Consider the following 57,671-nt stretch of genomic DNA (forward strand, 5'->3'; position numbering starts at 1 on the left):
CATGAGTGCATGAGTGCATGAGTGCATGAGTGCATGAGTGCATGAGTGCATGAGTGCATGAGTGCATGAGTGCATGAGTGCATGAGTGCATGAGTGCATGAGTGCATGAGTGCATGAGTGCATGAGTATCATTAACACTCATATGTGTATATACTCAATCACTCAACACTGCTAACTATCTCTTTTGTAAGGATTTCTATTTCACCCTTCGCTGCACCATCATTGGATTCAAACACACTGTCGCCATCAAGAATTGATTTTACATACACCTGCCGCTGAGTAATTGCAGTGCGAAAACATTTAACGCCGGTATCCTTGATGCTTTCTTTTAGAACATTGAGCATGGTTGCCTGCTCAATTTTTCGAGTGATCAGGAAACGGGCTTCAACTTTCCGGCTGTATGCTTGCGCTTCAAGCACCGTAACAACACTGCCAGCTGCAGAGAAATCTAAAGGACTTGGGGTAACAGGAATTATTACAAGATCGCTGACCATCACGGCAGCGGAGGTGATTACGGAAAGCGAACCAGCACCGTCGACGATAACGTAATCATACTCAGCAAGATCTTTGCGGATTCCATAGACATCTTTTTCTGAGGCAGCTGTATATACATCGAATGCTGCTTTGTCAGACTTACTCCAATTTGTCAGACTCATCTGTGGGTCTGTATCAACTACAGCAATATTGTACCCGCTTCTGGCCATAGCAGTGCTGACATTGATAACAGCAGTCGTCTTACCAGAACCACCTTTTGGGTTCAGAAAAGAAATAACCTTCATGTTAGATAATCCCTACGTTAAAACTCAAATGAAGCTGTGAGTAAATGAGTATAGAGACTTAAAGCGCATGAATAAAGATATTTTACACATTAACTCAAAAACACAAATGAGTATACACTCAAAAAAACATGTCTATGTTATTGATAAAAAAGAAGCAGGGCAACCTCATTTTACTCACTTGAGTAAAAACACATATGAGTTTTAACTCAAATGATATTCTGAAGATGCAGTCATTTATAAACGAAAAACAAATTAACGTACCACACCCGTTGTCATCCTTTTCTCAGCATCGCCACAGCCTCATTGCCCGACATCTGAAACTGCACCCGGTGGCGCGCCGCAACGTCCAGCGCAAACACTCTGGTGTAAATCTCCGTCGACTTGATGCTTTTATGCCCGAGCAGGCTCTGCAGCGCCTTGAGCGGCGTGCCGGCGTACAACATGTGCATGGCGTAGCTGTGCCGGAAGGTGTGCAGGGTTACGGGAATGGAGAATGTCACGCCTTCTGAAGCCGCCGCGCTGACCGCTTCGTTCAGCCAGGTCCGGGCCGTCCTGTCGGTGATCTCCCACAGCCGCACCCGTTCCATCCGGCCCGCGATTTCACTGCGCCGCTCCAGCGGAATGCGCAGGGTGGCGATCATCATCTCAAGCTGGTTAACGTACTGCGCGTCGGACAGTGGCACCAGGCGGTGGGGCACGGCCCCGGCGGGCAGGCGTCCGGCGCGGCGCTCCGCCTTTGCCACGCGCTGCTTGAGCGTAGCCAGCTGCACGAAGGGGTACTGCTGGTGCAGTAGGAAGTCTCCCCGCGTCAGCGCCAGCGCCTCGCTGATGCGCGCGCCGGTGTTCCACAGCGTGGTGAATAGCATCTTGCGCCGCAGGTCAGGCATGAAGTGGAGCAGGGCGCTGACCTCTGGCGCCAGCAGATATTTTGGCAGGTCGTCGACCAGCGCGGCCATCTGCCGCAGCGCAAGCGCGGCCGGATAATCAATCGCAACCGGCAGCTGCGGAACAGGTGCCTGTGGATGGTAAGACGGCAGCGTTATGGTCATTCCTGCTTTTCCTTGTGACAGTAAATCGGTGGCTCGCCAGGCTTGTGAGCCACATATGACGGAAAATCTGTAATTTCCGTTTCGCTGTATGGGCTGAATTGTTCCCCTACGGATAGTCGACGGCGCATTCCCTCAAGAACGGTTTTCTCAGCGGCTGGCCCTGCCCCCGGCATTGTGACCGACATGCTGGCAGGATCGACTATCGAATAGTGGCCCATTTCATCTTTTCGCTGTGTGAATGTATAGGTCAACGTCAGGCCGGGAACGTTATCTCCCTGCGAAATCCACGCTGCAGTGGCACGATAAATGGTGTGCGCTGTTGTACGGCATATAACTTTCCCCCTGACTTCAAAGCGGGTCGGCAGGATGTTATATCCGTCTCCGGGCAGGTCCTGAATACAGACCTCGGTACTTCCCGGGGAATAGGCATCGTCCAGCCGTGAGGCTTCCAGATAAGTCGCGGCGTCGGCACGGGAAGATATGCCGGCCAGCAGCACTATGCAGCAGAACAGTGCTGGCAGGTTCATACCGACTGTAACCCTTTTTCGGACCCTGCTATGTTATCGCTCGCTGTCTTTTCGTAGACACCGAAGGGCGTTTCCCCGATCTCCTTTAACAGGGATGCCCAGCCGTTGCTGAACCAGTCGTCCGGATCTTCGCCGTTAAAAACCTGCTGTAACCAGCGGGCGGACGAACGGCGTGTCGAGTCCTGAAAGTAGACATGATGATGCTGACCAATAACGCTCCAGAATCCAAAGTTCTCGTGCTCGGGCGTCCAGTCAAAGGTGTTAATAGATAGCCGGGCACCTTCTGTTTTGAGAAGAAGAAGGAATCTTTTTAAATTCCCGTAACCGCCGCTTCCCATGCCGCTGCGCAGATGAAATTCATTGATGACGCCAGGCGTGATCCGTTTTGTCTGCAAATCTTTACGTAATATGAGCAGCGTGCCGTCGTGCATACCGCCACTTATTCTCAGAAACTCAAACGTGTAATCGCTTTTACTGCCGGCAGGAAAGAAAAACTCCCGATAACCCACAGAACGAATGTCAACAAACGGAAAAGGCTGCCCGCTCTCTCCCAGCAGCCAGTCGGCAGATGCGTCACAGTGATGAGCGATTCGGTCTGCAAGCTCAAAAGTCAGCTCCTGTCGCCCCGCCATAATGTCCATCAGAACGCCCGGAGAGGTATCCAGCAGCCTGCCGAACCGGACCAAGTCAAAGGTGTCCAGCGGCCTGGCGCCGGCATACTCCCGGAGATAATTGTCGGCCATCAGCCGGTCAAACAGCCACTTCAGTCGCTGCCCCGTCTCACATTGCCACTGTTCCCGCTCGGAGAGAACAGACCCTTCCTGATCAGCTGGCTGATAATACTCCCGCAGGGCCGTCCGGATTTCCCCTTCCAGCGAACGCTCATTTTTCATTGCTGATTGCTCGATGCGCTGATAAAGCGCGTCGTCAACATTTCTGGCCTGAATTTTTGCCATGACTCAATAATTCCTCTTTATATACGCAGCAGACACCAAGCTGGAAAAAAAACATCAGCACGCGCCATGTTAAAGATTTTTTTACCAGCGTATGCAATATGAGTCAATAAGCATACATTAAGATAGTGCGCACAATGATAACCATTGAAACTGTTTCAACTCAAAATTGCCGCATCACCCGCTGCGTCGGATCCGCTTTATGCCCACTATAGCACTTTTCCGGAAGCACAGCGCGGCGGCGGGGCGGGGCAAAGCCCGCATTGTCAGAACTCCTCCGCAGCCAGAACCCTACATCTGGTAGCCATACCATCTGAATAAGCCACTATATGTAGTGCCTTGCGCGGAAAACCGCCCCCGCACCTGAAAGATCCGGTTCTACCTTTTTCCGGATCTTCAGGATTTAACAAAAGGCAAGAGAACAGAATGTAGTGAATAAAGCAGAAAAATAGCCGAAAAGGAATAAATAAGCATACAGGATACATTTTCCTCCTGTTACGTTAAATCTTCATCTGTTGAGCCCAAATGGCGGCCTGTGGCACTGGGCTCATAGCAGGCTGTTCTAGTCGAAAAGATTCACGTACCATGATAAGGTACGGAAAATTCAGTTAGAACGCATTAGAAGTAATTTTGGGCGCTCGTACCCTGCACATGAACTGCAGGCCGACTTCGGAATTACATCGCACATCAAATTATGTGACGTTACCCTGCCGAAAGCAGGATCACCGCCAGAAACCAAGTTCGTCTCCGGAGGTTAATATGCTGGTCGGCAGCACAGTGAAAGTTAAAGGAAGTCGTCAGAAAGAATTAACCGTTCTCGAAAAGAATGGTGATAAAGTCGTTTGCGGATGGCATGAAAAAGGGGTATTTATGAAAAAAGAATATGAAGTCGAGGAGCTGACGATCCTCGCTCCTCCCGGTGTTATCAGCAGCATATTTTAACCTAATACACTACGCATCATCCTGTTTCTGAGGGCGAGTCCGGCAAACGATAAGAAAGCGGACAGCCCCCCATAAATCACAAAGGTATAAGCCAGACCCAAATTTTTCACTGCGGGCTCTGCGAGCACTGGCGAAAGAAACTGTCCCATATAAATAGCGGTAATAAGCACCGGAATAAAAACCTTCCTCGTACTATTGTCCGTCAGGGTCACAACCAGAATGCTAAATCCTGGAACGTTCAAGCCTAACCCTGCTCCGGCAAATACCAAAGAAATGAGAATTAAGGGCCCTGAATGACTCAACCCGAGCAGGAGAAGACCAACTCCAAGGAAAGCGAATCCGCTTGTTATTCTGAAAAAGTCATCGCTCAGAAAATTAATTTTTAATGATACAACAGATGTTAAACACCATATCCCGCACACAAAAGAAAGGTAAAAACCGACCGGGAACACATGAGCGTTATTCTGCGTGAGAGTGCCTACGAAATAAGGAAGCAGGGTCGGAATCGAAAAATAAAAAATCATATTCAAAAAAGCCAGGCAACATATAATCATTACTCCGGAAGAATCGAAGTTTTTTCGCACACTCGACTTCGTGGTTTCATTTTCAGCAATAAAACTCTCCGCACCTCTTTTTATGAAAAATATGACTCCTGGTAAAATAAGAAGGGAAACACAGTATATGAAAAAAGGGAATTTCCAGTTCAATGTTGCAACATAGCCACTGAGTGATGAGATGAGTATATTAGACCCCGCCATAAAAGCAGATTGCTCGATAAACTTTGTTTTAATATCTTTTTTGCTTTCTGTATCTGCCAGATAAAAAGTAACGCCATACATCAGAACTGCGACAGCAACACCAAGAAAAAAACGAGATATTAAAAGAGCGGATGCACTGTTTATAAAATAACCCGCCACACCAAAAATGGTGTAGCCCATCAGGCCATAAATAAGAAGTGTTTTACGGTCTAGCTTTACTCTGATTAAACTCAGAAATACACCGGTTACTGCAGTTGAAAAAGCTGGTAACGTCAGGGTGATACGGTAAAGAAATTCTGCGCTGATGCCATTTATTCCCTGAGTGTAGTTAAAATCTGGCAGTGATGGCGCAACAATTGTCGTTCCCGTTATCGTCAACACGCTTATGCAATAAAGAAATAAGTTTTTCATAAGGAATTACTTTCCTGCGCAGGCTGGGCGTCTCGCCCAGCCTGCGGAAGTTTAGCGAATAAATGTATGAATATAATTAACTATTTGTTCGGCTGCGGTAAACTGAATGGCATGATGCCCACTCAGCCAGATAATTTCAGTTTTATTATCTCCGTATCTGCGTTGCAAATATTCGGCGACTCCCTGATTATTTACAAGCCTGTCTTCATTCGCAAGAATGCATAAGACACGCATATTCTCTGCTGAAGAGATTAGCTCTGAACGGGATAAGTCGGCCAGTTCCTGCCAGACATCTATCGTGTTCATCGTCACATTTCTTAACAGGAGATCATCCGCTTCCATAAGTTTCTGAAGCGCTTCGTCATCAGTGAAGTCTTCTACCGCCAGAGGGACCGGGAAATAATCAATATCACGTGGAGATTCAAACTGAATATTCTTCAGGACCTGCTTAACGCTGTGTGTCGTCCTGACAAGAATATCTCCGTAGCGCTCAGTAAACCTGAAACCTGGTGTAATCATAATCAGGCTTGAAATGTGCCCCTTAATATCAGGGTGCGCCGCTACCAGGGATGCAATCTGCCCACCAAAACACCACCCTGCCAGGTGGATATTACGACCGTTCCCAGCCAGTTCGCGGAGAAGGATGACAACATCTTTTAACTCCTGCTCAACTGAGACAAGATGGCCGCGGCCATCTCTGTTTAGCCCCGAACCGCGCCGGTCAACGGCTATAAACCGGCAGGTTGTCTGCTTTGTAAACGCAACGCCAAGGGGATACTGCCAGCCTGAATGGCTGACTCCGCCATGAAGCATAACCACGATATCGTTCGCCGCCTCATTTCCCCATGAGCGGTAATGCAGCCGATAACCATCCGACGAGGCGTACGTGTGTACTGCGGAATTGCCAAAACTCAGAAATTCTTCAATCATGCTGTTTTCCTATTGCTGATACATCAATTTCAACAAGCAGATCCGGTCTCGCCAGGCCTTTTACGACTACCATCGTCATGCAAGGACGATGCTCTCCGAGCCAGCCAAGCAGAAGACTGTTCCTTATCTCAGGCGCTAAAATTTTTTCACTCCAGAAGAAGGTCATTTTTATAATGTCCTTGATGTCGGTTTCATGAGCTTCCAGGATCTCCTGAATGTTCTGGAGCGCAATCCTGAGCTGTTCGTCCTGTTTTCCGGGAACATAACCATCCTTACGCATGCCGATCTGCCCGGACAGGATCAATAAAGATTCAGCCGAAGACACCAATGCAGAATGGCTGTAAGCCCCTACCGGAGCATGGATACCATCTGGATTAACCAGCTTCATATGTTCCATCCTTTTCGAAGGCGGCTATGATCTCATCATTGAGAAGCTTAAGCTGTACACATTCAGCAGCAGGATTGGCCGCTACCGAACGCGCGGTCTGTGTGTACAATGCGGCCATCATTTCCAGGTCTCTGATACTCAGCGTTTCAGCCTTGCCATTAAGGGTTAAAACGACTTCATTCAGACTGAGATCAAAACCTGCGTTCACGAGCAGGCCGAAGTGCGTGTGTTCAAACCACATAGTCCGGCGCAGCGGATTAGCCTCATCTGCCGCTGACGCAGAGGAAGCAACCTCCTGATAGTTAGTAAACCGAGTAAAGTTGAAGCAGGTAGCCTGGTAACTTTGATGGGCCGAGAGGCCATTAATTTTGGTGAAGGAGAAGCGTTTATAAGGCAACGCTCTGTTTTCGAAGTCCTTCAGGTTCAGAGCAACCTCCCGAAATGTCATATCGGAGAGATTACATCTTACCGGCTGGAAGTTGAGAAACATGCCCAGCGTGAGATGCGAATCAAGCTCATCCGTTCTTCCGCCAGTGAAGGCCGATGTTATCAGATCGGTTGTTCTGAAAACTGCATTTAAAACAGTAAAGTGCACCGCCAACAGGATATGCTTAAGCGATACGTTAACAGCGGCGGCCATATTGGTCAGCGCCAGTGTAATTTCAGGATTCAGCGAAACTTTCAGTTCTGACCACCGGGAAGAATCTGCCTCTGCCGACCGTTTTGTTCCATTAAACGGAAGCTTTAGCTTTGGCTCGTCGTAAAGTGTATCAATCCAGAACGCCTCAGCCTGTCCGGACTCAGACTCGGCTTTGCTCAGCAGACAGTAGTCTCTGAAAGCAGGTACCTTCTGAGGTGCCGTAGCTGTTGGCGCAGCTGACAGTGTCGCCTGATAGCGTGCTACAAACTGCTTGATCAGGTGCGACAGGCTGAATCCATCGAGAATGGAGTGGTGGAAGCTGAGCGTAAGAACAAAGGTATCTTCCGAAATTTTATGCGTGAAGAAACGAACAAGCCCGGTATCGCTGAAGATAAAATCGCGGCATTTTTCCTCTTCAAACCATCCCGAATAAACATGGTGCGCATTCAGCTTACCGTGCCCGCTGATATCAAAATGGTGGAAATTCAGCATTCCCCTTTTGTGAACCTTCTGCAGAGTTATCTCGCCCTCTACCATGATCAGGCTCGTGCGCAGAACAGGGTGTTCCGCCATTAAATCCGTCAGTACTCGTCTGATGACGTCCGGCTGGCACTGAAGGCCAAACTCATAGCCGAAAACGTCATGATAGGTGGCATAGCCGGCCTCCTGCAGAGAGGCATCAACCATGAGCTTCTGAGTATCAGTCAGGGGGTAAATATCCTCGGCATCACTGTCTGAACGCAGCGATTCAGGAATGGAAAAGAAATAGCCAGGAGATGGCTTGCCCTGCTCTGAAGATTCAGTTGGCTGTTCGCCAGCCACGGCAGTCATCAGCTCCGTCAGACTGGACGAGCCTACAATGTGTCTGAGGCTAATGGAATGACCCGCTTTCCTGAGCAAAGCCGCTATACGCAGCGCAGAAATAGAGTCTACTCCGTGTGCGTGATAGTTCTCGTCGTGTGAAAACGTACTTCCCGTCACATTAAAGAATACATCTGCCACTACTCTCGGCACAGAAATCAGTTTTTCCTGCTGACTCATCCGTCGGAATTCAGACAGATACTTCTGAACAAACTTTTTATTCACTTCAGTACTGTGATAGTTAACCGTCACGCCATATCCTCCCGACAAAGGATCACGGGCAAAATGGATCATCACGGGGAAATTAGTCTGTTCATAATAGCGTGCTTCGCGTACGCGATTCTTTTCGCTACTGTATGCATGGAAATCAGTAAAGTTAAATACCACATCAAAGAGGGAGTCGCGACCTGCGGATTTTAAAATACTGGCAAGCGGATACCGCCTGTGTTCCAGGTCCGCTTTCTCGGCGCTGAATATGGCTGAAATCAGATTCTCTGGATTTTCTTCCACTCCGGCTACGATGAATGGCACTGTATTCAGATAAAGACCGAGTGAGTTAACCGAGCCTTCTTCTTCACCCCGCCCATTCACTACGTTACCAAAACACATGTCACGCTGGCCAGTTGCGCGAGAAAGTGCAAGGTAATGGTAGTACATAGCCGCGGTCTTAAGTGGAACGGTGTATTTTCGACTCAGGCCACGAAGATCTTGAATAAAACGTTCGCTGAGGACAAGCGACTCACTTTCACTGCTGTGTATGTCCACGTCAAGGCCAAAGCCTTTACATGCGCTGTGGCTCGATATATGAAGCCAGTGGTCATACGCAGGTTGTGAATTCATCGCTTCGGCTTCCCGGGCGATAAATGAGGCGTAGCTTATGCCTTCAGCAGATACTTCGTTATCGTTAATGATCTGATTAATGAGGGTAGATACGCTCCATCCGTCCAGAACGGAATGATGGAAATCAAGGGAGAGGGCTTCTGCCACATTGCCTCGTACATGCAGCGTGAATCGCACCAGAGGGCCTGCTTCGAAGTTAAAGGGCTGCTGCCTGCACTGATTTTCCCACGAGTCGAGATGTGCCCTGAGGTCGCCTGCAATCTCACAGTGGTTAATCTGAACACATGGTGACTTTAGCCTGACCTGAACGGGCACGCTGCACGTCGCCAAGTCAAATACGCAATGAAGCTGCTCGTGCGTAGAGACGACAGCTGCAATTTTTTCAGTGATGCCACTGACGCTGATGTGCTCGGTAATGTAGGTAAAAATATCGTGATAAACAGATGAGTCTTCATTAAGCAGGGAATGATAAACCATTCCTTTCTGAAGGATGCTCATTGGCCATGCATCGATTCCTTTATGTTCTATCAGTTTTCTGTCCTGAACAGACAAAAGGGCACTCACGTCTGAATCGGGGCCGGCAGTGTTTCTGAGAGGCTCGCAGGCCGCAATCATCTCCGCGATATTCTGCGCATCATAGATTTGTCTGAGGCTGAGTGATAACCCCTGCTTTTTGAGTTCTGAAATTAGCTTTAATGCCAGAATAGAATCACCGCCGGCGGCGAAGAAATTATCCTGTAGCGTTACAGATTCGGAAGATACGAGCCCGCTTAGTGTGTTGAAGAAAATTTCTTCTTCAGAGCTGCTGAAGGGAGCTTTTTTCACTGTCTTATTCAGTGCCAGAGGAGCAGGCAGAGACTTGCGGTCAAGCTTGCCATTTGCGGAAAGTGGTAAAGCGTCAAGTATATAAAAAGCCGACGGTACCATGAACGATGGTATTTTCTTACCAATATCATTCTTGATCCGCTCAGTGACGTGCTCTGCATCTGACCGGGTGCCCCCGTTCAGAGAAACATATGCAATCAGACGTTTTACCCCCGCCGACTCGTCCAGAATGACCGCTGCTTCCCTGACCAGAGAACAGGAAAGAATAACCGCCTCGATCTCACCCAGCTCAATCCTGAACCCGCGAAGTTTAATCTGGTGATCGGTTCTTCCAAGATACTCGATGTTGCCATCGGTATTAAGCCGTGCAAGGTCGCCGGTTTTGTACATTCTCAATGACTCATCATCATTGATCTTCACCTCAATAAACGTTTTTTCCGTCAGTTCAGGTCTGTTGTGATAGCCTTCGGCAAGCTGCACCCCAGCTATGTACAGTTCGCCCGCCACTCCAATAGGCTGAACCTGATGGGCTTTATTCAGCACATAAAGCTTGGTATTGGCGACGGGCTTTCCAATAGGCACCACATTCCCCGAGTAGTTACTGTTACTTTGCCAGTACGAAACATCAATTGCAGCTTCCGTCGGCCCGTACAGGTTATGAAGCTTTGCATCCAGAGTTTCGTGGAAAGATCTGATGACTTCCGCGGAGAGGGCTTCACCGCTACAGAACACATTGATCAGGCTGAAACATTTTTCTCTGAGGTTATCTTCATCCAGGAATGCATTAAGCATGGAAGGAACGAAGTGCAGAACTGTAATACGCTTGTCCCGGATAAGGTCGCTCAGGTAGTTCGTATCACGATGTCCTCCCGGAAGAGCAATTACAATGCGTGCACCTAACATAAGTGGCCAGAAGAATTCCCACACCGATACGTCAAAGCTGAAGGGAGTCTTTTGCAGCACACGGTCCTTGGAGTCCAGACCATATTGCTCCTGCATCCAGTAAAGCCGATTAAATAATCCCTGATGGGTATTCACTACGCCCTTAGGTTTTCCCGTCGAACCGGAGGTATAAATCATATATGCTCTGCTGTCCGGACGAAGATGGGGTGGGGTACTAGGGTTCTGCTCGCCGGTCATGCTGTTCGCGATAAGCGCCGCATCAATAGTAAAAGCCTCTGCATCATACTGCTGCAGTGCGGAGAGAAACTTATCCTGGGTCAGGATCACCTTTACGCCAGAATCGCTTACCATGTAGTCAATGCGGTCCTGTGGGTACTCCGGGTCAATGGGTACCCATGCCTTGCCTGCCCTCATAACCGACAAGAGCGCTACCGTCATATCAAATGAACGTTCCATAAAGACGCCGATAAATTCTGTAGCGGTTTTATCAATGAGCCAGCTGGAGAGGCTGGCTGTCAGAGTATCAAGCCTGCCATAAGTCATCGTGCGGTCACCAAACTCAAGCGCAACCGAGGATGCACGGTCTTTCATCACTTTCAGGATTGTTTCAAGGACATTGCTTGGAGGATAATTTTTATCTGTGGCATTCCAGTTCTCAATTCTGATTCTTTCCTCGGAGGGTAGTATATTCAGTTGCGCGAGGGGCTGCGTTGGGTAGCGTAGAGATGAATGTATCAGGGTTTTAAAATGGGTGAATAGTCGGTCAATCGTTTCGTCCCTGAATACTGCATGACTGTATTCCATGCCTAAAACGAACCCCTCCTCTCTTTCATGGATATTGATGAGCAGGTCGAATTTCACGTCACGCCGTTTAATGCTGATGGTCTCGGCGAAAACATCTTCTCCAAAGCAGACGGGGCTGCTTTTACCCTGCCACGATAGCATCGTCTGGAAAAGTGGATGAACGGAGGGATCCGACTTAAAATCTAAAGATTTAAGAAGAACGGGAAAGGGAAGGCGCTGATGTTTGAGAGCATCCTTGATATTGCAATCGGTGAGATTTATCAGCCTTGAAAATGAGAGGTCATCGGTGAAATCAAAATGAAGAGCAAGAGTGTTGACAAAGCAGCCAATGGTTGAAAATTCCTGACTGCTGTGCCTGTTAAGAACAGGAATGCCTATATTCAGGGAATCCTGTTCACTGTAACGGTAAAGAAGCGCCGCATAAAGTGCCAAGAAAACAGTATACACAGAGACGTTATTCTCAGCTGCATAGCGCTTAATATTCTCAGTCGCCTCTGGATCAAGATTGTATTCTGCGGAAGTGCCTTTCATATCCGTGGCAGTTTTTCTAATGAAATCAGTCGGCAGCTTCAGGTTGTCAGCTACATTCTTATGCTGATCTTTCCAGTATTCAAGAGATGCAGTCATGAAGCCGTCAGAGAGGTCAGCATGTTCTTTAATAATAGACAAGGTAACATCTCGCTTTCCAGGCGAATCAGGATTTTCACCTGAGTTAACAATCCGCTGAAATTCTGCAGATAATTCCCTGAAGAACAAATCGAAGGACCAGCCATCCATGATCGCATGATGTGCGGTAAGATTGAGCAGAATAGCACCATCACTAAGGCATTGAATAATGTCGAAACGGAAAAGAGGCCCTTCATAAAGATTAAACGCAGTGTGAATCTTTTCTTCAGCCAGCTTTATGGCAGCCACCTTGTCTTCAGATTTACTGATAAAGATGAAAGATGAAAAATCATAATCTCCCTCACTGAGCCACAACTCTCCCTCCACTGGATGCAGATGAATGTTAAATGCACGATGCGAGGAAAAAACGCTTGAGGCGGCTTGAGCCAGAATATCAATATTACTTTTTCCGTTAACATAAATCGTACGATATTCATTGTACGCGGTGCTACCTTCACCAAACTTCAAGGACGATTTCCAGATGCTCTGTACTGTATGAGATGCCTTTATCATTGAAGACCTCTATGATTTGAAATTCACTGAATGTGGTTAACAATGTTACGCACACTTCTTAAATGAAGGATTTGCTCTAGCGAGATATTAAATCCCCTCTGTTCTTTCAGTTTCATTGCAATAATCATTGCTTCAATAGAGTTTCCTCCACAGGAGAAGAAATCGGTATCAGAGCAAATGTTCTTGTTATTCAGAACATCCTGCCAGATAGTGAGGATGGCGGATTCAAGATGAGCGTTGACCGGAGCGCTGGGTACTTCTTCCGGAACCATTTTTTTTACCCCACGGCATTCTGATACTGATTTTCTATCGGCTTTTCCATGGGCTGTAAGCGGAATATCTGAAATAATATAATATTCAGCAGGCCACATATAATATGGGAAGTTTTTCTCAATTAGCGAGGATATGGCTTCATAAGATATATCAGACTTGGCGCACATTTTTAGGTAGGCTTTCAAACGCGCTGAGGATCCAGTCGTATCAGATATGACTATTGAACTTTCAATTGCAGGATGCGAATTTAACAGGCTTTCGATCTCGTTAAGATTTACTCGATACCCATTAATCTTAGTCTCATCATCTGTTCGTCCACAGAAGTATATTTTGCCGGCATTATCCTGAAAGGCCATGTCACCAGTACGGTAAACGAAAGGAGCTCCAGGAATAAGATCAAGCGTAACAAATTTTCTTTTCTCTTCAGAATCGCAGTTTACATAACCAGACGCAAGGGCTGTACCGCTGATACACAGTTCGCCCGTTTCCCCAGCCGCAGCTTCTGTACCGTCAGCAGTTACTATGTAGGCAGTTATACCTTCAATTGGTCGTCCAATAGGGATCTCGCTGAGAAGGTCACTTTTTTCAATAGTATGAGTCAGAACCTGAATTGTCGTTTCGGTAGGTCCATAAAGGTTATGCAGAAGCGCGTTTGAAAGCTCAAAGAACTTCCTGGCAAGCGGAACTGTCAGGGCTTCTCCGCCGCTGAAAACGTTTTTAAGGCTCTTACAATCTTTAAATGCCGGCTCTGCAAGGACTTTTCCTAACATTGATGGAGCAAACTGAATCGTATCAATGTTGTTTTTAATGACAGTACTAATGATATAGGAAGGAATTTTATCTTTCTCAGCATCCGCGAGATAAAGCGTCCCCCCGGAGTAAAAGCTGATAAGCATCTCCCATACGGAGGCATCAAATGTCAATGCTGTTTTATGGAGAACCTTCGTCTGGTCACTGAAATTATATCTGACTCTCATCCACTTCATTAAATTATGTACAGAACGCGATAGGATCTTTACTCCTTTCGGATTCCCTGTTGTCCCGGACGTATATATAATATACGACAGCGTGTCATCAGAAGACTGTTCAGAAGATTCACCCGAGGAGCATCTGACCGCAGAAATTTTTATTCCATCTTCTCTTTTAATTATTCGAAAGGATGCACCTGAATCATCGCAAATAAAATCCCTTCTCTTTTCAGGTTGTCCCGGGTCAACCGGAATAAATACTGCACCCAACTTAATCAGCGCTAGTATGTAAGAAATACTATCTGGAGATCTCTTCATCTCTACGATTACACGTGACTGCTTTATTATTCCACATTCCATCAATCTGATAATGTTTCCGGCGACTTTTTTCTCAAGCTCCCTATAAGTCCAGGATAAAGATTCTGTCTGAATAGCAACATTTTCTGGAAACTTTTTAAAGCTTTCCTGTATTACTAAACCTATTGGATTCACCATCTCAGCTCCTTGTACTAACCCAGAGATCATTGAATGTACAGCTTTAAGGCCTAAAACTATTAACCAAACCTCATCTATAAGTCAACCGAAATGAAAAGAATGATTTATCATTTATTGTTCTTTTTTTGTGCCAATATGCTCCGCAAGATTCCAGAAAAACTAGAGTTCAACAATAAGACAATGATTTATATAATCTTTTAATTGAGAAACTCAAAACAAATAATTAAATCTTAATGCTATTGCATTAAATAGTTCATGCAGGCTAATCTATAATCAAATGAAATCAATTTAAAACCTTACTAAATAGAGGATTATGGAATGTGCTCTTTGAACGTTTCTCCAGCTCAACATTATGCTGCACTTACCCTTTCACTATCCTTAGCCTGCCTACCCCTCATGGCTAAGGCAGAAGCGGAAATTCCGAAAGGATCTTATGAGATTGTCCGCTCGCTCCCCCACAATGATTCTTCCTTTACTCAGGGGCTTATTGTTGACGAAGGTCACATTATTGAATCTACGGGTTGGTATAAAAAATCAAAAGTTAACGTTCTGAATCTTTCAGACGGAGAAACGGTACGTTCAAAACCGCTACCTGAGGATGTGTGGGGCGAGGGCCTGACAAAACTTGATGGAAAATACTTTGTTTTGACATATAAAGAAAAAAAGATGTATGTCATTGAACCCAGAAATCTTGAAATTACTAAAACCATAAATTATGAAGGCGAAGGCTGGGGATTAACTACTGATGGTAAGCAGCTTGTTATGAGTGACGGAAGTGATGAAATCACGTTCAGAAACCCTGATGACCTATCAGTCACTAAGAAAATAAACGTGACGTTTGAAGGAAAGAAAATTGAAAAAATTAATGAACTGGAATGGATTGATGGTCTGATTTATGCCAACGTCTGGTATACAGACGTCATTTTAGCTATTAATCCTGACAATGGAAAAGTAGTTAACTGGTACGATATGGCCGGCATACAGTTCAGACTGGATCACACAGATAAGAATACCAACACCCTCAATGGTATTGCATACGACGCTGTAAATAAAAAAATATACGTCACTGGAAAAAACTGGTCAAACATTTTTGAAATTAAGCTAAAAAACAAAAGCAGTTAATTTAACATCACCTTAACCGCTTCAAGATATATAATTAACATAAGCGCGCATCTGTCAGATACTTTATTGACTAATTTGAAGCTCATCGTTACTTGGTTTCAGCTTTCACTTCAAAAGTTAGATGCGCGATTATGATTCTTGGACCATTAGAGATAAGTCTGAGACTTCAATTCTATACTTAAGCGGATGACCTGCCTGGGACATGAAAAAATCTCAATATTCCTCTCTCACACTGCGATTAAATGATGCGCTTCGGCGCCACCGGCCCGAAGGCCTCGCCCCGACACATGCAACTGGTTGACGCGTTCTGCGCCCGCCTCGATGCCGTCCTGCCCTAGGACCGTGCCGCGGTGGATGCGACCTCGGAGATCAAAGTTTCGCTGCGGCTGGCCGGGACGCCGATCGGCCCGAACGACACGGCGATTGCCGGGCACGCCATCGCCGCCGGTGCCGTGCCGGTAACGAATAATACGCGGGAGTTTGAGCGGGTACCGGGTCTGACACTGGAAGACTGGGTGAAGTAAACCACTCTCTTCAGGGTAATATCCTGAATTACCCGGCAGATTATTTCGGCGTGCCGGGTATTTTGTCTTTAAGAGTGTAGAGCCTGTCAAATTCCGCATAAGGCTCCCCTGTTTCAGCCGCATGCCGGAGCTTAGCTTCCAGCAGGTCGGGCAGAGCTATACCGTGACTGAGTGAATGATAAAGATCATAACCACTGACACAAATCACCCGCTTTCCTTTCCCGAAGGCCATCAGACCTTCATCACTAAACCCCATCCAGCTGATGAACACGCCCCGGGCCCATTTTGCCTTGGTGCTGAGTTTTCCTTCAAATACGTGCAAATCTGCCGCCGGCGTTTTGTTCTGATGCCACTTCGCTTCCATCAGGTAAAAGTCATCATTCAGCCGGAAGCTGCCGTCAATCTGCTCACCCGTGTTACGAAATGACGATCGGGGGGCGAGCTTAAAGGTACTGAAAAGTTCTGCAAGCCATGCTTCAAACCGGAAACCCCTCGGATGTGGCGGCAGGGATTTCATTTCGTTCATTTCGCCTATCAGTGAAGGCCAGTCAACACCGTGCCATACCTGAACAGGCCTGTCGCCTTTGGCTGTATCAGCATCCGTATTTTCCAGCCGTGAAATCAGTGCGAGCCAGTCATTGCGGCTTTGTTCGGCCTGCTCAGGCATGGTCTCCATTTTATACCGCCACAGAGCATCAAGAACCCGCAGGGCGGTTTCACGATCGACCTGTTTCAGCAAACATCTTACCCGTTTGGCTTTTGAGGTTCCTTCTTCCTGATAACGTTCATCATCAATATCAATGTTCAGCTCTTCATCAAAAAAAGCCGACAGCGTGCGGTTGGAAAAATCGAGTATCCAGCCCGGATCGCTTTCAAAGACGAGATTAAACAGTCTCAGGTCCTGCATTTTCAGCTTCACGCCAGCCTCCTGTTTTTTCAGAGTATAACGGGATGTCAATGCAGGTGGTACTGAGTCAATACCGTACATCAATTTCGCATGTTCCGACTTTGCCTTTTTCCGGATCTGACCGGATGCGGAGACAGGACAGCGGGCGGAGCGGGAAACGATTTGGCATGTTTCAAGGTAGTTGGCGTTTTTTACGCAAAATTGATGCAGGTAGACCAAATTGAATCATTTATGCCAATTTGAAATTATAATTTGCATTAACCCACTTTCAGGCGGATGATATGTCATAATCTATTAATATGGGAAATTCATCATGGTTGCCTCAACAGTTCCTGATTTGCCGCTGCCGGGGCGCGGCGACCTGCGCACCCTCACCGTGCGCAACATTCCCTCGGCCGTGGACGAAGCGATCACCGAGCAGGCCAGAAAAGCCGGACGTTCAAAGAGTGACTTCCTGCAGGAGTTTCTGGTGGCCACATTCGGCGACCTGATCGGAAACTTCATCCGGACCAGCGAGCTCGTTGCCCTGATGGATCGGGAGATGGCGCGGATGATGGACGCCGAGCTGAGGGAAAGTCCGTATGATGCCGGGCTGACGCTGGACGGCCACCGCGAGTTCTGCCGCATTCTGGGCATACTCAGTGAGGCCGATTTGCAACGCATCATGATGGCGGGAGTGCCGCACCTGTCGGTGCGCGCGCGGCAGCTGGAAGGGGTGACCCGCCTGTCGCAGGGCGCTTCTCTCTACGCGGCCCTGCTGGCAGAAGCCGCCACGCGGGATGAGAAAACGCTGCTGACGCTTTACCGGTCTCAGTTTCACATGATGAGTGAAGAAGGATTTCTGGAGGAAGCCGAAGAGTTCCGCGCCGCGATGCGGCTGCCGCCGCTTGAGCGGGAAGATTTCTGACAGGCTGAAACGAGAAAAGCCACCCCGAGGGATGGCTTTTCCAGTACTAACTTAAACGCACGGGTCCGAAGAAGTCCGCGCCTTGATAGTGCTTAATTTACCCACATCTGACGAAAGCGTCAACCTTATATCTGTTCAGCGTCGCGGAGGGCGGCATGTACCTGGAAGACTACATTTCACCCGAACGTCTGAGAATCTATACGGACATACTCAAGCTGAAACCCGAAGAGGCGCTTGGCGGCTACAATTGGAATAAAGCGCTCTCGGCAGCCATGCAGCCGCTGCTGCACTGCCTTGAGGTGACACTGCGCAACGCCATTGACTATGCCATCCGCCACAATCCTCCGCCTGGCGCGGCTGGACTGTGGCGGACCGACGCTTATTGGATCTACGATCTCCCGCGCTTCATCGGAGATAAAACCTATATTCGGCAGGGCAAGCGGTTCAAAACGGACAGACAGGGAAATCCCCGCAGCTTGCCGGACGGCAGCCCGATGTATCACTTTACCGCCTGGGAGGAGGGCTGCGTGCGCAAGGTATCAAAACGCATCAGCGACGCCGGAAAGCCCCTGACGCCGGAGCGCGTGATCTCCGGGCTGGACTTCGGGTTCTGGACCAATCTGCTCACGGCAGAATACGAGGAGCCCAGAAACTCTTCTCTGCTGTGGCCCCACCTGACGTCGGACGTTTTCCCTGCGCGACCGGGGGGTATCCGCCGGCATCACCTTGAGAGTAAATTTACCCGTATCCGCGATCTGCGCAACCGTCTGGCCCATCATGAGGCCGTGTGGAAGTTTCAGGAACTGGATGCGAATGGCAAGCCCGACTATGGCCGTCCCGTTTATGGTCTGAACGCCTCACTGCACCTGCTACGCCGGGCGTGGGAAGATGTGCTGGAAGCGCTTTACTGGATCAGCCCGGCATGCCATGCAGCGTTTATTGCGGAAGGCCATCATTTGCGGTTTGAGACGCTGTCCACGCGTGAGGGACTGCAGTGCTATACGGAAAGAGACAAGGTTCCTCACTCTCTGAACGTCAGGCCCAGCCGCGAGGCACGAAAGCTTATCCGGTCGCTGCAGCAGGGGAAAACAATCCGGATAACGGACCGTAACCGCCTGCTGGCTGTGATAGGACCTGACTGGAATCGGATTGAAAACTGAAGCGTGTTACCGCCCTATACCTCTGACAAGTCAGGCAATTTCTTCCATAGCCTCGTCATTCGCAGACGGAGGAGGGAATATCAGCGCATCGCACTCTCTGATGACATATTCAGGAATGAGATCAAACCGGGCGGGATCCAGCTGACAGATAAATTCATTTTCAATATGGTAGGTCTCGTTCATGAACTTACGTATGACCGCATTTTCGAGTCCGGTCTGAAGCAGCCTGAATACCTGCAGTTTCTCGTAGCCACTCCGGCAGAGAGAATAGAGCGCACGAACACGATCCGGGTCCGTTAGCTGCACAAGAGTCGCTGCGTAATCAAATCCGGGTATACGTAAGGCAATTGCCTGGCAGCCATTAGCGACTTTCTCTGCGGCCATTTCAGGATATCCCACTCCCTGCTGAACGGGTTCACGGCTGTCAATGGGCGTTTCCCGGTGATGAAAGAGATTTGACAGCACCTGATAGGCATCACCGCGGTCGTCCATAATTTCATAATGGCGGCGAAGATAGATCAGCTTTATCACGTCTTCACTGTCAGAGTCAGTAACGGACTGGCAGATCTGAGCAAAGGTGCGGATGTCGCTTTCGCCGATAAGCTGCTCGGTGATGCAGCCTGAGCTGTAGCGGAGGTGTGAGGCCGTAACCAGATTACTGAACAGCTTCCTGACGGACTTCAGCGTATCAATAATAGGTTCAACGTCGTGGGTCAGCATCAGTACCGTTTCGTTTTTCAGGCATTCACCGGCATTGCGGCGAAACAGCATCTCCAGAATGGCAAACTTTTTGTTTTTATCAAACGATGAAATCGGGTCGTCAAGAATGATCAGGTCCGGCTTCTTAGCCAGGCATTCGTACATGAAGAGGACGATGGCAAAGGCATTACGTTCACCATAGCTGAGATGCTGGCTGCCGCCGCTGACGTAGCCGTCAAAATCTTCGTGGCGCAGCTTAAGCCGGCATTTATCGCCTTCTCCAGTGATGTCCACCTGATAACGATAGCCAGCATAAGCCAGAAAGGTATTGATGTCGGTTTTATGCTTGAGGATCAGCTTCTGCATGCCCTGGCGCTGCTTGTTGATTTGTCCCTGCAGGCGCCCGGCCTGCGTCGTGAGGTCATCCAGGGAGGCATTAAGGCTGGCCACGGTGCTGGCCGTTTTATCTGACTGCAGCTCCGGGAAAAACTTCACGTCCAGGCGACAGGATTCCAGCGCCGCCTTAACGTTGGTGGACGCGCTGAACGTAAAGCCGTTAAGGGTTTTCAGGGTATTCAGCATTCCAATCAGGCTGTCTGTCTGTTTCTTCACCGTCACAAGATATTCTTCATGCTGTTTTTCCAGGCCACTTTTCCGTGTGGTGATATCGGCAAGGCGGGCGCGGGCAGGTTCTGAAAAATATTCACCGAGTTTATCCAGCACGCCAATCAGGCCGATCAGGTTTTTAATGACGGCCTTATCATACTCTGTGCTGACGCGACCAATCTGCTCCGCCTTTTCGCGGGAGTCACCGGTGCAGAACGGACAGCAGTCTTCAGCAAGCGCGGAGAATTTCTCATATCCCCGGGTCTGCCATTCAATCCACTCCACGCTGCTTTTACTCTGGATATATGGCTTATACAGTTCCAGGCCTTCAGGAATATGCTGAAGCTTGTTACCGGCAGACAGGCCTTTCATTCCTGTGGAGGTTTTTGCAATCCCGGTACTGCTCAGTTTAAACGCCGCGCTGAGCTCCCCCAGGTGCGTGATGAATTCCTCAAGCCCGGCGTTATCAGCAAACTGCTGCCGTATGGCCACGACCATGGCTTCAATCTCACGTTCTGTCTCGTGATACGCTTCGCTTTTGATGAAAATATCAAAACTGTTGCTTACGAGTTCGTCCGGCTGAAAAGTAAACTGATCGACATATTTTTCATTGAAGCACATGACGTTCTGCAAGCCATCGGCGCCGGTTACGCCTGGCCTGACTGCGTCAGGATTAGAACCACGATATCTGAACGGAAGCAGGTCACTCAGCCCCTGCTCATCCCCGTTGACTGTGCATTGAATCGCGCGTGAAATGGTGCTTTTTCCGGTACCATTAGGCGCAAATTTAATATTTAATTTCTTCTCGGCCAGAGTGATATTTGCTTTATCGATGTTATTGCAGCTATTAATTTCAATTTCCATACCCAATCCTTTACGGCAAAGATGCTGAGCGGGCCACGTATGTTACAGGCCCGGTTAATTAATCATGCTGAAGCCTGAATATAAAAGCACCATTACATTTTCAGGTAAAGTCATTCAGCGTTTGCTGTTAGCAGCGCAGACGCGCGCAAAGCCGCCTATCTGGTGATGTTCGGCGCATTAGCTGCGCTGCCCCTTGTCGCCTGGCAGAGCAAGCGATCGCGTTTCTACAGATGACCACTATCCACCCCCTGGCGGTTTTTTATGCCTTTCTTCCGCCGATAGGTAAAATCCGCATAACACCGAACTGTGCAACAGGACGAGCTTCAGCGCTGTGCCGCACAGGACATTACCGATATGATGGAAGCCACAATTCATTGATAATGAGGAACAAAAATGACTGACCGGGTTATATTACAGCGTGAGTTTTCTGAACTTATGGACAGGCTGCACGAAAGCATTCTGAAATATGCCGCTGATCGGGCTGAGCACCATGAGTGTGACGTTTACCTGTGCGTGAACACCAAAGCTCACAGCGATCGGATCCTGGAGCGCATCTTTGAGAAAAGTGTGGTAAGCAGACTTAAGTCAAATAAGATTATCGACGTATACGGGCGGAAAATGAGCCTGCATACAACCCAGACACTGAACAAAAGCTATATGACGGAAGGCGTGTATTTATTATTCTTCCCCGGCCCTGACCTGCTGAAAGCCGTGGAATACCAGTCCAGTCTGAATCCCGCTTATGAAATTATCGTGTTCACCGAAGCTGACGAGTATACGGAGGACACCGATCAGTGGATGTCTGAATATGACGTTCGCACGCTGCAAACCGCCAAAGAGGAACAGCCCGGACGGTGACATTTAGTGCATGCCGCCGCATGGCGGTTTTTTACATCTGTTTTACCTTAATCTTCTATATGCAGAGTGAGATAAGATATATGCTTCTATTGCCATCTCTAGCTTTGCATTAATTTTCGCTGTTTTTCAGCTACTCGCTTCGCATACCTTTCCATGTTACGGAGCGTTGAGCGGGATCTTGACGCCCGGATCTGAATCAGCCGTTCTCTAATGGAGGTTGCCGGATTAAAACCGCCATCCCATGAAACATGTTTTATCCTGAATTTTCTACAAATATCCTCGGACAGCTCAATTACATAAAGGCCATGCTTTGCGTAAAGCTCCCGCCGCTTGGAATAATATCCACTGCATTCCGGGGCATCTTCGAAGTAGCTGTCATCAAGATTTGAGAGTTCACTGATTACCTGGGCGCGCTTGGAATCAATGCTGTGCAGCCTGTAAAGCATATCAGTATCGAGATATTTATAGTCACCCTTTACCGATGACAATTGCAATTCAGGTTTAACGTAGTCTGTTACCTTGTATTCTTTTTCAGGATCATACATACCGTCGTTATAAGATAGAAACTCACACTGAGATATATATTTGTCCAGCACGAATATAAGCTGTACGACTATGTACCGTTCTTCACTTTTCCTTTTCTTTCTTTCCCTTACCGCCTCTTTTACTGTGTTAAAAATCAGCGGCACTACGACGGCTGTTGCTGCTCCAAATAATGTCCAAGTTTCCTTTTCCACATGAATTCCTGTCTAGTCTAATCACCGGTAAGTGAAATCATATACCGTATGTTAAGGCAGGGCGATATGTTGCGCTCCGAAGCAGGCTGTGGGCATCCCGACTCGGTAAGACGCCAATATTTCCGAATCCCTCCGCTGCGGCGCATTGTGAGCGACATGCCAGAAGACAACGTCGGCCGGGAAGCGCTCAGGGATTATTTACGTTAAGAGGGCGGGACCGCTGAACCTATGCAGATTGAACATATGTATCTTCGCGTAAGTACGGATGAACAGGAACTGACTCGGCAGAACAGCATTATTGAAGATGCCCGTGGCAGGGGTTTTTATGTCGCCGGCGTCTATAAAGAGAAGGCTTCAGGTGCCAGGGCTGACCGCCCTGAACTTCAGCGCATGATTGCCGATCTACAGCCCGGAGAGGTGGTTGTGGCCGAAAAGATTGACCGCATCAGTCGTCTTCCTCTTACAGAGGCTGAGAAACTGATTGGCTCGATTAAGGCTAAAGGAGCGAAACTGGCTATACCCGGCATCGTGGACCTGTCCGAGCTGGCCGTCAGCCAGGACGGCGTGGCCAGAATCGTGCTTGAGTCCGTTCAGGACATGCTGCTTAAGGTCGCCCTTCAGACCGCACGAGACGACTACGAGACCCGTCGAGAAAGGCAACGGCAGGGCATTGAACTGGCGAGGGCATCAGGTAAGTATAAAGGGCGCAGACCGGAACCCAAAACGCATGAGCGCATCATTGCGCTTCGCGAGTCCGGTATGACGATTGCGCGCACAGCAATTCTTGCGGGATGCAGCGTGAGTCAGGTAAAGCGCATCTGGTCGATATATAAGGCAGACAAGTCTGTCAGTAATTAAATATTTATCAGGTTGTATGGCTGAAAGAGTAAGGCATGATCATTTCTGGGGCGCTAGTCTGGTTTGAACCAAATCCCGTCAGCTTCCCGAAGGCCAGTCATGAGCAGCCAGAGCGTATTGCAGGTGCCCTGAATGCGAAACTCATCGGGGAGGCAGGGCGGGCACTTCGGAATGCTCAGTAGCAGTCCAGTACCACCAGTTACCCGGTCCGTATTCCCTGTCGTAATGGGCCATTTTTACCTGCTTACGCTGCAGGTACTCCGGCGTGATCATGCCGAAGACCTCCATCGGCAGCGCATCCACACCGGAAACGTCCTTCAGCACAAAGTCCGGAAAAACGTCCTCTTCACCGTCGTAGCGCAGCGGCTTGATGAACGCGCGCTTTTCCTCCCACAGGCGCGCCTCAACCATGCCCTCATAGCGGGAGTCCAGCGGAATATAGCGCGGACTGACGGTCATCAGCGCCACGTCGATAACCCTGCAGCTGCTGCGCGGCACGTTACGGCCCTCTTTACGTATAAAGGCGGTCTCCGGCGGCTCGGTTTCACAGATGAGCATCGTCCGGGCACCGCGCCGCCAGTCTCCGAGCTCCCGCGAAAAGCTTCGTGTCAGACGGGCCCTTACGTCTTCCGGCAGCTGCAGCGCCGGAAAACCGAAAAACAGCCCCAGCGGCAGCGTGGTCTGCAGCCGCTCATCGGCCGCGTCGCTCCAGGCGGCCAGCTGCGAGATCAGGATGAGGCGACGTGCGCCCCTGCCGGCGTCCTTCGCAGTCTGGCGGTTCTGCGCGACCTGCGGCGAATCCTTCATGGCCATCAGCATCAGCGACTGCTGCAGCGGGATCCGGCCGATGCGGATGCGCGCTGCAGTCTCATTCAGGCGCCAGCTCACCCAGCCCGGCGAGCGTTTCTTTTTATCGAATGCAGGATGCCAGACGTTGATGCCGGACTGCTCCCAGAGCAGGTGGAGCAGCCCCAGCAGGCGCATTGAGGGCTGCCGGCGCCGCCTCCCCGGTCCGGCACCGGCCGGAGGCGCATCACGGGTTTTATCAGGAACGTCTTTCTTCTGCAGGCCGGTGGGCAGACGGACCACAAGCCGGCCATCCGCCGCCGCTCTGACCACGTCAGGGGCATAGATGGCAGCCTGTCGCTCATCTGGCCAGACGGAGTAAAAGCGGCAGTCTGGCGCGTGTTCGTGCCCGGAGAAAGCCCATGAGGCGAGCCAGCACTGGTCTGTTTTCTGTGACAGATGCACTTTCAGGCGCCGGCGCTGCGCGTCTTCCTCCGGGGGATGGCACAGGCAGGTGACCACCGTGGTGGCCTTGTTGTCACGCGCGTGTTTCAGCCAGCGCTGCCACTGCTCCGGCTCAGCGCTACGGAAATCCGCACCGCATTCCCGCGAGCCCCGCAGCCCGGTGAACCGGACCGGATACGTTTTCTTTGCCGCCATCATAACCCCCTTTCCGTAAAGAACGCTGAATATGCGACCTGCGTGATTTTAATTCATGCCGGCTGCCGGGCAGATTACCGGTGAGGATTCATTCCACAACCGGTTAAATTCAGCCTGATACTGGCGGGCAATATCAGGTTCGTCTTTAATCACCATCGCGTTCTCCGCATTTCTTTTTTCAGCAGAAGACGTGTAATTAAATGAGCCGGTTTCCACCGCACTGCCGTCGGCCACAATAAACTTGTTGTGCATGATGCTGTACATGCCGTTAAGGCGCACGTCCACGCCAGCGCACGCGAGCTGGCTGACAAGAGACCAGCGGTCCCGGCTTTTCTTTTCATCGGCGACCAGCCGGACCTTAACGCCCCGCGCAACGGCCGCTGACAGCGCCTGCGCCACCGGCCGGCTGGTGAAATCATAGGCCGCCACGTCGGCGCTCTGACGCGCGCTGCCGGTGAACTGCAGTATCAGATCCAGCGCCGAGCCCCCGGGCGAAAAGCCGGCCGTTACGGAGGCCTCCGCCCCGTGAATAACGGGAAGGGTCAGTAATGCCGTCATGATTAAAGCCTGTTTTTTCATTATCCTTCACCGCCATAAAATAATGTTAAAATATTTTACCACCTGACAGCCATTAATATAAACATGTTAATATGAATATATTATAAATATAAAATCAGGGCTGAAGATATTCCGTAATCTGACGATAAAAGTTACGTGTCAGGGAGCAGATAATATGAATGAATTTCACGAATTAAATATCATGACGTCACGCGGCGATATCCACGGCGCTTTTTCGCTCATCCGAAACTGGCATGAAAACGTCGCCCGGAAAATCATGAAAAAAGCGGGCTACACGGTGACGCCGCACACGGGGCGCGCGTTCTGGACGTGGGTGCAGGAGACCCTGATCCGGGCGGCCCGCGAGCGGCGCTGCGGCTACCGGGCACGCGCTGAGCGCCGGGCACCGGTGCGCCGCTGGCGGCAGCAGGCCGCGGAAGACTACGATGCCTGGGCGCAGATGATGGCGTCAGACGCCGCGCCGCAGGCTGAGGCTGCCCCGGAGGGAAATATAGCGGCCCCCGATGCTGCTCCTGAAAAATGCGTCGCCGTCCGCGGCCGCGCAGAACGCCTGATACACCTTTGCCGGCACCGCGAGCCAGCGCCGGCACGCGCCGTTCCGGTACTCCAGCTCCGGCACGCCGGTGGTCGGATCGTAGCCCGCGCTGCGAAACAGCTGAGACGTCACTTCATGCCTGTTCATGGTGTACATCCTGTCAGGGCCATCGCTCACGTGGCCGCCGTCCGAAAAAGCGGGGTGCCGCCGGGCAGCGCCCCGTTCAGGGAGTAGAATCAGACGATTTATTATTCAGATTACGTGGGTGTTGTTACCGGCCGCCCGCCGTGAAACCTGAGCCGGCGCGCAGGCTCACTGTAGTCTGAGAAGTTCGTCAGCTTTCCGTCCTGCCTTCACGCTGCACTGAATCCGTCCGCGAGGAGAAGATGCTGATGTTCATCAGAACCTCCGGCCGCCTCGCGTCGCCAGCCCGAACGCTGCAGCAGCTTATCCAGCGCGGCCAGGTCGCCGGTGATGCGCGCGTCCAGGGGGCTGTGCTGCCGTCCGCGTTCGTCAAAGCCGTTATCCAGTGCGCTGCGCCGGAGGTAAATACCGGAAACGGACGGGCTGAGCCGCAGCTGGCGGCGGCCGCTCCATTCGTTTTCTGACAGCACCATATAAATCCAGCCGGTGAGCTTCACGGCGTGCAGGGCGTGCTGGAGCCGGAACAGGTCGTTCTGCGCCTGCAGGTTACCGTTGCCGGCGCGCCACAGATAGTCGAGCTTGCCGGGCAGGTCAGCGCGCAGGCCCTTCACCCGCCCCTCCTTCAGCAGCCAGCTGATGTCGCTCGCCAGCGCCCGGGGAAAGCGGCGCTGTTTTTCGGCGGTGGCCAGCCAGCGGGTCAGAAACAGGTTGTCCTGTGCGGGTGACGTCACGAGCCCGTCGCGGCGGGCGGTATGCAGCGCAACCAGGCCGCACCAGGCCAGGTGGCTGACGTTCAGATTGTCGTTGTCCATCGGCTTTTCCATGATGCCGGGCCACAGAGTCTGATGGCCCTTTTTCCGGTATTTTATGGCATCATCAGCCCTAAGAGAACTCAGTCGTCGCCATCGCGGTGCCTCTCCACGAACTCCTGGTCAGGATAGATTTCCAGCGTCTCGATAGCACTCAGCATGGCCGCTTCCATCTCAGGCGACCATGCCTGCGTTCTGGCCAGTTCTCCGCGGATAAAGCCGGCAATCCGCAGCCGCGTGGTTTCAAGACCGTCGCCGGCCATGGCCATGACCACGGCGCCGATCATGGTGTAAACCCTCTCCAGCTCCCCGTGCTGCTGTTGAGCCATCTGCATCGCACTTACCTCTCAGACGTAGCCGGACGGGCGAGCAGTGCGCAGCCCGTCATTTGAATGTCGCGTCAGCGGCATGGAGGCGCCATAAAACGCTAAGGACGGCTCAGATGCCAGCTGGCGCCGTTAGCCCGGCACAGCCGGTTACAGGGCTTATGGTGGCGAAAGCCCAACCCCGCCCTGACCGACGCCGTTTAAGCAGCGGCCTGTCAGCAGCTTATCAGTCAGATGGTCGGAGACGAAAGAAAGATACCGCGGGCCTCCGGCCATAAAGCAGCTCAGACTCTGTAGTTACAGCATCCATTTATCAGCCACTGCAGTTCCGGCCCTCCGGGCCGGGCGGCCGGGGCTGGTCAGTGGGGGCAACCGGGCTTCAGGTACGGCGCAGGTCCGGCCTGAGAGGGGCTGGATGGTTCAGAACTGGCTGATTACAGTGAATTCTTTGTCTGTTGTAACTAACTGCTCAGAAGGGGCCCGCGTCAGCGGGAGGTGCTTCAAATTCTGAGCGGCGCGGACGTTTACGGCCGCTGTAAGCGAAGGCCTTATTTATCCCCGCAGAATGCCGGCATGAACACCTTATTTATCTTTTCTGATTAATTCTTTCTGACGTAAGTCAGGAATGTTTTGCGGGTAATTTCAGATCTGTTTGCAGGTAAGTCACGCTTTACGATTGCGGGTAAGTGTGGATAAAAAATTCCGCGACCGGAGAGCAGCGCGAATGAGGGATATTTTGCGGGAAAACGGATGCCGCGGCGGGCCGGAAATGCGCGATTTTATCTGCGGCACAAACGCCTTTACCGCCAGTTAAGGCGGTAAAATTCGCAGGTGTTCGTCAGTGGACGACGTCGGGCGGGGCCGGCTCGTAGCCGAGGCCGAGCTCCAGCTGGTTCAGGTTCTGCCACACCAGGCGGTCAAAGGCCTCCGCGTCGGTGTTCATCAGCTCGTGGTTCGGCAGCGTCCGGATAAGCCAGCTGGCCATCGCCGTACGGCGCTCGTCGAGCGGAAGTTTGCCCAGCTTTTTGCGGCGCTTCTCTTTCACGGCCTTTTCACGCCGCTTCAGCAGCGTGGCCATGCGCATGTTCTCATACCAGCGCTGGCGGGCGGCGCGCACCGATTCATGCGTACCCGGCTCGATAATGCCCTCCGCTTCAGCTACAAGGCGCTCGTTACGCTGGACATACAGCTTATCCATATTGACGCCGCACAGCTGCCAGAAACGATCGGTGAGCACGATATGGCGCGGCATCCAGAATTTCTCAACCGGGTCCCACTCAAGCGAAGGCATCTCCAGCAGCCCGTATCGCGCCAGCTCCGGAAAAAGGCGCGACAGCCGGCACGGCTCGACCCGGGTGCCGGGTATGACGTCGCCGTTATCATCTTTCGGGCTGAGCTCTTCTGCGAGACTGCCAACGTTAACGGTGACTACCCAGGTGGCTATATCAGCGCGCTGTATCAGCAATGGAATGATCGCGTCAATCAGCGCGCGGCGCTCCGGCCGGAAGTCGCGCTCGCGGCCGGCCGCGTGGCGCAGCCTGACGAAATACGGATTGCGTGAGATCCGCTGGCGCAGGCGCAGCTGGCCGGTGGCCCGGTCTTTCACGACGAGCCGGCGCATGGCGTGGCCGAACTCACCCGGCAGCGGTCGATAGTTCTGCGGCGCGAACCAGACGGGCTCAGGACATTTGCAGGTGACGGCGTGATCGCCGCGATGGCGCCCGTCAGGTCTGGAGGTCGGGTCGTTTAACCCGATTAAAATCTGGTCATTCACCCTGTCCTGAACTTATGGCGGACAGGGGTTGTCTTATGAACTGCATGCGTTATAATCCTTTGCAGGCGCAGCGCCTGCTTTTGGACCCCCTGATTCTGAATCTTCCGCCAAGTTGATTAAGCAGAGTCAGGGGGTTTTTGCATTCAGAGCCCGGTAAATGCCGCGCTCCGTACCCTGGACGTTTTAACGGATACGTCCCATCCGGTTCAATTCTGCCCGCGCCGCGCATGTCCGGCCACAGGTTTTCGCACATCCCCGTCATCAACCACCACAGTATTCGACAAGGATCTAAAAAGGATCGCCTCCCGGCGAATTCTGAAAAGAATACCCATCTCAACCGGTTAAATCCAGCACAGATTGCACATAGCACGAATCGTATGGATAAAAAAAGTTCACCGATAAATTTTACCGTGACCGTCATCACAACTGCGGTTGTGGCTTAACGCAGTTCTGCGCCTGGCGGGACGCTGAAACGACTGAGAGCACGGGGGACGGGTAATTTTTCATTATTCAGCGGAACGATCGCGGACGATCGCCATTCAGGCGACGGGCAGGGCGTTCAGGCTGAGGCGTACCGCAGCGGCGCGAGGAACGAACAGCCTGAACGACGTGGCCGTCAGGGGGTAAAGGTTCTGGCGGGATGGCCGATACCCCCTCAGGCGCTGGCAATGAAACCATTCTGATAATGCCGGCGCTGCTGGTTGCCCGGTTCTGCACCGGGCTTTTTTAGTTTCCGCCCGCGCGGACGATGGCCTGCTGCAGGACGTCTTCACTGACGACGCCCGGGATGACGGTGGTGTTGTCTGCCGTGGCATTCTCAGCCGGCATGACGACAATGCCCGGCGTGCCCGTCAGTCCCAGCATCTCCGCCAGCGCGTCGTTGTTTTCGATGAGCCTGTCGGAAACGGCGCTGTCATCACCGGAAGCGGCACCTGCGCCGGCGGCCGTGGCCACCTTTTCAATATCCTCTGCCGTGAGTTTCCCCTCGTTGTGCCCGGTCCGGTAAATCCCGTTGTGGAAGGCCATGTAGGCCTCCGCGCCCTGCCTGCGGTAAATACCCAGCCCGCGGTGCGAGGCCAGCGTCGATTCCGGATAGCGTGAGGCAAAGATGGTCCAGTCACGGAAGGCAAAGCGTACGCCGGCGTTGGCGGCCATCACCTTTTCCATCACCGGCGCCATCATGCTGCAGGCGATGCATTCATAGTCAAAGAACTCCGTAACGATGACCTTCGAATCCGCCGGCCCCTTAACCGGTACGCCGTCGAATTGCATCAGCAGCCGGTGAGCTTTAAGCGCAGACTGCACGTAAGCCTGCTGCTGCATCGCCTGCTGGCGCGCCTGCAGCTTTTTGCTCACCTCAATGAGCACGTCGGGATGCGCCACCAGGTAGTCAGCGGCAATTTCACCTATGCGGGCCTGCTGCGCGGGGGTAAAGTCTGCAGCCTCAGCCGCATTCGATGGTGCTGAGGGCAAAGCGGTGCTCATGGCCAGCGCAATGGCGGCCAGTTTCAGGATCTGTTTCATGATTTCTCTCGCATGCCTGCGCGGAGCAGGCGGAAGGTGAGGCGGCCGCACAGGGCGGGCCGCAGTAATTAACGTTCTTTTTGTATGTTCCGGGACGGCTCGTGAGAAAGTTCGGGCGGCAGGCGCTCGGGGCCCTCGTGCTGAGCCGGCATGCTGATCCCCGCCGCAATCTCCCTGTCCGTCCGCGAACCTGCGGCAAGCTCTGTTGCCAGCTCTGATTCTCCTTTTCCTGAAGGCACCGGCTGCTCCCGGCTCTCCTCCGGCATCCTGACCTCCGGATAAGCCTGCCGGCTACCTTCCAGAACCCGGCCGGCCAGGTCCGTTTCGTCCACGGCAGGCTTCGCGACAGGGTCCACAGGCTGCTCAATGTCAGCCGCCTCCTGTGGAACTGCACGGCTGAGGTCTGCGGCGAGTTTTTCCTCTGCCGCCACGTCTGCCCGCCCGTCTCTGACGCTTGTCTGCACCTCCGGCGCGTCCGGCACATCAGGCTGATGCACGTCCTGCCTGACGAGGTCTCTGATGGTCTCGTCGCCAATGCCGGTGGGTGCCGCCGGCGTGACCGGTTCATCCGGAACAGGCGGCGGGCTCTGCAGGCTTCTGACCGCCTCTTCCACCGCCGCCCCGGCGAGCGGCTCCAGGCCGCCGGAAACCTTCAGCAGCTGCGGAGACGGAGCGGCGTCCCCGGTCTTCAGCAGAATGCCGGATGTCGGGTATTCTCGCGCCGCGCTGAGCGCCTCTTCCAGCGTGGCCACCACAAGTGTTTCTCCGTTCCGGCTTTTCTGTACAAGTGCGGCCTGCGCGCCGTCGGTGACGATACGCCGCTCGGCCCCCCGATCGACGTCACCGCTTCCGGGGCGCAGCGGAACCATTGTCAGGCCCGCCGGTTTACCGTTACCGTCAAACACCGGCAGGGCCAGGTGGGGTTCAGGGAACTTTCGCGTCGGCGGGATGATACGTGCCGTCACGGGGCTGCCGCTGAGGCCGTTTGACCGCAGGTACGCACGGCCAATTGCGGTTTTCGACGCGGCCTGCCCCATCGCCCAGATCCGCCGGGCCTGATCCCGCTCAGGCTCCGGCATAAGCGCGTCATGCGCCGTCGCCGGTCCGTTTTTTCGGACGCCGAGCGTCTCCATCCAGCCGGCTCTGTCAACGGACGTGACGGTGAGGCGATCACGTGCCTTCAGCCCGGCGTTTTTGTCGCCGGCAAGCGCAAACAGCCGCTCCCCCGCAGCAACCTCCAGCTGAGACTGTGTAAACAGGCGCCAGTCACCGGAAAGTGCGCTGAGCTTTACACGGGACAGTACACCATCCCCGTCGATCAGGGAGAGCATGCGGGTTTCATCATGTACGCGGTCAATGACGTAGTGATGCGTTTCATTTCTCTCCGACCTGTCTTCCAGCACCATACCGGCGCGGTAGGTCTGAGGGAGGCGACGCTCTTTTGCTGTCATATATACCGGCGTGCGCGCCACAATGCTGACCGGCGCCTCCCCCAGTCGTCCGGCTTCTTTCAGCGCATTCCGGATGACACCGGTCAGCTGGGCCTGCTCACGCGGACCGGCCACAACCGCCGTCACGGGACCGGCTGCGGGGTCCATTCCGGCAAAACGCTCTGCGAGTGCACGATAGCGCTCGCGCTTGTCCTGAATGCTGGTCACGCGGACCTCAATACCGTCAGACGGTGCGTTCAGGCTCTGACGTTCTACCCCCGCTGCGGTCAGCACGGACAGTGCGTTCGCGTTTGACTGCCGTCCGGCGCTGTCCAGAAACAGCAGCTGCGCGTTCTGCAGCTGAGCCTCTCCGGTCAGCACCAGCATTTCCTTCAGGCTGAGCTTTTCCGCACTTTCCACGATGACTGTACTCTGGGGGGCAAGGCTGAAGGTGCCATCAAGCATGCGGCTGCGGTGGAGAAGCCGGTCTTTGAGCGCCGGTGATTTGGCAAAGCTGAGTGCGCGCTCGGCTGAACTGGTCAGTACACTGACCTCGCGCCCCTGTTCACGTGACATTGTCACCAGTTCTTCTGTTACCGCACGCAGACGGCCGACTGAGGCCGGTGCGCTGATGATAACGGCGGGCGCCCGGGCCACGTGCTCAAGGTGCCCGGGAACCGGACTGCCGGTGAGGCTGAAACTGACCACCCTGTTCTCTTTCAGAATATCCGCCGCCAGCGACTGCACCGACAGCTCATCCAGCAGGTGAATGTGCGAGGTAAATACACCCTTATCACCGTCGAGAGGCACGAGCAGGTTGTCATGAATCGCCTGATCCAGCGCCCTGCGCAGGTCCGGAATGCTGTTCTGCAGCTCACCGGCGTTGTGTGCGGTCAGCAGGATGTCCCCATAGGTAAACCGCGTTTTGTTGTCGCTCAGCACGGAAATGGCGGTGCGGACCGCCTCCATCGCCTGCACTGGCGCGTCCTGCACCTCACCGGCATCAGGCCGGGATTTTTCACGCTCGCGGGCTTCATTCATGACGCCCTGAAGATCAAAACCGACGTCGTCCATCTGCCGCTGCCAGCGATCGCGCAGACGGGCCCGTCCGTCTGCGGTTTCCGGCTTAGCGATCGGCTCCTCCTGCTCCCGGACTGCGGATTTTAACGTCGCCTCAGTGCCTGCTTCAGGGACTCTGCCAGACGTATTCACAGCCAGCTCTGGTGAGGCGGGCGGTTCCTGCCGGGTGCGTAACGGTGCCATTTCGTCTGCGCCATACTGACTGATATCCTGCTTGCGCTGGCGCGTATCCAGCGCTGCCACGTCGCGGCTTTTCAGTGAAGCGTCTTCGCCTGCGCGCGCATGGATTTCACGATGGCGCGATGAGAATTCGTCCAGTACCTCCCCGGTAAAGCCCTTTATTTCCCACAGGTCGTGCCGGCCGCCGGTGGGCAACGTTTCATACCCAATATCCTCCGCCTTACCTTTCAGCAGGTTGCGGTAAATTTTGCCGTACGTTATCTGGTTGCGGTACACCGTTTCGATGAAGCCGGCGCCGTGGATCGCATCGGTAGCCAGCGCTTTCCACTTCCCGTCCAGCTCCGTCACGTTGGCCACCACTGCGTGAGTATGGATCTGCGGGTCGAGGTTACGCGAAGTGTCGTGCGTGAACAGCGCAGCGACCATTTTCCCGGTTGGCGTGATGCGCGTGACGCCGTCCTTCGTATCGCGCGCGCTCACCATCTGTTCCATGATGGCCAGCGTTTCTTTCACCGCATCGTGGTGCGCCTCCAGCAGGCGTTTATCGCCGCCGGCGAGGATCAGCATTGAGACGCTCTTGGGTGCCGAGAAGGTAAAGTCATGACCGGGGCGGTGCACGTGTGCACCCTGAACGTCCTTACCCAGTACCACACCGTTGGGGAGGCTGCCGTGCAGAATTCCGGTGAAAGTATCGAGATCGACCGGGCCTTCCAGCCCCAGCTCGCGCGCGCCTTCCCCCAGCCACTGGGTGGGCATGTCGTCCATAAAGTAGTAGTTATCCTTGCTGCTGTAGTAGCCGGCAGCGTCGGCGGCAGAGGCCACCGGAGCAACGGTCATCATCGTTCATACCCTCCCGGGTCCAGGCTGTCACTCATCTCCTGGTACGCCGCGTAGTCGTCGCGGTGTCGCAGGATGTTTTTTTCGTCGTCGGCCATACGCTCGTTGGCGTCGCCGTGCTGTGCGGCGCGCTCCTCCTTACGTTGCTGTTCGGTTTTACGCGGGCTGATGTGCCGCACGGTCAGCCGGCCCCCGTCGTCTTTTTCCATCTGCATGTGCAGTTCGGGGGCTTCACCCGCGGGGGCTTCGCTGTCGGTTCCTGCATTACCTGATGTGCTGTTCTGGAGCCTTCTCATCCTCTCCAGTGGAGAAAGCGGCGAACCCGCCTCTTTCCTGGCCGGTGCCGGCGTAGGAACAACCCTGATGGTTTTCGACGGTGCTGTGGCGGTACCGCCCTCCGGAACAATGGCAGGTGTGGATGATTCAGCCGGAACCGTAGTGACGCGCGGAACTACTTCGCGGCGCGGGAACGGTCGCACGTTAGAAGACCCTGACGATGCGCTTATGTCGGGGGCAGGCGTAGCGGGAACAGCAGGCTGGCCCGGTGCGACAGACGGCTTCCCCTCTCTCACGGTAGCCGGCTCCGGCGTCGTCACGGGGACGTCAGCTTCTGCCGGCGCGGCGGACGGCGAGGCAGCCGCAGGTTTAACCGGAGCGGGCGCGGAAGCGCGGTCCTCCCCTTCCAGCCACTCCTCTCCGGTCGGGAACGAAATGTCCGCCGCCCGGGCGCTGCGCTCGTTATTTTCGATGATGCGCTCGAGTTCGGGACTCAGCCGGTCACGGAAGTCGCGCTCCATCAGCGCCGGATGATATTTCTTCTGTTTGCGGTACTTCAGGCTCAGCTTCACCACCGGGTATTCGCCCGGCAGGCGTACGTAAAAGCGCAGGTTGGGCATCTTCATAATCTGGTCGTAGTCCACGATGGGCTCGTTGACCTTGTCCCTGCTGATGGAGATACCGTCCCGAATCTGGTCGAGGCCGTAGCTGTTCTGTTCGCGCGCCTCGCGCCGGCGCTGATGGCCCAGCTCCTCTTCCACCATTTTGGCCACCTCGGCGCTCGGCGAGCGGCCGTAGGCGCGGGTGTTGAGCAGGTCAAAGATGGCTTTGGCCATCTCGCGGCCGTAGATGTGCACCAGCTGCGGGATGTTCTGGATACCCAGCACGAAGCAGCCGCCGAACTTGCGCGCTTCGGCCAGCGTTTCGTTGAACTCCGGTATCTTCTGCAGGCTGGCAATCTCATCGCCGACGAACCACACGCGACGGTCGCTGTTCTCCCCCATGCTCTGCAGCAGCAGGGTGGCCAGCGACAGCCACATGGATATCAGCGGGCGCACTGCCTTGCGGTGGCGGGCTGTGGTGGAGATAAACAGCCAGCTGCTGTCGTACTGCGCGTCGGTCATCCACTCGCGGATGCTGAACTCCGGTTTGCCCTCTTTATCCAGCCCCTGCAGGTAGCGCAGCGACTTGGCGTAGTTGGTCAGCACCGAGCGGATGGAGATGGCGGTTTTCTCGATTTTTTCCTCGACCAGGTTGGCCGACGGGGTGTTTTTGAGAAACTCGCGCAGGCTTTTCAGGTCGATCGAGAGGCAGGTCTTCAGGAACGTCTCGATGCTGCGATCGGGGCGTGAGGCAAACTGCATGGCCGTGTCGCTGAAGATGGTGCGCGACGAAGACACCCAGAACGGGTCGGAGTCCCCTTCCACCGGCATCAGCGCCGCCGTCATGTTCTCGTAGTCCACCACGTCGCGCGCCTCGCGCCACAGCACCCAGTTTTCACAGCGGCTGTCGTGCGCGTTCAGGATTTTGTCCAGGCGCTCGTCGTAGTGCGTCTCGATGAAGGTGCCGCCGGAGTCGTACACGATCGCGCGATCGCCGCGCCGGCGGATATAGTCCAGCAGCCAGCGGATGAGCGTGGACTTGCCGACGCCGATGGTGCCGTGGATCAGAAAGTTCATGACCTCGGCGTTCTTCACCATGTTCAGGCCGCCAATCTGCAGATCGGACTTCTCGCCAGCCTTTTTCAGCAGCAGGTTTACCTCCTTCGGCTTATCGGTGAGCGTCATACCCGAGATAAATTCGTCCTCGCTCTCCTTCTTGCCGATGCGCCCCACGTACCAGGCAATCAGGCACCAGAGCAGGCTGGCGGCGATGCCACATGCGGTCGCGATAAAGCGCAGGTTCGCCATAAACTGGCGGCCCATCTCCTGCATCCACGGATTGGCCAGCAGCTGCGCCGGCGTCAGCTTTATGGTGCAGAGCTGTGCACCTTCGCCGCAGTGCCAGAAGATGTCCCACGTAGCGCCGGCCGCGCCAGGGGACAGACCCAGTAGCGAATGGGTGGGCCACGCCGCCCAGTACCAGAAGCCGTTACGCAGTACGTCGTCAGGCGTTGTCAGCCAGAACAGACCTGCGGTGTCGATGCGCGATTCTTCGTCATCGATGTACACCGGATCTGGTTCGTCCGCGAGGCTGTATTCCAGACCATCCCTGTAAGGCCAGATTGACTTCATACGCCCCATGCCCCATTTCCAGCCCTCGTGTGCCTGAACCTCCTGCGCCATAGCCTCCAGTTTCTGCACGGTCAGGGCTTCCAGCAGCACCACGTCAGCTGTACCTTCGCCGTCCTGCTGGCTGAACAGATCTTCACGCACAACGCCGCCTGCGGCCTCGTAGGCTTCACGGCCCACGAACAGAAAACGGCTATCAGTGACCGAAATTTCTTTGTCGGTGATAAGTTTTTTCAGCACAGTAGCGGAGGTATTTTGCCAGCCGGATTTTGCTTCTTCGTACACCCGCACCTGACGTTCCTGACAGTCTTCCAGGCAAAGTACCTGACACTGCTCGACCGTCAGTTGATCGTCAGCCAGCAGTTTGAGCAGTAACGGCGCAAGGTTCGCAAGTTTAAGCATGCGCTGAACGTGGCGGGTGCTGTAGCCTGCTTCCGCACCAATCTGATCGGCGGTTTTACCCTGTTCTGCCAGAGTAGCGAAGCTGGCGATCTGCTCTGCCGCATGCATATCGCTGCGCTGGGCGTTTTCGATGTAGGACACGAGCGCCGCCATGTCTTCAGACACGCGCTTGAATGCGACCGGATAGTCGGGGGTCAGAAGCTGCTGTGAGAGCAGCAGATTCATGGCGGTGAGGCGCCTGCCCCCAGCGGCCACCGCCAGTTCGCCGTCTGGCAGTTCGTGGGCGACAAGGTTCTGTAGCAGGCCAACCGACCTGATGGTGGCCGCCATGCTCTCAACGCTCTCTGACGAATACGGAATGGTACGGGCATTGAGTGGCGACACAACGAAAGCCGACAGTGGCGCGTGTTCAAGTGGCGCGGCTTCGAGCGCCGCTTTCACGGCCGCCTGATCGGCGACGGTGACTTTTTTGGTTCTGGTGTTTTTGACTGCTTTTGCTTTAGACTCGGCTACTGACATCGTTAGTTCTCCAATTAATGGTTGTCTCGCCCTGCGGAGTGACCTCTCCGGCAGGGCACCTTTCACTGCTTACTGCGCTTTGCGGATACCGTAATCATCGATATAACGATTGAGCCAGTAGCCCGCCTTTGCCTCGAAATCCCATGCGCGCCAGACCATATCGCCATCCTTACGCACGACCAGGCGAAAATGGGTACCCTGATCGTCTTCGATAGCGACGTTGGTGTACTGAGCAGCGACCGCGTTCGCTTCCTCACGCGTAAACGTGTCATCCGGTAAGCGCACTACTGCTGACTGTTCCACTAAAATCTCCTCTGTTTTCTTGCCCTTAAAACCGTCACCCGTTGAGTTGCCGGGGCCGCGGTCTTGACGTTTTGCGGGGAACTGCTGCTTTCTCCCCAGGTTGTATCCTTCACCCGTTTGAGAGCCGTTCGCCGCAAAGGGCGTAACGAGCACGGGCCGGCGCAGCTGTCCGGGCGCGAGCGGAATAATTTTTTGGCCACAAAAAATTTTCCGGCGAGAGGCTTCAGCCGTCCCTGGACAGCCAGGCGGTTTGTGCTTGTCTCAGCCCCGGCGAAAGGACTCAGACGGGCGAACACAACCCATGCAGAAAGCAGAAACCCGCCGCAACGGCGTGACGCGCGGGCGCGAAACGGCGTTGCGCCTTACATCCCGCCGTATGTACCGGCGGGATGCCTGGAGCGCCGGAGACGGCGCGACTGAGCGGCGCAGCCGGAACGGCTGCTGCAAGCGGAAGGTGTTGCGTCAGGATGGAAACCCGCTGCCCCGGAACGGGGCCGGGCAGAGACGGCTCGCCGGCTCTGTGCGGAGCATGACAGCCGACAGGACGCCCGGTGAGAGAGCCCTTTTTCTGAACGACACGGACAGAAACGGCAGCCGGAGTCTCGCAATACGATAAAAAAAGCTGAAAACCGGCTGTAAAAGCCGTCCTGAATCATCCTGTTATCAGAGGCGGAGCGGTGGCCGCGCCGTCCGGCGCGTGTCCTGCCGCCCCGCCGCCGCAGGCGCAGGGTTTTGGGCGGGCTGACAGGCGGCCGTAACCGCCTGAACGTTGCTGACTACCCTTTGCCACCCTGCAAAATAAAGTGGCCACCGATATACACGGCACACTGACAGGTCATGTAATGGCAGATTTCATCCACAACTTCTTCTGTCCTGAGTTCTCTCTGGCCACTGACTCGCCGGCGCTCGTTTATCAGGGCCTTATACTGGCGAAGAATGTCGCGGGTTTGCGGTGACAGTTTCATTTTATTCTCATTTACGGCAGGGCCAGCCCTGCCGAAATCATCAGTTACTGAACACAAAACCGTCATGCAATACCAGACTGCTGCTGAACAGGTCACGCGCATACGCTTCGTAGTCGAAATAAGACCGCAGCGGCTCCGGGACGTCATTCAGCAGGCCATGTTCTTCGACAAACTCGTAAGCATAATCTTCCTCGGTTTTCGCTTCTCCCCGGTACGCGTCGTCAAACGCGTCGAAATCACAAACGCCCGAATAGTCCGCCCATGCAATAAATGCGGCTTCTCTGCCCTCTTCTTTCGCCTGCTTCCAGGCGGCGATAAAGTCCCAGTCAATATGAGATTCCGACACGAACTGAGACGGGATACCCTCCCAGTCCTGAAACATGAATTCAGGATCGTCTTCTGAGGCATGGAGGTCGCGGCAGGCTTCATGAAACTCGTCCTTCTCCTCAAAGTTCGTGAGATCGAACCACTTCCCGAATATGCTGCCGCAGTTATATTTGTGATAAGTCCCGACGTATACCGCTGGTCCGTTAAAAGTCATAAGCAATCCTCCGCAGTCAAAGTTGTCTCAGTTCCGGCCTGTGCCGTGCCTGAATGACAGCCCGACGAAGAGACGCAGTGGTCAAGCGGGACGAGGAGGCCGCAGCGCCAGCGAGCGGAGCCGTGATTACGCACGGCGCTGACGCGAAAACTGAGCGGAAGCCCGACGGAAGTAAGCGCGGCAGAGGGAGTGCGAACGGGCGAAGGAGGCGCGCTTGACCACAAGGCGATCGGGCTACAGTGAAGGCACGGCACTGGCCGCAGACCGCACGGGCCGGGTTTTCTGCCTTTCCCCCGCCTACTGGCGGATAAAAGCGGCGCGCAGCAACATCGTAATACTTCGTTGTCCACAACCGGCGTGCATATCCCGGCCGGAACCCTGTGGATAAACCCCTGCCGACAGCGGTAGCAGTGAAACAAAAAATAATGGTTGAAATATAACCACTCGTTGGTTATTTCAGGTGGCTGCGTATCAGTGCAGCTCGCCGGCAAAGAGAAAATCAATCCCCCTAATCAGTATCCCTTCATTCGCTGGGCTGGCACCGATTATGAATAAGCGTCTCATATAGACCGTCTGTCCGTTTCCCTCCGGCTCCGTGACAATAATGTCCATCATTTATAATGGACATTAGCGTATGAAACACCGGACCTGGCTACTTGAAGCCCTGCATCTGCACTTCGACGAGAATTTAGCCCGGGTCGAGGCCGGACGCCGTCTGGGTTTTGGAAAATATTGTCTGAGCAGCCTGTTCGTATTTTCATTTGGGCCACGCTGCCAGAGAGATTGAGGATCTCAGAAATAAATTTTAATGTCTTTATCTACGGTAAACTAGGGGGGCTGGTCATTTCAGCGCCCGATCCTATGTGTGGCACGTCAGAATTTAATCATGTTGACGGAGTGAACAAAATATTTATTTTACCCTGGTAATGGCCCGCCTTCAGGCTGCTGTACCTGACAGGCCGGACTTCCACGCTGACTACCGAAGGCACGCACGGAACGGTACCCTGAATACCGTCAGGAAGCTGAATGTACTTCACCCGCGACTGCGCCGCGCCGCCTTTCTGCATATTGTTCCAGTAAAAAGGTTCGCGGTTGGCGACGGCCTGCGGCTTGCCGGACGGATCGGTCACGCTGACGCTGTAGCTGATTTCACCTGCGCCATTTTCCCTGCGCATAGCAAAATCCTTACCGGCACTGCCACTGCTTTCGTCAGAAAACAGCAGCATGTAGCGCGAGTCAGACAGCCCGGCCCCGTCATAAAGACACATGTCAAGGCTGGCACTGCCTGCCGCCATATCACCAGAAGACATAATCTGAACGGGCAGCACGGCGTGAGAAGTGTTCTGCTGCGGGAAAAACACTGCCGGTGGCGTTTCTCCAATGTAAACCGACAACGGGGTACGTGCATAAATCGTGGCAGTGCTATAGTTTAAAGGTACATAAAGATCGGGTAATGAAGTCAGTAAAACGGCCTGTCCGGCGTGGGATAACGCTTTAGCAGGGTCATTGATAACCACATCAGCAAGTTTTGTCCGCGGAATCTGAACAGCAAAAGAAAAGTAGTACTTACCGTTGATTATTTTCGTATGGTGCGTTGCAAAAGCTTTAAGTCCGTTAATAATGACATAGCCTATGCTGTAGTTGCAGCTTGTTTCTGTTGCGCTTCCAGTGAACCTTAGAAAACCAATACTGTTATCATCCGCCAAAGGTTTACAACCGGGCGCTCCGCCCCCCATATTTTTCATCTCCGAATAAACATATGTATCAATGGGTGGATCTGATTCAACAGATCCAACAGTCCTCCATACTGTAAGGCTCTGCTGTTTAATATAGATCGTCCCCAGCAGTTGCCCCCTCTTGATGCCTGAAACAGGCACGTCCGTTCTGACATATTCGTATTCATAACCTTCTGCAGCGTCGGCAAGTGCGCGGGCGCTGTACATTAATAGTGCCACAACGGACATCAGCACAAGCGCAGCGCCAAAAGGAAACTGCCACACAGGGCGCATAACAATAGAATCATTCATATAACAGCCTCGTAAAGGATGCAGAAACGGATAGCATCAATTGTCAGGAAATAATGCGATAAAGATTTTAACGATAAATATGGTCGAATTAATCATCCGCATCGGAAAAACAGAATTTCTTTGCACGTTTTTTGTTAAAACACTAACCGATTTCCCTACTGCCATCTGTATTGTTCAAGAACAAAAAAGCATGCTCTGCAGTAAAATTTTTATGTAAAAACGATTAATCGCATTCACGATTTGAATGAAGCATACATATTTCCTGCCGGACATGGCCGCCTTGCGGACTGTCGTTCTGACCCGGGCTAAATCAGGAGGCTTCAGGACAGTGAGCCGCTTTAAGGTTACACCGGCCGTCATGCGTTACTTTCGTTCAGGTTCGCATGAGAAGGATGAGGTTAAGAAGCAGGGGGCGCACGCACTCAACAAAAAGGTGTGCCTGCAGGTATCAGAACATCGCCGGCGCCGTGTGGAAGCGGTTAGGCAGGGATGGTAACCGGCACCCGTGCAGCCTCCTGATTCAGGCGACCTGCAATGAAGATGCTGTCAGTGCCCCGGATAGCCGGCGCAGTCCGGTGATAAAACTATTCAGCAAATACGATTAAGCGCATTTTACTTTACGCCCGGCTGTTGTGGCGGCATGGCGCAGGTGAGCCTGTGCAACAATTGACTGAGGAGCAGATTACGCCGAATTGTTCTGCAAACAGGCTGCGTTTTACCGACCTGGCCGAGAACTTTAGTCAGGTAAGAGCACTGATAACTGGTGAGGTGCGGCCATCTTATGCGCGGGCGGAAAAGGAGAGTATCCAGCTTTTTCTGACTGGCAGTGCCGGATTACTGCATCCGGTGACGAACGAAATGTATACGCCTTATCCGGCGCTGACTGCGGCGGTAAGCGTTACATCCAGACCGTATTGGCGTTTAAGATCAGATAACACCGGGTTTCCCGGGCAGCAGATCGCGCAGCCAGTCCAGTAGATTCATGATCGGTTTACGTGACGGACCGCGCTTTAATTTTTTTAGCTTCAACCGCAGGGGGCGTCGGCGGCCTGTCAGCCGGTCGTCCTGCAGGCTGCACCAGCCCACCTTTCAGCCTCGCGCAGGTCCGAAAACCAGGCGCTGCCGTCGTCGTGGCGGCCTAGGCACTCCCTGAGCTTAAGCCGGATGTAGTCCAGTTCCGGGATACCCGGGGTTGTCGCCGCAGAAGCAGAGTATAAATGCCCGCAGCATGCTGCATTCGGTGAAGCTGTACCGTCCCAGCCTGGCGGCCAGGTCCGTTGTACTGAACGGGCGCACGGCCCGTCCGATATCCGTGTTTTCCCTCAATAGCGTCACTGTTTTTTCCCGTCATGCCGTCAGGGGCCGTACGGTGGCACCCCCTGACGGTCGTTAAAAAGGTCAGGCTGATGCGTTACGGATTGTATACGCCGCCCGTAACGCTGATGACGTAGCTGCCCGCTTTGGGCAGTTTTGTTAATACAGTTCTAACGGAATAACCAAAGTTATTGACATTTTCCTTACTGAACATGTAAATCCCATCTGATATGTTGATATAATCAGTGGCTGATGATGTGGGATATACTAGATATTCCAGTTTGTAGTCAGCGTCGTTTTCATGGCCTGTCGCATACGTTACAAAACTATAATTACCAGGTCCGGTGGTGTTTAAGGCAAGGTGCGCCGTTTCCCCGGTCTCCTTAATTTTCAGGTTACCGTTTGCAATCGCAAACTGGCCCATGCCCGAAGCCCCCCCCTTCAGTCCTTCCACAGGTATCAGGGTGTTTTCCAGCGTGATCTGCTGGTTCAGCCTCAGGGTGGCGGTGGCGGTGGTCTTGTTGACGATGCTGCCCGTAGTCACCGGACTCGCCACGGCCATCTGGCTGAAACAGCCGGCGGCGACAAGGGCGGTCAGTAAACGCATTTTCATGGTATTTTCCTCTGGTTTAGTATTTCCGTGCCGGCAGGATTGCCGGCCTCAGTTTGTTGTGGCCGCGATGAAAGCTGTACGGCGCACACGTCCCCCGGCTCTTCGCGTTAATTCAGATAAATCACTCAGCTGCGGCCTCGAACTGGCGGCTCTCGCCTCCAAAGTCGTTAATGACGCTCCACTTCACGGCACCAGCCGCGCCCGCTGGCAGCGGCAACGTTAAGCTCCCCTGAGGAGAGACATAAGTCAGGTTACCGACCTCTTTTCCCCCCACGCTCACCGCCTTCAAGTTCATGTAAAATGGTGTCGGGTTACTGACCCTTAACACCTTACCCATTCGCGCCCAGGTGAGTGCGCCAGCCGCCTCTTCCGGACTGCCCTTCAGGCCGGACGGCCTGAAAATCAGCTTGTCACACATGCTGATGGCCATGTTCACGGTCATTGACACCCCGGTTGCGTGACCGGACGCGTCGCCCGAAGGCGGCAGCGCCTTCACGCACAACCAGTACAGGCTCTCCTGCGTCTGCGGAAGGCTGCTCCCGGTGCGGATAATGCGCAGCCGGCTCTGCTGGTTCGCTTCAAGGCGGAACAGCGGCGGCGTGACCAGGAAGGGGGCCGGCGTTTTGTGGTCCTCGCCGGTCACCGAGGACTGGACCAGCATGGGGCGATCCTGCGGGTTTGACACCGAAAGCTGCGCGCCGGCCGCACCTTCCGGGTAGATGACCCGGGTGGCCCCGAGCATCACGCGGAAGGTGTTCTGGCTCGTTGCTGGCTGGCTTCCGGCTATATGGGGCGTGGGCAACTTGAAATCATCATGCCGGAATGGAATATACCTGACCTCCCGGTCTGGCTTATCTGGCGGCAGCGCCCCCGAAAGACCAGGATTTTCACCGATTTTTGCAATTATATTGAGGAACGCTGGAATACGCGGCCGCAGCTGATTGCTGATGACCACGCGGCGCCTCTGCTGCAGCCCGATTTTCTTGCGCGGCACGACACCGGAAAAACCGTAACCGCACAGTGCTCATCGATGTTGCCCCAGCGCTGTACGAAGGGCGCCATGTGATTTGCCCTGAAACAGCCGCCGGCTGACGTAGCGCTGATATCCATGCCCGGGTGCCGGTATGAAGCCGGATATAATCTATGAACATGATAATGATACCTGCCTGGCATTTGATTTTTATCCTGAGGTTTTAAGCGGCACCTGCGTAAAGGGTGTGGGAAACTACGGTTCCACCACCTGCCCCGGGCTCAGAGCCTACCTGAACGTGAAAAAACCGCCTGGACCAGCAGACCGTGCGTGATCCAGCCGTTCGTGGAGATGAACTGGCTGCATAATACAGAAGCATAAGGCGTGCGTATTAACTGTGAAACCGACAGCACTTCAGGCCTTCTGAATGTTGCAGAGCTCAATACGATGGGGGAGAGGCGCCTGTCGCAGAGCCTGACGGGAAGCATTGTTTTCACGCAGAAGGCCGGAAATGAAAGCTACCGGGACAGCTTGGCGGCGCTTCAGCTGAGCTACCGATTCTGAGGGAAGACAAATCGGAGGTGCATGCCCGGCCGACTGAGTTACTAGTCTCAAATCTTGCACGCTAGCAGATTGTGCTGTCGGTTAGCCACTACGTAAGGGCCATGCCAGCTGGCTATATCTGCAGCGGGTGGCCCCATCAGATATGGTACTAAACTGGATATTCAGACAGGCCGAGATGCTCCTATTGCGCAGGTGACAGTCAAATTTCATGCGCAGCAGTTTTTTAATTTCACTCAGCAGCGTTCTCAGTCTTGCCATGGCGACATTTCTCCGGAAAATGAGTTATCAGTAAGATGTGTTGTTCATTGTTTTACAAGTGAAAAGCGCGAGATTCCGACAGATGGCCATATTTTGCAGGAACAAACCGGAATATGTGGTCGAATTAAATCGAAAAATGCGATCACGCTACATCGGAATCAACGAACGGTTTGGGCCAGAATACGTACAACATCAGCTATGTGTATCTATGAAACTTAACTTCGCTATTTTTTTCGCCAATTTTCTATAAATTTTTCCTGACAGGAGTACAAAATGATTCATGAAAAAAAGCATGCAATATGGACCTTTAGCCTGATGAGTTTGAATTTACTGTCATTTTCATCTGTGGCAGCCAGCATGTGTGCTTCAGTTGGCGATAATGAAGCTCAGACCGTTACCAGTCAGGAAACCGAAGAATGTACTGTCTCTCCGTCACTTGGTTTTTTTTCTGTGGCAGAAGGCGCATCTGTTGACGTCACCCGTGAAGGCAGTGGTTTCGTTGCGGTTTCCATTCTTGATAATAACCTTGAGCGTTTTAGCAACGACGGAACGATAGCTTCTGCATACACTGGTGTTCGCATAGCCAGTAATGGACCGGGTTCAGAAAATGAAACTCATATAGACGACTTTATTAATACCGGATTGATATCCGTCAGCGGTGGCTCAGGTATTGCCGCGGTGTATAATATCTCAGGATTTATTGGTGATTTTACAAATAGTGGAACGTTGCAAAATGACTCCGTGAACACCAGCATGGCACTGAACAGCGACCTGACCGGTAAAGACAATTACACCACCGCCCTTTATAATCTATCATCCATTGATTCGGTGCTTAACAGTGGGGTAATCAGGGCTGCGACTGGCATTACCAATCTTACAACGAGTGGAATAACCAACCGGATAGGTAATATTGACAACGCGGGCACCATTACGGGCACCGTCGGCAATGGCATTCTCAACGAAGGAACGGTCGGCAGCATCATAAACAAATCTGGCGGAATAATTGAGGGAGCAGACACGGGCATTAGCAATGCCGGAAATCTCTCTCAGATTAATAACAGCGGTACCATTAAGGGGGGGAGCTGGTCTGTATTTAACTCCGGCATCATACGTGACGGAATTCATAACGCCGGTTTACTTGATGGCCCGGTTTATCTCGGGCACTCTTCACTGTTTATCAGTGGATCCAGTGCGACTGTCAACGGTTCAGTAACCGGCCTGACGGGTTCTTCTCTGTCCGTGGGGGATGAAAGCATGATCGCGACCTTCACCGCCACGAATAACGTCAGTGTGGACAGCATTACCGTCAGTTCCGGCAGTACACTGACTCTCACACCGTCGGCCCGCTGGACTGCCGTTAACGGTACGGTAAATAACGGCATTCTGACCCTGCAAAGCGGCAGCATCCTTGACGGAGCGCTGTCTCAGAACGGCACGCTGATTTTTAGTGCTGAAAAAATGGCCTCCGCCACCATAAATGCCAGCCTCACCAACCGCGGCAGCCTTGTGCTGAACCCGACCCCGACCAGCGCGGGTAACACGCTGACCGTCAACGGTGACTATACCGGACTGCCAGGCAGTTCAGTGTCGCTTGGTAGCGTGCTGACCGGTGATGACTCGCTGACCGACCGTCTGGTGGTAACCGGAAACACGAGCGGCGCCAGCACCCTCTTCGTGACCAACGAGAACGGCGGCGGCGCTCAGACGCTAGACGGTATTAAGCTCATTAGCGTGGGCGGGCGCTCTGATGCCGTGTTCTCGTTGGGTAACCGTGTGGTGGCCGGTGCCTACGACTACAGCCTGCGCAAAGGAAATGTTTCGGGAACCGAACCGGCGGGCTGGTACCTGACCAGTTTTGCCTCCGCACCGTCACCTGAACCATCACCTGAACCATCACCTGAACCGTCACCTGAACCGTCACCTGAACCGTCACCTGCACCGGCACCACCACCTGCACCTGCACCTGCCCGCATGTACCGTCCAGAGGCGGCGGCCTACACGGCTAACCTTCAGGCTGCGAATACCCTGTTTGATCTGTCAATGCGTGATCGCAGCGGGGAAACGCGCTATACCGACCCGGTAACGGGGTCAGTCCGTACGACCAGCATGTGGATACGTAATCTGGGTGGACACAGGCACGCGTCCATGACGGACGGGCAGAACCGTACGCAGACTAACCGCTACGTACTGCAACTGGGAGGGGATATTATTCAGGGGTCAATCAATGGCACAGATGCAGTTCACGTCGGCCTTATGGGCGGCTACGGCCGGGCGGACAGTAGTTCGCATAGCAGCCTGACGGGACATGATGCGAAAGGCAGCGTGAGTGGATACAGCGCAGGGGTATATGGCACTTGGTACCAGAACGCACAGGTCAAGACCGGCGCATGGGCTGAGGCATGGACGCAGTACAACTGGTTCAAAAACGAGGTGTCAGGTGACATGCTGCCTGCGGAGCGTTATAACAGCCGCGGGCTGAAAGCTTCTCTGGAAGGCGGATACGCGTGGCAGATTAAAAGCTGGCAAAGTGGCACCGGCATGGAAAACCGACTTTTCCTTGAGCCGCACGTGCAGGTCGTCTGGTCCGGCATCAGCACTGATGACCACACAGAGGCTGGCGGCACCCATGTGCAGGGTGCGGGAAACGACGGTGTCACCACCCGCCTCGGTTTCAGATCCTACCTGAACGGGAAAAGCCGGCAGGACCAGCAGACCGTGCGCGAATTCCAGCCGTTCGTGGAAGCGAACTGGCTGCATAATACAAAAGTGTACGGCGTGCGCATGAATGGAGAAACGGATAATGTGCGGGGGAGCCGGAATATCGGGGAGCTTAAAACGGGCGTCGAGGGACGTCTTTCGCAAAGCCTGACGGGAACAGTAGTGTTCACGCAGCAGGCAGGTGGCGGTGGCTATCGCGATAGCCAGGGCTCGCTGCAGGTTAGCTACCGGTTCTAAGACTTCACACCATGGCGGGCGGCAGGTTGGCTTTTCATGGCAGTAATTCGCATAATCTGACCGGAACGGGTATCACCTGCAGCGCATGGCGGAGTCTGGCAGGCCATAACCGTGCAGGTTGCGCCAGTTAAATACCAAGTTGTCGTTAACGCCGTGTTCCCGAGCCAGTTCTGCCACACAGGCACCCGGCTGCTGGCTCAGCTCCGCCATGCGGATTTTGAACTCCAGAGGCCAGCCCGGGCGGCGTTTTTAGGGGGCACTTTGGTTATCGAAAATTATTGTACGTTAAGGTTGTTTTTTGACCTTTCTACTTTAGCGGGCCTCAGCCGACGAAACTTACCGGAAGCCGGTATCCGGTTGCTTTTCCAGATATAATCGCCTGTCAGATTGATGTGCTCCCAGCCTAACGGCGACAAATGCGACAGTAGTTGTTCGTTGATCTTTAGTCCCTTACGCTTCAGGGCATCGATCGCCCTTTCCATATACACAGTATTCCACAGCGAGATCGCAGCCATCAGGAGCGTCAGTCCACTGGCGCGATAGCTCTGATTTTCCGGCTTCCTGCCCCTGATTTCTCCCTGCCGGTAGCTTTGTTGAATAAATCGAACTTTTTGCCGTAATCAGGATCAGATCACCACATTCTCGATCCTGTAGCGGTATCCCGTGGCAAAACAAACGTTCAAAATCACCAACTGGAACGTCTACAACAAAGCCCTCGTCAATCGGGGCTCACTGACATTCTGGCTTGATGAGTCGGCCATTCAGGCCTGGTATGACGAACCCAAAACCTCTTCACGTGGTCGTCCGCAACGTTATTCCGAGCTGGCCATTTCCACCGTTCTGATGCTCAAACGCGTCTTTCGCCTCACGCTGCGCGCTGTGCAGGGATTCATCGATTCCATTTTTATCCTGATGAAGCTCCCGCTCCGTTGCCCGGATTATTCCTGGGTCAGCAGGCGGGCTAAGTCCGTCAGCATCCCTTTCAAAAGCCCCACACGCGGTGAAATTGCCCACCTGGTTATCGACTCCACCGGCTTAAAAGTTTTCGGTGAGGGTGAGTGGAAGGTGAAAAAACACGGTAAGGAAAAGCGCCGTGTCTGGCGGAAGCTGCGCCAGGTGTCAACAACGGGTAAAAAGTGATCCACTAACCGTCACCACCAACGGTTTAATATTGATCCACCTTGTTTACTCAGGATTAGCTTCCGCTATAATCCCGGCCTTTCGTTTCGGCTTCAGTCGATAGCTCTCTCCTTTTATCTGGACTACGTGTGAGTGATGTAAGATCCGATCCAGCATCGCCGATGTCAGGGCCGCATCACCTGCGAACGTCTGGTCCCACTGCCCGAACGGCAGATTGGAGGTCAGGATCATCGCGCTCTTCTCGTAACGTTTGGCTATGACCTGGAAGAACAGCTTGGCTTCCTCCTGACTGAACGGCAGATAACCTATTTCATCGATGATAAGCAGCTTCGGGGCCATGACACCGCGATTGAGTGTCGTTTTGTAACGCCCCTGACGCTGGGAAGTCGACAGCTGTAACAGCAGGTCCGCTGCTGTTGTGAAGCGAACCTTGATGCCCGCCCGTACTGCTTCGTAGCCCATGGCTATCGCCAGATGTGTTTTTCCCACGCCCGAGGGGCCCAGTAACACGATGTTTTCGTTACGTTCGATGAAGCTCAGGGAGCGCAGCGACTGGATTTGCTTCTGAGGAGCGCCGGTGGCGAAGGTGAAGTCGTACTCCTCGAACGTCTTCACCGCCGGGAAGGCTGCCATCCGTGTGTACATCGCCTGTTTACGCTGATGCCGGGCCAGTTTCTCCTCATGTAACAGGTGCTCCAGGAAGTCCATGTAGCTCCATTCCTGATCCACCGCCTGTTGCGACAGCGCCGGCGCTGCGCCGATAAGACTGTCCGGCTGCAGCTGTTCGGCAAGCACCATCAGCCGTTGATGTTGCAGTTCAACCATCATGCGGCTCCTCTGCAGAACGTATCATAGATGGAGAGTGGGTGATGCAGTGGCTGCCTGTCGAAGGTCATCAGGCTTTCATCAACCTGCACGTCATACTGCTTTTTCTCCGGTGGCAGTGCCAGCATGGATTGCTGTTCCTCCACCCAGCGATCGCAGGGGCGGGACTGGATAGTTTCATGCTTCCGCTGGTTGGCCACATCGTACAGCCCGCGCAGGCCGTAACGGTTTGCGGTTTCAACATCGACGGAGATCCCCATCGGACGCAGGCGCGTCATTAACGGGATATAGAAGCTGTTTCGGGTGTACTGCACCATCCGCTCCACCTTGCCTTTAGTCTGCGCCCTGAAGGGACGGCACAGGCGGGGAGAGAAGCCCATCTCTTTGCCGAACTGCCACAGGGAAGGATGGAACCGATGCTGCCCGGTCTGGTAAGCATCACGCTGTAGCACCACCGTTTTCATATTGTCGTACAGGACTTCCTCCGGTACACCACCGAAGAAGCTGAACGCATTGCGGTGACAGGCTTCCAGCGTGTCGTAGCGCATGTTGTCAGTGAACTCGATGTAAAGCATTCTGCTGTATCCCAGAACAGCGACGAACACATGCAGGGGGGACTTGCCGTTTCGCATGGTCCCCCAGTCAACCTGCATCTGCCGTCCGGGCTCGGTTTCGAAGCGAACGACCGGTTCTTCCTGTGCTGGCAGGGTCTGTTTGCGGATGAACTCTCTCAGGATAGTAAGCCCTCCACGATAGCCCAGCTCCATGATTTCCCTGGCAATAACGGTCGCCGGGATTTTGTAGGGATGCGCATCGCTGATCCGCTTAGAGATGTAATCACGGTATTCATCGAGCAGTGACGATGGTGCCGGGCGTGGTGAATACTGCGGCTTTTCAGATTTGGCTTTCAGGTGGCTGCGGACAGTATTGCGCGAAATACCCAGCTCCCTGGCAATGGCCCGGATACTCATTCCCCGCTTGTGCAGGACTTTAATTTCCATACGAATCTCAAAAGTGATCATAAGCTCCCCTGTATTCAGAGGAGCAGATTAACCCCTGGATCAATTTTCAACCGCTGGGGTGGATCAGTTTTGCACCGTTGGTAACAACATTTGATAAAAGAGCTATACCTACATCACTAATTCAACTACAGGCACAACAAAGTTTCAACCATATGCTGCTACATCTAACTCAAAGTATGTTGATTCAAATACGTCCTATGACGTTAAATTTTATTATTACATCCCACAATCTGCACTATCTGAATTATCTTCCGGTATCTTGAAGGCCACACTTAAGCAAAACCTGATGCAATGGGTGCCCTTCAGTCTTCTTAAGGACTTGGACGGCCGATATCACATTGCGTGTCACAGATACGGGATCCCAGACCATCTTCTTTCCGGCCTTTCCGGGCGGGGCGCCACACGTAGATCTGAACCTCAGTAACCGGCCTGCAGGTAGTGACTCGACCGCCAGCGGCACCGCAAACCTGGATATGTGCCTCTACGATGGCGGCATCACAGCTAACAATATCGCCATAACGTTCAGTGGTGAAAATAAATCCGCGCCAGGGCGTAAGTCCGGTGGCTTTTCCGTCTACCGGGACGGGGGGAGCGTGGAAAAGGCCCAGAATCGTATCGACTACACCGTTCAGGTACTGAACCCATTAAGCGGTCGAGCCGAAAACATCACAAACGGCTCGCGGATTGGCTGGGTGGGGTGGGGTGGGCCGCTGGCGAATTTAACCGACGGCAGATAATCATTCCGGATGTTTCCGGTTATCAGTGGTGCGTTTATGCGCCCATCACGCAGAAAACACCCTTCTTCATTCTTGCTGACAAAGCGGCCGGACATTATACGGGTACGCTGAGGGTGCCCTATGTCCCGACCACGTCAGGATGATCAGAATCCACGATTTCTGTCGTTATAGATTAGGGTGTGAACGAAAGCGGGAGATCCTGAATTCACAGATTGTAAGAGCTGCGCGCGTCACAAAAGAATATGGCTTTGTCTCTCAGATAATCCGGACTGTGACAATACGCCAGCTGAGCAAAAAATTGCTGAGAAGCGCGGGACAAATTCCTTAATAATCACAGATCCCGGTTGTTCCACTTCTCAGTTATAAAATTGATGAAATCTTTGAAAAGGGGCGAGTAAAACTTTCTCTGACGCCATACCAGATAAACGGGTACAGGTGGGATCGTCCAGTCATCCAGCACCGTTAAAACCTGAGGAAATGCCTGCCTATTACGGGAGAGAAAACCTGATGAGATGAGTGATATTCCTCTCTCCTGAAGCATCAGGTTAAACGTTCCAAGAAGGCTGTCAGTTAAAAAACCGGAGTGACTGGTTTTATCAAATGAAAAGGTCTCGCCTTCTTTTACCAGCGTCAGCGTCCCGGACAATCCATGATGATAAAGATGAAAAAAACGGTGTTTAAGAAGGTCACGGGGATGTTCAGGATTGCCATGCCGCCTGACATACTCTTTAGTCGCGCAGAGCGAGAGTTTCAGGGGGCTTAACTCACGATGAATTAAGTCTTCGCTTTCAATCAGCCCGCTTTTTAAAACAAGATGGTCGAATGCCGATGATTTCTTTGTAAACTGACTACTCTCTCGGGATTCAAGGAAAACTATTGCACCTTCATGCTTTTCAGCGTATTCATCCAGCCAGTGATTAGCCAGAAATTCACAAACCATGGCAGGCGCAGTGAGCCGGATTGCCCCCTCAATAACACCCGAGGGATTCCTCAGATTGTGGACGAGATCAGTCATCATTTCAATGATAACCTTGGCCTTATCGTAGGCCATCATTCCGGCCTCGGTGAGCTCAATATTACGGGTGTCACGGTTAAGCAAATGGGCATTTACTCCCTCTTCGAGCCTCGATATTTGCTTACTGACCGAGGATACGCTTATGTTCAGTTGCCGGGCAGCCACCGAAAAACTGCCCGTTTCTACAACCTTCACAAAAACCTTCCATTCATTAAGTTTTCCACTAGTTCTCATTGTTTCTTTTCCGGATATCGTTTAGCGCTTTTACTAATTGTAGCATGGAAATAGTGAAGTAGTTTTTTAATACGCACCACATTTTCTACTGCTCTCGTATCTTTTATGTGGTTCACTGAAAAAAACGAAAAGAAAATCGCTTTGTTTTAAAATGAAAACCTCCGGAGGAGTTGATTGTTATACCATAATGATTTAATTAACAAGGCACGAGATGAGAATGAGAATCAACAATCCCGAAATCATAGTACTATGGTATGTATATAGGGGCGATGGAATTGAGAGAATCAGCGAAATGACAGGCTATTCGCACTGCAGAATAATAACGCACCTTAGAAACCTGAAAAATAAAACCGCAAGCACATCCCTTAGCGCTTTAAAGCAGTGGTTCACTCAAAATACTGGCAAGTACCAGCAGACACTGGCGTCGCGCGTTATACTAAAAAAACACGGTATAAATCGTAAAATCAACGAAATATCTGACAATCGATTTGTTTAGCACATTTCGTCATTGTATTTAATATAATCATTTATTTTCCTAATCGGAAAATCTGTTTGTTGCTTCTGCAAATTGATATGATCATATTAATCAATAAAATGTTCTTCATACATCGTCTAAGGAGACATTAGTTAATGCGATTTTATCTGAAAGATTTTTGTATCTTCATCAATGTAGCTGAGACCGGAAGTCTCTCTCAGACCGCAGCAATAATGGGTCTCAGTATTTCGTCCGTCAGCAAGAGGCTCGCTCGACTTGAAGATCATTTACAGACCACACTCTTTGAAAGAAACACGCGCGGCGTGCGTCTTTCACCATTAGGGAAAGAGGCTTACATTAAATCAAAGGAAATTACTAATGCCTTCTCTTCCTTCATTGATGATATACGGGGTTCAAAAGTATTATGGCTGAATGTTCAGGTTGAAAAGTCCATCAGGACAATTCCATTTATAGACTGGGTATACGATTACGCCAGCGCTTCGACTGAGGCCCGGGTGAAATACAAATCAACCCTTTCTGTCCGAAGTCAGCCTCTGAACATCAATGATCTGGTCATTAGTCCGGTCAAGTCATCATGGCCTCTGGCAATTCACAGGAAACTTGAACCAGTAAAAAGAAAGATATTTGCAAGCTCAGGATATTCAGGCGATGTTTCTCAGCTATCCCTTGATTCATCGAAGGTTATCTTTTACTCAGAAGATGAGGAAGAGCAACCCTTAATTTTTAACCAACAGAATGGTGAAGAAGCCAGGTTATCGCCTGTAATGATAACAGATGATATTTCTCAGATTATCAGCCTTTCAGGAGCGAAAGATATCATCATAGTCGGTCTCCCCTCTTATCTTTCAAAAAAATATGAGGACCAGGGGCTGATACATGAAATCATGCCCGAATGGTCGGCAAAAAGCCGACAGTATTATTTAATCTGGAAGAACAGAAAATATTATAATGATGAGTTCAGTAATTTCCTTGATTTTCTGGAGTCAAAGTTTTCTGATTTCATCCTGAATTAAGAGTCATTAAAGGGGGATATTTTATGGTCTATTACTGAGCGATTTTTCAGTAACATCAATGTCAAAACCCTGCGCAAAAAATATTTTAAAATCTTTCATAAATCCATTTTTTGTTGCATCAGATGCCTGTTGAGGGTTCAGGCCGGGATAAAGCGGTCAGTCCCTCAGGCTCGTGCTCTTTAAATTTTTTCAGACAAGATAACCCCTTAATACTCTTATTTATCCATAATATCATCGGGTTACCTTGCACGTGATTTTTATTTTACTCCTAAAATACGAATATCGTAGATCATGATTCCATCAGGGGGGATTCCTGGCGGAAGCTGATCTTTTCCATAGGCAAGCCGTGCCGGAACGACCAAACGCAGCGCGCCTTCATTTTTAATGAAACGCAGCGCATGCTGAAATAAGACAGGATATTGTTTCAGTTTCAGGGTAATCGCCTGTTTGTCGGCTACCATGTCATTTATTACCTGGCCTCCTGCGATGCTTTCCCGCATCACGGTAGTGATTGCGCTATCAGGACCCAGTTTTTCTCCCGTTCCCTGATTCATTATCTCATACCAGAACCCATGATTATCTTTTTTAACATCCTTCCGCTGCAGAAACGATTGAAGAAATTTTTCACCTTCAGTTGTTATGTTTTTATCGCTCCTGGCTTCAGCATCGTTGTCCTGATCCACTGTCACACGGTAAATCAGGCTGGCTCCGGGCGGAATGTTAGGCACTAAACCGTCATCACCGTATGCAAGTTCAGGTGGAACAAAAAAGGTTGCAGTTCCATGCCGGCCCAGTCGGGCTATAACGTTACGAAATAAAGATGGAAACTCTGCCAGTTCTTTTCGCACCATGTTTTCATCTTCAATAACCCCGCCTCCCGCGAGGCTGGTGATGACTTTTACCCTGATGTCTAGGTCGGGATTCAGTTGCTGCCTGTCGGAGGAATCAATTTTAAACCAGTATCCCTGGGCATCCTTTTTCACCCCGGCATTCCGGCGAAAGGCATCCAGCGCTTTTTTTCCGGCTTCCGCCTGCATCTTTATCATGTCCTCACGTGCTGACTGCACTTTTTTGCCAAGGCTGGTCTGAGCACTGAGAAGCGCTTCAGAAGTAAACCTGATATTGTTTTTTAAGGCATCAGTCACGCCATTATAAAATGACGCCATGTGCGTTTGTACGCCCAGCATCCTGTTCATGTTAATGGCGTTCAGTGCTTCCAGACCGAGTGCTGCGCCGGCCGCATAGTCCCCGTCAGGCGCTTCCTGCTTGTCATTATCCTGAAGGTCATTTATCAGACCAGGATGCGCGGTCTTGATAAGTGGGCTGGCGGGATAACTCCCTTTCTTTTCATCGTGTAGAACGGCTTTGTCATTTGCGACTAAGTCCCCCCCCGCCTCAGAGCTCCTCTGAGCAGTCATACCGGGTTCGCTCCTTTCCTCAGAGGCACCCTTCTTTCCGTTTTCAGCCACAGGCTGCCTTTCCGGAGATAGGCTGTGGGCAGCTGATGAATTACGCAGCGCTGTCAGCTCAGCATTTGCTATATCTGCCTGAAGAGCTTTTACTTTGTTTTCCACTCTGAGACTGCCGTTTTCTTTACGCACTATCCCGGCCTCTGTTCGTGCGCGTGCGGCTTCAGCCCGCACATCATCAACCAGATTCTTCAGGGCGTTGTATCGCTTTTCTAATAGCTCATTGGCCAGACCAGACTTTTTAAGATCCTCCCTCAACTGAGAATCGATGGTGCTTTCTGCCGGAGATGCAGGCTCCTGTTGCGGGGGGTGCGGATGCATCAGTATCTCAACCAGTCTCTTTTTCAGACTGTCCCTTTCACTGGCAATCGCGGCACAATCTTCTGCAGTAGATTGTGCTTTAACCGGATTCACGTTCGACAAATCTGGCTTATCGGCATGGCAGCTCAGATGCGGTGAAATTTTTCCACTCCGCTTTTGCTGGGGGGGCGTGGGAATGTTTACCGGGGCGGTATGTTTCGCCGGTTGCTCTTGCTGCTCAGCAGTGGCGTAATGCGCATCAAGCCACTGCTGAGCAAATAACAGCACCTGAGGCGGTCTGTCAGCCAGCACGCCCGTCGCAGGTATTAACAGTGTCACGACCAGTGCTGGCCTGCTAAGTAAAAGGCTCCTGTTAAATTGTTTCACTAGCGATCCTCGCCCTTATCGGACAGCGCGTTGAGTAAGCGCCAAGAAATATCTGCGCATAATCTGGACGTACGATATTGGTAAAGTGCATCAACGGCCGCGACGGTTAACGGATCAGCCTGAGATCGTACATTGCCATACTGGCTGGCCGTGGTCATTAACTTAGCAAATAGAATTGTCTGGCGGTGGTAATCATCCGGACTCACTACCTTAAGTGCCTGTAATTCGCTTTCACAACGTTTAAGCATGGCATCCTCAAGCCCCGCTTTATCACGCAGGTGAGCGGACTTAGTGCTTTCACTGTCGGTTTTCGTATTGCTGGTCTGAGTTGCAGAGTCCGCTGGCGTGCTGTGATCACGAGCGGATTCGTGCCGGAAGGCCATACACCCTGTCAGCGTCAGGGCCATTAAAATTATGCCTAGCACAGGTGGAATATAATGGCATAACTGAGCACCTGCATTAGAAAATATGGATTTTCTCATTTTATTGTTACCCTCAGCGAAGATAAATCAGAAAGGAAAGTGGTAATGACAGGAACAGACATTCCCGCAATATTTAAATTAATAATCAGTCGATAAATCTTTAAAGAAAGTATCGTATGATCGCCTCCCCCCCCCCCGAAGTTAAAAGCTTATGCGGAAAATTTCTTAACTTAAGCTTTTAA

Annotated in this window: 42 protein-coding genes and 6 pseudogenes; 14 read left to right on the forward strand and 34 right to left on the reverse strand. The window is 52.5% G+C overall.

The genetic code is table 11. From position 1 onward, the window contains the following. Positions 1-158: 158 nt before the first annotated feature. The 4 genes from F3J41_RS22165 to F3J41_RS22180 form a co-directional block, all read right to left on the reverse strand. A complete protein-coding gene (locus tag F3J41_RS22165; RefSeq protein ID WP_166712467.1) occupies positions 159-779 on the reverse strand; it encodes a ParA family protein in 621 nt (206 codons plus the stop codon). A gap of 272 nt (positions 780-1,051) precedes the next feature. Continuing rightward, positions 1,052-1,828, reverse strand: coding sequence for a site-specific integrase (locus F3J41_RS22170; protein ID WP_166712469.1), 777 nt, complete (start codon positions 1,826-1,828; stop codon positions 1,052-1,054). Further along, positions 1,825-2,355, reverse strand: coding sequence for a hypothetical protein (locus F3J41_RS22175; RefSeq protein ID WP_166712471.1), 531 nt, complete (start codon positions 2,353-2,355; stop codon positions 1,825-1,827). Before F3J41_RS22175 ends, F3J41_RS22170 begins: the two co-directional genes overlap by 4 nt. Beyond that, positions 2,352-3,311: a hypothetical protein gene (locus F3J41_RS22180; protein WP_247656320.1), complete on the reverse strand. Its 960-nt coding sequence runs from the start codon at positions 3,309-3,311 to the stop codon at positions 2,352-2,354. The genes F3J41_RS22175 and F3J41_RS22180 overlap by 4 nt, the downstream gene beginning before the upstream one ends. Positions 3,312-4,067: 756 nt before the next feature. On the opposite strand from F3J41_RS22180, the gene F3J41_RS22185 reads away from it, so the two are divergent. Further along, on the forward strand, positions 4,068-4,250 hold the full coding sequence (locus tag F3J41_RS22185) for a hypothetical protein (RefSeq protein WP_166712473.1): 183 nt from the start codon (positions 4,068-4,070) through the stop codon (positions 4,248-4,250). On the opposite strand, the gene F3J41_RS22190 is transcribed toward F3J41_RS22185, so the two are convergent. The 5 genes from F3J41_RS22190 to F3J41_RS22210 all read right to left on the reverse strand — a co-directional run bounded on the left by F3J41_RS22190 (position 4,247) and on the right by F3J41_RS22210 (position 14,525). After that, positions 4,247-5,419 carry an MFS transporter gene (locus F3J41_RS22190; protein WP_166712475.1) on the reverse strand — a complete coding sequence of 391 codons (1,173 nt, stop codon included), beginning with the start codon at positions 5,417-5,419 and terminating at the stop codon, positions 4,247-4,249. The two genes, F3J41_RS22185 and F3J41_RS22190, sit on opposite strands and share 4 nt — an antisense overlap. Positions 5,420-5,470: 51 nt before the next feature. Next, positions 5,471-6,349: an alpha/beta hydrolase gene (locus F3J41_RS22195; RefSeq protein ID WP_166712477.1), complete on the reverse strand. Its 879-nt coding sequence runs from the start codon at positions 6,347-6,349 to the stop codon at positions 5,471-5,473. Continuing rightward, on the reverse strand, positions 6,342-6,737 hold the full coding sequence (locus tag F3J41_RS22200) for a RidA family protein (RefSeq protein ID WP_166712479.1): 396 nt from the start codon (positions 6,735-6,737) through the stop codon (positions 6,342-6,344). The genes F3J41_RS22195 and F3J41_RS22200 overlap by 8 nt, the downstream gene beginning before the upstream one ends. Continuing rightward, positions 6,724-12,744: a non-ribosomal peptide synthetase gene (locus F3J41_RS22205; RefSeq protein WP_166712480.1), complete on the reverse strand. Its 6,021-nt coding sequence runs from the start codon at positions 12,742-12,744 to the stop codon at positions 6,724-6,726. The genes F3J41_RS22200 and F3J41_RS22205 overlap by 14 nt, the downstream gene beginning before the upstream one ends. 68 nt (positions 12,745-12,812) lie before the next feature. Beyond that, positions 12,813-14,525: a non-ribosomal peptide synthetase gene (locus tag F3J41_RS22210; RefSeq protein WP_166712482.1), complete on the reverse strand. Its 1,713-nt coding sequence runs from the start codon at positions 14,523-14,525 to the stop codon at positions 12,813-12,815. Positions 14,526-14,843: 318 nt separating this feature from the next. Between F3J41_RS22210 and F3J41_RS22215 the strand changes: the two genes are divergently transcribed. Both F3J41_RS22215 and F3J41_RS22220 read left to right on the forward strand, forming a co-directional pair. Next, on the forward strand, positions 14,844-15,647 hold the full coding sequence (locus F3J41_RS22215; RefSeq protein WP_166712484.1) for a glutaminyl-peptide cyclotransferase: 804 nt from the start codon (positions 14,844-14,846) through the stop codon (positions 15,645-15,647). A gap of 245 nt (positions 15,648-15,892) precedes the next feature. After that, a pseudogene (locus F3J41_RS22220) lies at positions 15,893-16,171 on the forward strand (VapC toxin family PIN domain ribonuclease); the annotation flags it as partial. A 40-nt stretch (positions 16,172-16,211) separates the two neighbouring features. Here F3J41_RS22220 and F3J41_RS22225 read toward each other — a convergent pair. Continuing rightward, complete coding sequence (locus F3J41_RS22225; protein WP_166712486.1) at positions 16,212-17,090, reverse strand: restriction endonuclease; 879 nt, start codon at positions 17,088-17,090, stop codon at positions 16,212-16,214. Between the two features lie 301 nt (positions 17,091-17,391). Here F3J41_RS22225 and F3J41_RS22230 point away from each other — a divergent pair, with 301 nt between their 5' ends. After that, a complete protein-coding gene (locus tag F3J41_RS22230) occupies positions 17,392-17,985 on the forward strand; it encodes a hypothetical protein (RefSeq protein WP_166712488.1) in 594 nt (197 codons plus the stop codon). Positions 17,986-18,140: 155 nt separating this feature from the next. After that, positions 18,141-19,145 carry an Abi family protein gene (locus F3J41_RS22235; protein WP_166712490.1) on the forward strand — a complete coding sequence of 335 codons (1,005 nt, stop codon included), beginning with the start codon at positions 18,141-18,143 and terminating at the stop codon, positions 19,143-19,145. Positions 19,146-19,175: 30 nt separating this feature from the next. On the opposite strand, the gene F3J41_RS22240 is transcribed toward F3J41_RS22235, so the two are convergent. Further along, positions 19,176-21,314: an AAA family ATPase gene (locus F3J41_RS22240; protein ID WP_166712492.1), complete on the reverse strand. Its 2,139-nt coding sequence runs from the start codon at positions 21,312-21,314 to the stop codon at positions 19,176-19,178. Positions 21,315-21,707: 393 nt separating this feature from the next. Here F3J41_RS22240 and F3J41_RS22245 point away from each other — a divergent pair, with 393 nt between their 5' ends. Beyond that, the gene (locus F3J41_RS22245) at positions 21,708-22,172 is read left to right on the forward strand and encodes a hypothetical protein (protein ID WP_166712497.1); all 465 of its coding nucleotides are present in this window, start codon (positions 21,708-21,710) and stop codon (positions 22,170-22,172) included. Between the two features lie 98 nt (positions 22,173-22,270). Here the strand turns inward: F3J41_RS22245 and F3J41_RS22250 are convergent, their stop codons facing one another. Continuing rightward, positions 22,271-22,909, reverse strand: coding sequence for a hypothetical protein (locus F3J41_RS22250; protein WP_166712499.1), 639 nt, complete (start codon positions 22,907-22,909; stop codon positions 22,271-22,273). A 228-nt stretch (positions 22,910-23,137) separates the two neighbouring features. Here F3J41_RS22250 and F3J41_RS22255 point away from each other — a divergent pair, with 228 nt between their 5' ends. Then, complete coding sequence (locus tag F3J41_RS22255; protein ID WP_166712500.1) at positions 23,138-23,767, forward strand: recombinase family protein; 630 nt, start codon at positions 23,138-23,140, stop codon at positions 23,765-23,767. A 141-nt stretch (positions 23,768-23,908) separates the two neighbouring features. Here the strand turns inward: F3J41_RS22255 and F3J41_RS22260 are convergent, their stop codons facing one another. The 12 genes from F3J41_RS22260 to F3J41_RS22315 all read right to left on the reverse strand — a co-directional run bounded on the left by F3J41_RS22260 (position 23,909) and on the right by F3J41_RS22315 (position 39,668). Then, the gene (locus F3J41_RS22260) at positions 23,909-25,216 is read right to left on the reverse strand and encodes a DUF1173 family protein (protein ID WP_247656321.1); all 1,308 of its coding nucleotides are present in this window, start codon (positions 25,214-25,216) and stop codon (positions 23,909-23,911) included. Between the two features lie 45 nt (positions 25,217-25,261). Next, positions 25,262-25,771 carry a phospholipase D family protein gene (locus F3J41_RS22265; protein ID WP_247656322.1) on the reverse strand — a complete coding sequence of 170 codons (510 nt, stop codon included), beginning with the start codon at positions 25,769-25,771 and terminating at the stop codon, positions 25,262-25,264. Positions 25,772-26,240: 469 nt separating this feature from the next. Beyond that, positions 26,241-26,474: a KTSC domain-containing protein gene (locus F3J41_RS22270; RefSeq protein ID WP_166712504.1), complete on the reverse strand. Its 234-nt coding sequence runs from the start codon at positions 26,472-26,474 to the stop codon at positions 26,241-26,243. A 206-nt stretch (positions 26,475-26,680) separates the two neighbouring features. Beyond that, complete coding sequence (locus F3J41_RS22275; RefSeq protein WP_166712506.1) at positions 26,681-27,283, reverse strand: DUF2913 family protein; 603 nt, start codon at positions 27,281-27,283, stop codon at positions 26,681-26,683. Between the two features lie 80 nt (positions 27,284-27,363). Beyond that, positions 27,364-27,615, reverse strand: a complete 252-nt coding sequence (locus tag F3J41_RS22280; RefSeq protein WP_166712508.1) for a DUF2767 family protein — start codon at positions 27,613-27,615, stop codon at positions 27,364-27,366. An 829-nt stretch (positions 27,616-28,444) separates the two neighbouring features. Next, positions 28,445-29,380 carry a plasmid replication initiator RepA gene (gene repA / locus F3J41_RS22285; protein WP_104094467.1) on the reverse strand — a complete coding sequence of 312 codons (936 nt, stop codon included), beginning with the start codon at positions 29,378-29,380 and terminating at the stop codon, positions 28,445-28,447. Between the two features lie 726 nt (positions 29,381-30,106). Further along, positions 30,107-30,904, reverse strand: coding sequence for a DsbA family protein (locus F3J41_RS22290; protein ID WP_104189803.1), 798 nt, complete (start codon positions 30,902-30,904; stop codon positions 30,107-30,109). Positions 30,905-30,972: 68 nt separating this feature from the next. Next, positions 30,973-34,434: a MobF family relaxase gene (gene mobF / locus F3J41_RS22295; RefSeq protein WP_166712510.1), complete on the reverse strand. Its 3,462-nt coding sequence runs from the start codon at positions 34,432-34,434 to the stop codon at positions 30,973-30,975. Next, positions 34,431-37,859: a type IV conjugative transfer system coupling protein TraD gene (traD, locus tag F3J41_RS22300; RefSeq protein ID WP_166712512.1), complete on the reverse strand. Its 3,429-nt coding sequence runs from the start codon at positions 37,857-37,859 to the stop codon at positions 34,431-34,433. The genes mobF and traD overlap by 4 nt, the downstream gene beginning before the upstream one ends. A 69-nt stretch (positions 37,860-37,928) precedes the next feature. Next, positions 37,929-38,162 (reverse strand): DUF905 domain-containing protein, encoded by a 234-nt coding sequence (locus tag F3J41_RS22305; RefSeq protein ID WP_166712514.1) that lies wholly within the window; start codon positions 38,160-38,162, stop codon positions 37,929-37,931. Between the two features lie 776 nt (positions 38,163-38,938). Next, entirely contained in the window at positions 38,939-39,127 is a 189-nt protein-coding gene (locus tag F3J41_RS22310) for a hypothetical protein (protein WP_088517020.1), read from the reverse strand. A 40-nt stretch (positions 39,128-39,167) separates the two neighbouring features. After that, entirely contained in the window at positions 39,168-39,668 is a 501-nt protein-coding gene (locus F3J41_RS22315; RefSeq protein ID WP_104094470.1) for an antirestriction protein ArdA, read from the reverse strand. 634 nt (positions 39,669-40,302) lie between these two features. On the opposite strand from F3J41_RS22315, the pseudogene F3J41_RS23700 reads away from it, so the two are divergent. Beyond that, a pseudogene (locus F3J41_RS23700) lies at positions 40,303-40,422 on the forward strand (IS66 family insertion sequence element accessory protein TnpB); the annotation flags it as partial. A gap of 130 nt (positions 40,423-40,552) precedes the next feature. Here F3J41_RS23700 and F3J41_RS22320 read toward each other — a convergent pair. Further along, positions 40,553-41,695 carry a CfaE/CblD family pilus tip adhesin gene (locus tag F3J41_RS22320; RefSeq protein WP_104094434.1) on the reverse strand — a complete coding sequence of 381 codons (1,143 nt, stop codon included), beginning with the start codon at positions 41,693-41,695 and terminating at the stop codon, positions 40,553-40,555. A gap of 657 nt (positions 41,696-42,352) precedes the next feature. Here F3J41_RS22320 and F3J41_RS22325 point away from each other — a divergent pair. Next, the gene (locus F3J41_RS22325; protein WP_233209883.1) at positions 42,353-42,673 is read left to right on the forward strand and encodes a DUF1281 domain-containing protein; all 321 of its coding nucleotides are present in this window, start codon (positions 42,353-42,355) and stop codon (positions 42,671-42,673) included. A gap of 433 nt (positions 42,674-43,106) precedes the next feature. On the opposite strand, the gene F3J41_RS22330 is transcribed toward F3J41_RS22325, so the two are convergent. Beyond that, the gene (locus F3J41_RS22330) at positions 43,107-43,622 is read right to left on the reverse strand and encodes a hypothetical protein (RefSeq protein WP_104094435.1); all 516 of its coding nucleotides are present in this window, start codon (positions 43,620-43,622) and stop codon (positions 43,107-43,109) included. A gap of 121 nt (positions 43,623-43,743) precedes the next feature. Beyond that, positions 43,744-44,577, reverse strand: a complete 834-nt coding sequence (locus tag F3J41_RS22335) for a fimbria/pilus periplasmic chaperone (protein WP_233209882.1) — start codon at positions 44,575-44,577, stop codon at positions 43,744-43,746. A gap of 1,110 nt (positions 44,578-45,687) precedes the next feature. Here F3J41_RS22335 and F3J41_RS22340 point away from each other — a divergent pair. Next, entirely contained in the window at positions 45,688-48,369 is a 2,682-nt protein-coding gene (locus F3J41_RS22340; protein WP_233209881.1) for an autotransporter outer membrane beta-barrel domain-containing protein, read from the forward strand. Between the two features lie 102 nt (positions 48,370-48,471). Here F3J41_RS22340 and F3J41_RS22345 read toward each other — a convergent pair. Beyond that, a pseudogene (locus tag F3J41_RS22345) lies at positions 48,472-48,615 on the reverse strand (transposase); the annotation flags it as partial. A gap of 39 nt (positions 48,616-48,654) precedes the next feature. Continuing rightward, positions 48,655-48,953 (reverse strand): annotated as a pseudogene (locus F3J41_RS22350) (Tn3 family transposase); the annotation flags it as partial. Between the two features lie 79 nt (positions 48,954-49,032). Here F3J41_RS22350 and F3J41_RS22355 point away from each other — a divergent pair. Beyond that, positions 49,033-49,479: pseudogene (locus F3J41_RS22355) on the forward strand (IS5 family transposase); the annotation flags it as partial. Between the two features lie 75 nt (positions 49,480-49,554). Here the strand turns inward: F3J41_RS22355 and istB are convergent. Together istB and istA are read right to left on the reverse strand one after the other, a co-directional pair. Then, positions 49,555-50,337 (reverse strand): IS21-like element ISSen3 family helper ATPase IstB, encoded by a 783-nt coding sequence (gene istB / locus F3J41_RS22360; protein ID WP_104094438.1) that lies wholly within the window; start codon positions 50,335-50,337, stop codon positions 49,555-49,557. After that, on the reverse strand, positions 50,334-51,356 hold the full coding sequence (gene istA / locus F3J41_RS22365) for an IS21-like element ISSen3 family transposase (protein WP_104094439.1): 1,023 nt from the start codon (positions 51,354-51,356) through the stop codon (positions 50,334-50,336). The genes istB and istA overlap by 4 nt, the downstream gene beginning before the upstream one ends. A gap of 311 nt (positions 51,357-51,667) precedes the next feature. On the opposite strand from istA, the pseudogene F3J41_RS23605 reads away from it, so the two are divergent. Continuing rightward, positions 51,668-52,093 (forward strand): annotated as a pseudogene (locus tag F3J41_RS23605) (CfaE/CblD family pilus tip adhesin); the annotation flags it as partial. Continuing rightward, positions 52,054-52,236 (forward strand): CfaE/CblD family pilus tip adhesin, encoded by a 183-nt coding sequence (locus F3J41_RS23705; RefSeq protein WP_158251419.1) that lies wholly within the window; start codon positions 52,054-52,056, stop codon positions 52,234-52,236. The pseudogene F3J41_RS23605 and the gene F3J41_RS23705, both read left to right, overlap by 40 nt. Before the next feature lie 188 nt (positions 52,237-52,424). On the opposite strand, the gene F3J41_RS22380 is transcribed toward F3J41_RS23705, so the two are convergent. Next, positions 52,425-53,342 carry a LysR family transcriptional regulator gene (locus F3J41_RS22380; protein ID WP_104094441.1) on the reverse strand — a complete coding sequence of 306 codons (918 nt, stop codon included), beginning with the start codon at positions 53,340-53,342 and terminating at the stop codon, positions 52,425-52,427. 630 nt (positions 53,343-53,972) lie between these two features. On the opposite strand from F3J41_RS22380, the gene F3J41_RS22385 reads away from it, so the two are divergent. Continuing rightward, on the forward strand, positions 53,973-54,851 hold the full coding sequence (locus tag F3J41_RS22385; protein ID WP_104094443.1) for a LysR family transcriptional regulator: 879 nt from the start codon (positions 53,973-53,975) through the stop codon (positions 54,849-54,851). 257 nt (positions 54,852-55,108) lie between these two features. On the opposite strand, the gene F3J41_RS23710 is transcribed toward F3J41_RS22385, so the two are convergent. Both F3J41_RS23710 and F3J41_RS22395 read right to left on the reverse strand, forming a co-directional pair. After that, positions 55,109-57,007 (reverse strand): FKBP-type peptidyl-prolyl cis-trans isomerase, encoded by a 1,899-nt coding sequence (locus F3J41_RS23710; protein ID WP_104094444.1) that lies wholly within the window; start codon positions 57,005-57,007, stop codon positions 55,109-55,111. Further along, on the reverse strand, positions 57,007-57,489 hold the full coding sequence (locus F3J41_RS22395) for a hypothetical protein (protein ID WP_146068690.1): 483 nt from the start codon (positions 57,487-57,489) through the stop codon (positions 57,007-57,009). Before F3J41_RS22395 ends, F3J41_RS23710 begins: the two co-directional genes overlap by 1 nt. Between the last annotated feature and the right edge of the window lie 182 nt (positions 57,490-57,671).

The sequence above is a fragment of the Pantoea sp. Ap-870 genome, assembly GCF_011752515.1.
Lineage (GTDB): Bacteria > Pseudomonadota > Gammaproteobacteria > Enterobacterales > Enterobacteriaceae > Pantoea > Pantoea dispersa.

Excerpts from the sequence above, each read along its gene's own strand:
- F3J41_RS22245 (WP_166712497.1), top strand. The coding sequence starts at position 21,708 with ATGACTGACCGGGTTATATTACAGCGTGAGTTTTCTGAACTTATGGAC.
- F3J41_RS22265 (WP_247656322.1), bottom strand. The coding sequence starts at position 25,771 with ATGACGGCATTACTGACCCTTCCCGTTATTCACGGGGCGGAGGCCTCC.
- F3J41_RS22230 (WP_166712488.1), top strand. The coding sequence starts at position 17,392 with ATGGTTGCCTCAACAGTTCCTGATTTGCCGCTGCCGGGGCGCGGCGAC.
- F3J41_RS22275 (WP_166712506.1), bottom strand. The coding sequence starts at position 27,283 with ATGGACAACGACAATCTGAACGTCAGCCACCTGGCCTGGTGCGGCCTG.
- F3J41_RS22340 (WP_233209881.1), top strand. The coding sequence starts at position 45,688 with ATGATTCATGAAAAAAAGCATGCAATATGGACCTTTAGCCTGATGAGT.
- F3J41_RS22195 (WP_166712477.1), bottom strand. The coding sequence starts at position 6,349 with ATGATTGAAGAATTTCTGAGTTTTGGCAATTCCGCAGTACACACGTAC.
- F3J41_RS22175 (WP_166712471.1), bottom strand. The coding sequence starts at position 2,355 with ATGAACCTGCCAGCACTGTTCTGCTGCATAGTGCTGCTGGCCGGCATA.
- F3J41_RS22320 (WP_104094434.1), bottom strand. The coding sequence starts at position 41,695 with ATGAATGATTCTATTGTTATGCGCCCTGTGTGGCAGTTTCCTTTTGGC.
- istA (WP_104094439.1), bottom strand. The coding sequence starts at position 51,356 with ATGATCACTTTTGAGATTCGTATGGAAATTAAAGTCCTGCACAAGCGG.
- F3J41_RS22380 (WP_104094441.1), bottom strand. The coding sequence starts at position 53,342 with ATGAGAACTAGTGGAAAACTTAATGAATGGAAGGTTTTTGTGAAGGTT.
- istB (WP_104094438.1), bottom strand. The coding sequence starts at position 50,337 with ATGATGGTTGAACTGCAACATCAACGGCTGATGGTGCTTGCCGAACAG.
- F3J41_RS22185 (WP_166712473.1), top strand. The coding sequence starts at position 4,068 with ATGCTGGTCGGCAGCACAGTGAAAGTTAAAGGAAGTCGTCAGAAAGAA.
- F3J41_RS22270 (WP_166712504.1), bottom strand. The coding sequence starts at position 26,474 with ATGAACAGGCATGAAGTGACGTCTCAGCTGTTTCGCAGCGCGGGCTAC.
- F3J41_RS22170 (WP_166712469.1), bottom strand. The coding sequence starts at position 1,828 with ATGACCATAACGCTGCCGTCTTACCATCCACAGGCACCTGTTCCGCAG.
- F3J41_RS22330 (WP_104094435.1), bottom strand. The coding sequence starts at position 43,622 with ATGAAAATGCGTTTACTGACCGCCCTTGTCGCCGCCGGCTGTTTCAGC.
- F3J41_RS22260 (WP_247656321.1), bottom strand. The coding sequence starts at position 25,216 with ATGATGGCGGCAAAGAAAACGTATCCGGTCCGGTTCACCGGGCTGCGG.
- F3J41_RS22315 (WP_104094470.1), bottom strand. The coding sequence starts at position 39,668 with ATGACTTTTAACGGACCAGCGGTATACGTCGGGACTTATCACAAATAT.
- F3J41_RS22385 (WP_104094443.1), top strand. The coding sequence starts at position 53,973 with ATGCGATTTTATCTGAAAGATTTTTGTATCTTCATCAATGTAGCTGAG.
- F3J41_RS22190 (WP_166712475.1), bottom strand. The coding sequence starts at position 5,419 with ATGAAAAACTTATTTCTTTATTGCATAAGCGTGTTGACGATAACGGGA.
- F3J41_RS22210 (WP_166712482.1), bottom strand. The coding sequence starts at position 14,525 with ATGGTGAATCCAATAGGTTTAGTAATACAGGAAAGCTTTAAAAAGTTT.
- F3J41_RS22200 (WP_166712479.1), bottom strand. The coding sequence starts at position 6,737 with ATGAAGCTGGTTAATCCAGATGGTATCCATGCTCCGGTAGGGGCTTAC.
- mobF (WP_166712510.1), bottom strand. The coding sequence starts at position 34,434 with ATGATGACCGTTGCTCCGGTGGCCTCTGCCGCCGACGCTGCCGGCTAC.
- F3J41_RS22215 (WP_166712484.1), top strand. The coding sequence starts at position 14,844 with ATGTGCTCTTTGAACGTTTCTCCAGCTCAACATTATGCTGCACTTACC.
- traD (WP_166712512.1), bottom strand. The coding sequence starts at position 37,859 with ATGTCAGTAGCCGAGTCTAAAGCAAAAGCAGTCAAAAACACCAGAACC.
- F3J41_RS22280 (WP_166712508.1), bottom strand. The coding sequence starts at position 27,615 with ATGCAGATGGCTCAACAGCAGCACGGGGAGCTGGAGAGGGTTTACACC.
- F3J41_RS22395 (WP_146068690.1), bottom strand. The coding sequence starts at position 57,489 with ATGAGAAAATCCATATTTTCTAATGCAGGTGCTCAGTTATGCCATTAT.
- F3J41_RS22180 (WP_247656320.1), bottom strand. The coding sequence starts at position 3,311 with ATGGCAAAAATTCAGGCCAGAAATGTTGACGACGCGCTTTATCAGCGC.
- F3J41_RS22235 (WP_166712490.1), top strand. The coding sequence starts at position 18,141 with ATGTACCTGGAAGACTACATTTCACCCGAACGTCTGAGAATCTATACG.
- F3J41_RS22240 (WP_166712492.1), bottom strand. The coding sequence starts at position 21,314 with ATGGAAATTGAAATTAATAGCTGCAATAACATCGATAAAGCAAATATC.
- F3J41_RS22255 (WP_166712500.1), top strand. The coding sequence starts at position 23,138 with ATGCAGATTGAACATATGTATCTTCGCGTAAGTACGGATGAACAGGAA.
- F3J41_RS22165 (WP_166712467.1), bottom strand. The coding sequence starts at position 779 with ATGAAGGTTATTTCTTTTCTGAACCCAAAAGGTGGTTCTGGTAAGACG.
- F3J41_RS22310 (WP_088517020.1), bottom strand. The coding sequence starts at position 39,127 with ATGAAACTGTCACCGCAAACCCGCGACATTCTTCGCCAGTATAAGGCC.
- F3J41_RS22290 (WP_104189803.1), bottom strand. The coding sequence starts at position 30,904 with ATGAAACAGATCCTGAAACTGGCCGCCATTGCGCTGGCCATGAGCACC.